Source organism: Neisseria sp. GT4A_CT1, from assembly GCF_000227275.1.
Taxonomy (GTDB): Bacteria; Pseudomonadota; Gammaproteobacteria; order Burkholderiales; family Neisseriaceae; genus Neisseria.
Genome location: NZ_JH164967.1, coordinates 57,461 through 113,327, shown reverse-complemented (window position 1 = coordinate 113,327; position 55,867 = coordinate 57,461). Strand labels below are relative to the sequence as shown.

The following is a 55,867-nucleotide window of genomic DNA, read 5'->3' as shown; positions in this document are numbered from 1 at the left end:
CGACGCGGTACAAACCGGCAAACTTCTCGCCGAATACATAAACCGCGCATTTCTCGCCGTAATAGCACCAGCCCAAAATGGTTGAGTAGGCGAAGAAAATCAGACCGATGGTGACAATCCAGCCGCCGATGCCGGGCAGCATTTTTTGGAAGGTGACGGTCGTCAGTGCCGCGCCGCTCAATTCAGGTTTGACAAACTCGCCGCCCGCGCCGAGCAGGCCCATCACCAAAATGATGCCGGTAATCGAACAAACGACGATGGTGTCCAAAAACGTACCGGTCATGGAAACCAATGCCTGACGGACGGGATGGTCGGTTTTTGCGGCTGCGGCGGCAATCGGTGCAGAACCCATGCCCGCTTCGTTGGAGAACACGCCGCGCGCCACGCCGTAGCGGATTACCGTGCCGATAGCGCCGCCCGCCACTGCCTGCGCACTGAACGCATCGGAGAAAATCAGCTTGACGGCAGGCACCAGCGCATCGGAATTGATGACGATAATGGAAATACCGCCCACCACATAAAACACTGCCATAGCGGGTACGATGAAAGAAGCGGCTTTGGCGATGCCTTTGATACCGCCCAAAACGACGATGGCAGTCAGAACCGTCAACGTAATGCCGGTATAGACAGGTTCGACGCCGAAGCTCGTCTGAACCGCTTGAGCGACCGAGTTGGACTGTACGGAACTGCCGATGCCGAACGAAGCGAATGTGCCGAATAAAGCGAACGCCAACGCCATCCATTTCCAGTTTTTACCCAAACCGTTTTCGATGTAATACATCGGCCCGCCGGACATTTCGCCTTTGGAGTTGGTCACGCGGTATTTCACCGCCAACACGCCTTCGCCGTATTTGGTCGCCATGCCGAAAACGGCGGTCATCCACATCCAAAATACCGCGCCCGGGCCGCCGGTCACTACGGCAGTCGCCACGCCGGCGATATTGCCCGTGCCGATGGTGGCGGACAGGGCAGTCATCAAAGCGGCGAAATGGGAAATATCGCCTTCGTGGTCTTCGCCGTCTTCATGCTTCTTTGACGGCACGAAAGCCTGCTTCAGCGCATAGCCCAACATGGTGAATTGCAAGCCCTTCAACATGACGGTCAGCAAAATGCCCGTACCGACCAGCAGCACCAGCATGACAGGCCCCCAGACCCAGCCGCTGATGGTTTCGAAAAAGGCTTTGAGGTTGTCTAAAAACCATTGCATGAGTTTCTCCTTTGTCTGTTTTATATTTTTTACGCACCACTATTTTTGTAGTGTCATGTAATTTCAGCACAGAATGTTCAAGAACACAATATCTCTATTTTTAAAAAATTTTCGATGTCATACCTTATGCGGAGGCCTAATTGGGTAGAACATATTGTTTACAATCTGAAAAATAATGTGAATGCAGCTTAAGATTGTTAATCTGTAAACGCATACCTTTCAACTAGAAAATCTCAGGTCGTCTGAAAAATGGCGGTTGATTTTTAGAGAAATACGCCATAGGCGAATCGCTATGGTGTGAGGGTTGAAAAGTCATGTGTTCGGCGAGAAAAAAAACTGCACCTTAATAGATTGGAAGAAATATCCAACTTTTTAGGTGCAGTTCGGTTTTCAGACGACCTTTGGGAAACGGTCGGTCATTTGGAGATGGTGTGCCGCCGTTATGGTTTGATGGCTTTTCCGTCAATGATGACGGATGTAAGTTTGAGGTCGTAAGTTTTGCCGTCGTCGGTGTATTTGATTTCGGCAGGAATGTTGTTGAAGGCGGGGGCGAATGAATAGGTGACGGTGTCGTCGCCGCGTTTGACGCGGTATTTGTTGACTGTGGTCGTACCGCCGCCGATTTTGTAGTTTTCGCTGCCGACTTTGGTCATGCCGCTGACGGGGTAGAGTTTTTTGCCGTTGGTGATGTTCAGACCGGACGGCAGGCGGGCATCGTTGGCGGCAAGCTGCCAAGCCAGCGTAAAGAGGTCGAGTGTCGTGCCGCCGGTTTTGGCGGTTTCGCTCGAACCGGCTTTGCCGTAAGTGATGCTGTTGCCGCTGAATTTGGCTTCGGCATAGAGTTTGCCGCCGCGGACGTCTTTATAGTATTTGGGACGGAGGGTGTTGCCGCTGATGGTGCCGCCGGATTCGAAGCGGATGCTGTACATCGGGACTTTGATTCTGGACACGATGGTGTATTGGTTGCCGCTGCGTGTGAAGGTCATGGTGGCGGGTATGCCGTAGCTGCCGGAGTATTTCAGGGTGGCTGATTGGGGCAGTCCTGCGGCATAGGCGTTTGCGACGCTTAGGGAGAGGGCGGCGGCGATTAGCAGGGTGGGTGTTTTCATGGTGTCATTCCTCCTGTTTTGGGTCGTCTGAAAGAATTTCAGACGAGCTTGGGTTTATTGGAGATTGCCCGAACCGAACATAAATTCTATCTGGCTTTGGTAATAGCTGTTGCCGTTGCGTTTGTCGAAGTCTGCGGCAAACTCGCGGGCATGTTGCGCCGCTTTTTCGTCAAAAGGAGAAAGCGCGATGAGGTAGTCCAAATAGAGCATATTGTCGTTTGGGGCATGTCGAATGATGGTGTCGCCGTGCCGGTTCATCAAATCGAGGGCACGTTGCGACTGTCCGAGTTTGTACGCCAGTTGGGAAAAGAGGGGGATCAGGCGGACGAACTCTTCGTCTTCTTCGACGTTGATTTTGTCTATGGCTTCGTCCAAAAGGCGTTCCGCCTCCTCGTATTTGCCCAGCCTTATCATGCTGTCGATGACGGGGTAGTAGGTAAGGGGCGGCACTTCGGCGCAGGTCATTTCGCCCGTTAAGATGGGCTGGGCGGTATCGATGGCTTTTTGGTACTGCCCGATAAAATGGTAGAAATTGACCTGCTCGGACTGTTCGCACGCGGGACAGTCGGAAAATTCATCTGCGGCGGTTTGCTGCCATTTTTGGAAATTTTCTTTGGCGGCGGCGTGGTCTCCGGTCAGGATGTTTTGCAGCATCAGGGTTTTATAAAATGATGAAAGACTGAACCGCATGTTTTCATAGTGGTAACGCATTGTTTCGTTCGCTTCCTCGATTTCCTTTTTGTCGAGAAAGAGGTCGCGGGCAAGCATGGGAATGATCCATTTGAATTTCCACTGGCAATCGATTAAATCGTCGAAGCCTTCGGGAAAGCTGTCGTCTTCAGGATGCTGCTCGTAGCTTTCGTCACAGCGGTCCAAGTGATGGTCAATCAGCCAGTTTAGGCAGTGCAGCTTGAAACCGGGAGAAAAAGAGCGGTTATTGAGCGGGTCTCCGACAACAAAATCGCATAACGCACGCGTTATTTCGGGGTTGTTTTTGAGGCTTTGGTTGAATAAATCGATGGCTTTGCTTTGGCGTTTACGGTAGTCGGATTCGGAAATGATATCCGAAAGGGTCAACCGGTTTTGGCTCATGGTGTTTCCTTGTAGGGTGCTGCGCATTGGGCAGGATTACGCGAGTAAGGTTTGTCCTTCGGCGTTGCGCTCTGAATTGAATACGCGGTTGCCTTCGATTTTCAGACGACCTGCAACGAAATCGGCAACGGCTTGCGGGAAAAGGCGGTGTTCGACGGTCAGGACGCGTGCGGCAACGTCGTCGGGTGTATCGCCGTCGAGGATCGGGACGATGCCTTGCGAGATAATCGGACCGCAGTCCAGCTCGGGGGTTACGAAGTGGATGGTGCAGCCTGCGACGCGGCAGCCGGCTTCAAGGGCACGTTCGTGGGTGTGCAGGCCGGTAAATGAGGGGAGGATGGACGGGTGGATGTTGATCAGGCGGTTTGGGTAATGGGCGCAGAATTCGGGCGTGAGGATGCGCATAAAGCCTGCGAGGACGACCAAATCAGGTTGATAGGCATCGATTTTCTCCATCATGGCTTGGTCGAAAGCAAGGCGGCTGGGGAAGTCTTTGTGGTTGAGGCTGTCGGTGGCGATGCCGCGCTCGGCTGCCCAAGCCAGTCCGGCGGCGGTTGCGCTGTTGCTGAGGACGGCGGCGATGCGGGCGTCTGGAATAGCGGCATTGACGATGGCCTGCATATTGCTGCCGCGGCCCGAGATGAGGATAACGATGTTTTTCATGGCGTCGGTTGTAGGAGGTTGGTAGGTTTTATTGTATAGCAAAACAAAATCGCAATGTTATGGCGCGGGTTTATTGGGGGTTTGATGGGATAGGAGGTCGTCTGAAACGGGGTAAACCATGTTTTGCGAATATACAGAACAGAAATGCCCGAAACGGATTCGGTTCGGGCATCGGGTTAAAGCGCAGGCTTATTGGACTTTTTGAATGTCAACTTGACCGGGAGCGGGTTGGAAATCTTCGGGTTTGCCGATTTTAACCAGCTTCACGTCAAATACCAAAGTGGAATTCGGACCGATTTTCCCGCCCGGCATGACTTGGTCGCGGTAGGCGAGTTTGGACGGGATGTAGAAGGTGGCTTCGCTACCTTCTTTCAAGAGTTGGATGCCTTCGGCCCAGCCGGGGATAACTTGGCTGACGGGGAAGGTAACAGGACCGCCGTTGGCTTTGCTGCTGTCGAAGACGGTACCGTCAATCAGGCGGCCTTCGTATTCGACAACGACGATGTCGTCTTTTTTAGGCTGTTTGCCGTCACCTTCTTTGGTGATTTTGTATTGCAGGCCGGAAGCAGTGGTTTTCACACCTTCTTTAGTGGCGTTTTCTTTGAGGAACGCTTCGCCTTTTTCCAGGTTGGCTTTGGCGTCAGCCTGAAGTTTTTCCGCCGCTTTGACTTGTTGTTCTTTCAGGAATTTCATCATGACTTCTTGTGCTTGGACTTCAGTCATTTTGTTTTCTTTGCCGTCATAAGAGGCTTGCAAGGCTTCGATGAAGACTTTCATGTCGATTTCCGCGCCCTGATCTTTCATTTGTTTCAGGGAGCTGCCGATGTCCATACCCATTGCGTAGCTGGCTTGTTGGACCGGTGTGCCAATAGAGGATGCGTCTTTTGCGGCAGATGCGCCGGAAGCTGCGGATGCCGATGCGGGCGCAGAGGCTGAAGCAGGTGTATTGGCGTCTTTTTTGTCGCAGGCGGTCAGTGCCAATGCGGCGGCGATTGCCAATGCGCTGAATTTGAAAGTTTTGTTCATGATGTTTTCGTCTTTTAAAAGGGGTCAGTAAAAGAAAGTCGGGATTATAGCCCAGTTTGAATCAAAAGGAATCAAGGCTGTTTAAATTTTCGGCTTATCGTGTAAAGCCGTTTTCAGACGACCTTCGATTTTAGGCTTTGCCCGTCATATCGTGGTGTTCGATGGTAAAGCCGTTTTTTCTGTATGCGCTGAAGCGTTCGCGGGCGTCGGCGAGCTCTTCCAAGCTGCTGCCTACAATTTCAAGTACGCGGGCGGGGATGACGGGGGCTTCGTTCCAAAAGTCGGGCGAGAGGTTGAGGACAGTGGCGTTTTCAGGGACGGCGGGTAAAGTATCGCCGAACGCGAGCCATACGGGTGTTTCAGACGACATGGGTTGGTCAGGTTGCCAAATTTCATGCGGAATGAAACTTTCGGGAATTTGCTGCCAAAGGTCGCGGTCGAGGCGGCGGATGGTTTCATCGGAATCCGACCAGACCAATATCTGCCCGCCGTCGCGTATGGCGCGCGCAATCAGGCGGCAGGCGAAGGCGGCGGGGTCGGCGGTGTGGGTGTAGAAAGTGGCTTTGGGCATGATGCACGGGGCAGGGGAGGAAATGGGGGATTATAGTAAAAACGTTGTGAAAGGGCTATGGTAGGGCTGCCTTACCGGCTTGGTTATCAAACGTATTGATCAGCCGCCTCCTGCATGCGTCAGAATATTCAGGCATCCGTACGCTTGTCAGGATGCCTTGTCAAATTTTAGACGACCTTTTGGGATGGTTGTTTGTATAGTGGATTAACTTTAAACCAGTACGGCGTTGCCTCGCCTTAGCTCAAAGAGAACGATTCTCTAAGGTGCTGAAGCACCAAGTGAATCGGTTCCGTACTATCTGTACTGTCTGCGGCTTCGTCGCCTTGTCCTGATTTAAATTTAATTCACTATAACACGATGGAAAATTTACTGAACAGGAAGCCTGAAATGTCCGGTAATGGTATAGCGGTAGAGGATGTCGTCTTCGCGGGTTCCCAAACCGATATTGTGGATAATCAAGGGTCTGTCTCCGATTTTGCGGTCGGAGACGATGCCGATGTGGGGGCGGTTGCCTTTAAGCTCCCAAGTCACAATATCGCCTGCCTGATAATTCGTATCCTGTACCGCCCAGCCTTGGCGTGTGAAATAAGTCATGAGGTTGGGTACCCGGCGGTGGTCGATGTTGGCATCGGGTTGTTTCAAGCCCCAACGATTGGGATAGGCGGAGAAGTTCCGGCTCATGTCTTGATGGACAAGTTCTTGCAAATCCATATTTTGGTCGCGCAGGGCGCGGATGATGACGTCGGTGCACACGCCTTTTTTCATCGGTACGTCACCCATCGGATATTTGAGTTTGGTGTAGGCAGAGTCATAACGCAGGGTCTTGCCGATTTGGTTGCGCGCAGATTGGACGATTTTCGGGGATGGTCGGTCGGGTTGGGTAATGGATTGTGAAGAACCGGTACGGATAAGTGGGATGGTCGGACCGTAAGGGCTGTGATAAAACCAAAAAGCCGCAGCCGTAATCAAGGCAATGGCAACCGCAATGCTGGCAAGAACGAGATTGAGGGAGGTTTTGCGTTTCATGATTTGCGCACGGATTTAATGTAAATGTTATATTCGTTATTTATCAGATTTCGGGGTAGGGTGGCAATCAAAAGAGGAGTAACGGTCTTTATTAGGTATATTCGGACGGGTAATCAATACGTTTTTGAGGGGAAAATGGCATTTTGTTAACGCTAAATCTCCTGTTTAGTCAAAATGATACTTTGGTTTTGCATACCTTTTCCAAGTACGGCATTTTAGAATCCGCCTCTTTTTGAGAAAATACCGCAGCATTAGCAGTAATGCGGTATAAGTCTTACAGCCTGATTGTGAATTCGCTCGAAAATTTTAGGGCAAACCGATAATTTGAATTCCAACCGGTTTCGATATAAAGCGTAGCGTGCAAAGTAAACTTCAATATTCCGATATTGTTTAATTTTGTTGTTCTTTTATATCAATCAAAAACATAAACCCACCATACCCAAAAAAGGAATCTCCCCGGTGAAACGAATCTTCTTGTTTCTCGCAACCAATATTGCCGTTTTGGTCGTCATCCGCGTTGTTTTGGCCGTACTTGGCATACACAGTACGGATCAGGTCGGCAGCCTGCTGGTGTACTCGGCCGTCGTCGGCTTTGCCGGTTCGATCATTTCATTATTGATGTCCAAATCCATCGCGAAAAACTCTGTCGGTGCGGAAGTCATCGTACAGCCGCGCAATCAAGTGGAAGCGTGGTTGTTGGCGACTGTGGAGGCACAGGCGAGGCAGTGGAGCCTGAAAACGCCGGAAGTGGCGATCTACCATTCCCCCGAACCCAATGCTTTCGCAACCGGTGCCACGCGCAACAGTTCGCTGATTGCGGTGAGTACGGGTTTGCTTGAGCGCATGACGCGGGACGAAGTCGAAGCCGTTTTGGCGCACGAAATGGCGCACGTCGGCAACGGCGACATGGTTACGCTGACCTTGATACAGGGTGTGGTCAATACGTTTGTGGTTTTCCTTGCCCGCATCGTTTCCGGCATGGTTGCCCGCAATAACGACGGCAGCACTTCGCAAGGCACATATTTTTTAGTCAGCATGGTATTGCAGGTCGTGTTCGGCTTTTTGGCAAGCATCATCGTCATGTGGTTCAGCCGTCAGCGCGAATACCGTGCGGATGCGGGAGCAGCCAAACTGGTCGGCGCGCCCAAAATGATTGCCGCGCTGCAACGCTTGAAAGGTAATCCGAGCGATTTGCCGCAGCAAATGAATGCGATGGGTATCGCCAGCGACGCCAAAGATTCTTTGCTCAGCACCCACCCCTCTTTGGAAAACCGGATTGCCCGTCTTAAAGCTTTATAATCAGGGCAGGGATTCAAATAATAGAAAGATGATCGAAGGTCGTCTGAAAATGTGAATCGTCCAACAAACTTCGGATATTCTTGAAAATCTGTTCAGCCGGATTCTGTATAGCGCAGAATCCGGCTGTTTTCATTTCAAGCGGTATTTTGGGTGCAGTCTCGCAAATGAAACTGAAACGGATACAGCGTTTCCTCGTTTGCGATTTTGTCTTGCCTTCCTGATTGTTGACGATTTCACTTATAATACCTCCCCTCATTTTTCATCTTCAAACCCTAAACCCTCTTTAAGCTCCCCAATAAAATGACACACCCCAATTCACCGCAATCCGAATTTCTACGCGGCATCAAAGAAACCTCGCCGATGCTCATCGGGCTTTTGCCGTGGGCGTTGATATTGGGTATGCAGGGTGGTCAGAAGGGCATGAGCTGGCTGGAAATGCTGATGATGACGGGCATGAACTTTGCCGGAGGCTCGGAATTTGCGGCGGTCAACCTGTGGGCAAACCCGTTGCCGATTCTGCTCATTGCCACCGTTACCTTCATGATTAATTCGCGCCATATTCTGATGGGGGCGGCAATCGCACCTTATATGCGGGATATGCCGTTGAGCAAAGCCATGCCCGCGCTGTTTTTTATGTGCGACGAAAGTTGGGCGATGGCGTTTGCGGAAATCCAAAAACGCAAGGCGATGGGGTTGCCGGCATTCAATATGCCGTTTTATGCGGGCGTGTGCTTTATCCTGTATACCACTTGGATCGGCTTTGCGGCGTTTGGCGCAGCGGTCGGGCCGATGTTCGGCGATGTTGCGGCGTGGGGCTTCGGCATGGCGTTTCCCGCCGTATTTTTGGTGCTGCTGCGCGGAATGTGGAAAAGCTTTAAGGCGGCACGCCCTTGGTTTGTCAGCCTGATTGTGGCGTGCGGGACTTATTTGTCGGTGGACGGGCATTGGTATGTGCCGATGGGCGCGATTTCCGGCCTGCTTGCCGCCTATTTTTGGGGAGAGAAGGAATGAAGGATTTGCTGTCTTGGCAGTCGTTCCTGCTGTTTGCCAGTATGCTGGCGGTAACGTACTCCACCCGCCTTATCGGTTTTTTTGCCTTGCGCAACCGCACCTTAAGCCGCCGCGCACAAATTGTGATGGAAGCCGCGCCGGGTTGTGTGTTGATTTCCGTCATCGCGCCTTATTTTGTGTCCGACAAACCGCACGAGTTGATTGCCATTGCGCTGACCGTGCTTGCCGCAAGCAGGTTTTCCATGTTGGTTACCGTGTTGATCGGTGTGGGCAGTTCTGGGCTGTTGGGGTATTTAATGCGCTAGGCGGCTGTGTTTGAGTGAAACCGGTTACACTTGTTTTCAGAGTGCGCAGCCTCCTGACGGGACGACCTTTCCCTTTCAGACGACCTTATCTTGTTATAATGTCGTCTGAAATTTTTTATAAAGCAAAATCATGGCAAACCAAAGACTCATCTACGGCTTCCACGCCGTCAACGCCCGCCTGTGGCAAAACCCGAAATCGATTACCGAACTCTACATCCAAGAAGGCAAAAACGATGCCCGCACGCGTGACGTGTTGGAGAAAGCAGCAAACGAAAACGTGCGCGTACACTTCGCTGACGCCGACCGCCTCAACGCCATCAGCAAAGGCGCGCGGCATCAGGGCGTGGTCGGGTTTATCGACGCTTCCAAAAATCACGTCCACCTTGAAGACGTATTGGAAAACCTGAGCGAACCGCCATTGCTGCTGATACTCGACGGCATCACCGACCCGCACAACCTCGGCGCGTGCCTGCGTACCGCCGACGCAATGGGCGTACACGCTGTCATCGCGCCGAAAGACAAAAGTGCGGGACTGAACGCCACCGTCAGCAAAGTCGCCTGCGGCGCGGCGGAAACCGTTCCCTACATCACCGTAACCAACCTCGCCCGCACCCTGCGCGAGCTGAAAGAATACGGCATCTGGATCATCGGCACCGACATGGGCGGCGACGCCGACCTCTATCACTGCGACCTGCCCGACAGCGCGGCATGGGTGATGGGCAACGAAGGCGAAGGCATGCGCCGCCTGACGCGCGAACATTGCGACATGCTGGTGTCGATACCCATGTTCGGCACGGTCGAAAGCATGAACGTCTCCGTCAGCGCGGGCATGGTGCTGAGCGAAACGCGCCGGCAAAGAGTGTTGAAAGCAGAAAAATAGGGCTTAGGTTTGTGAATAAAAAACGTCGTCTGAAAACCGAATTGCCGGTTTTCAGACGACGTTTTACTTAGAGGCTATTCTGTTTACCCGACCATTTCATCGACTTTGCGTTGATAGCTTTTCAACAGATCCGCCGAGCGGGCAAATCGTTCGGCTTCGTCGTCTGAAAGTTGCAGGTCGATGATGCGGACCGCGCCTTGGCGGTTGACGACGGTCGGCACGCCGATATACACGCCGTTTTGTCCGAACTCGCCTTCAAGCAGGGTGGAGACGGGCAGCACGACGCCTTGATTGTGCAGGATGGCGTTGGAGATGCGGCTCAAGCCCATGCCGATGCCGTGGCTGGTCGAGCCTTTGGCGGCGATGACTTCGTAGGCGGCATTGCGCACGGTGGTATAAATTTTGTCCATACGCGCCTGTCCGTCTTCTGATTGTTCCAACATCTTCTGAACCGACATACCCGCGATGTTGGCGGTACTCCAAAGCGCAATGATGCTGTCGCCGTGTTCGCCGATCATCATGGCATCGACGCTCCAAGGCGCGACGTCGAATTCGTTGCCCAGACAAACGCGGAAACGGGCGGAATCAAGGATAGTGCCCGAGCCGATAACGCGCTCTTTGGGCAAACCTGAAAAGCGCAGGACGGCATAAGACAGTACGTCCACGGGATTGGAGGCAACCAAGAAGATGCCGTCAAAGCCTGAAGCCATGACTTTCGAAACGATGTCGCGGAAGATGCGCAGGTTTTTGTCGATTAAGTCCAAACGTGTTTCGCCGGGAGCCTGCGCCGCGCCCGCGCAAATACACACGATATCCGCATTCGAACAATCATCGTAATCGCCGACGTAAATACGCGCGGGCGAGGCGGCATAAGGCATTCCGTGGCGGAAGTCGCGCGCTTCGCCTTCCGCGCGCGTGCGGTTGATGTCGATTAAAACCATGTCGTCGCACAAGGCTTGGTTGAGCATAGAATAGGCGTAGCTGACCCCAACCGCGCCCAAGCCCACAACGACCACTTTATTACCAACTTTTTTCATGTTTGTTCCTGTTTGTTTGTGAATAGGAATTATTAATAACACTTGGACAGGGTGGCGTCAAATTTCAGACGACCTCCACCCGCAGCGCATCCACAATCAGCTTAAACACATTCGAATGCCCGCGGCGGCTGGGGTAATATAGGTAAAGCGGATCGTAAGTCATCGCATATTCAGGAAGTAACTCGACCAGCTGCCCCGAATGGAGTGCATCCGCCACGCTCATATATGCTACCCACGCGATGCCGAGGTCGTCTGAAATGGCTTGCAGGCGCAGATGGTTGTTGATAGAAAACTGCGATTTGGGCGTGAACGTAATCAGCCCTTTTTTGTCTTTGAATTCCCATTGCATCTCTGCGCCGTGTGCGGCGGAGAGCTTCGCGCCAATCAGGCGGTGCTGCTGCAAATCGTCAATATTTTTCGGCGAACCGTGTTGCGCCAAATAATTAGGCGAAGCGACCAACGCCATTTTGAGCGGTGCGGAAATCGGCACGGCAATCATTTCTTTCGCCACATCGTTACCCAGCCGCACGCCCATATCAAACCCTTCTTTCACAATGTCCGCCCAGCGGTTGTCCACCACGATTTCCAAGCGGATTTTCGGGTATCGGTTCAAAATCGGCTTTAATTTCGGGTACAACACCGCTTCCGCCGCCACCGCAGGGGCATTGATGCGGATTAAGCCTGACGGCGTGTCCAAAAAATCGCCTAGCGCATCGACCTCATGGTTAATCGCTTGATAAAGCGGAAAAAGCTGCTCAAAAAGCTGCTGCCCGGCTTCAGTCAGCGACACATTGCGCGTAGTGCGGTTGAGCAGGCGCAGGTTTAGCCGTGTTTCCAGATTTTTCATACTGTGGCTTAACGCCGAAGAGGAAATCCCCAAAAGTTGCCCCGCTTTCACAAAACTCTGCGTTTGCGCCAGCGTCAAAAAATAATTCAGCTCGTTAAAGTTCTGCATTCTCCGCCCCGTTTTTGGTTGATTAGTGAATTTAATTCATGACATCATAAAACCAAACCTAATTTATCTCAATAAAAACACGGGCTAAAATAACAACCTTTCATGAGAACAAACAGGAGACAACATCATGCAAAACATCACATTAAACAACGGCGTACAAATTCCTGCACTCGGTTTCGGCGTATTCCAGATTCCGTCCGAAGAAACCGAACAAGCTGTAATTTCAGCGATTAAAGCAGGCTACCGCCACATCGACACCGCACAGGTTTATATGAATGAAACCGAAGTGGGTTTGGGAATAAAAAACAGCGGCGTGGCGCGCGAGGAATTGTTCATTACCACCAAAATTTGGGTGGAAAATTTCGGCTACGAAGCCGCCAAAGCGTCGCTGGATCGTTCATTGGGTCGTCTGAATTTGGATTACATCGATATGGTGCTGATTCATCAGCCTTACGGCGACAGCTACGGCACATGGCGTGCGCTGGAAGAATATCAGGCAGCCGGCAAAATCCGCGCCATCGGCGTGAGCAATTTTTCGCCCGTGCGTGCGGTGGATTTGGGGCTGTTCAATAAGGTCATGCCGCAAGCCAATCAGATTGAAATCAATCCGTTCCAACAAAAAAACGACGAAGTCGCTGCCTTGCAGGCCGAAGGCATCGCCGTGGAAGCATGGGCACCGTTTGCCGAAGGTAAAAACGATATTTTCCACAACCCCGTGTTAAGCAAAATCGGCGCGAAATACGGCAAATCCGTGGCGCAGGTGATTACCCGCTGGCTGGTGGAACGCGGCATCATCGTGCTGGCGAAATCCACCAAACCCGAACGCATGGCGGAAAACCTGAACGTCTTTGATTTTGCACTTAGTAATGAAGACAAAGCCAAAATCGCCAAGCTGGACGGTACGTTCGCCGCCATCGTCAATCACGACACGGTGAATAATTTGAAACGTATCGCTGCGTGGAAAACGGGGCAGTAAGGTCGTCTGAAAAAGCAGCCTGCACTTTTTCAGGCTGCCTTCCAAACCGAACCAGGAGATTTTTATGAAATTCAACCACATCCTCACCGCCGCTGCATTGGCAGTCGGTACAGCAACTGCTTATGCCGCGCCTGTGCAAGACGTTCGCCCCGTCCGCACCGAACCCATGTCCGCCACTGAAATCAGCGACCGCATTGCCTTAAAAGAGTTGGTGGACACCTTTTCCAATCTTGCCGATGAAAAACGCATTGATGAACAAGTGCTGCTGTTCACCGAAAACGCCAGCGTGCAGAGTTTGGAAAACGGCAAAGCCAATCCGCCCATCGTCGGGCGGGACGCTTTGAAAAAGGCGTTTAGCAGTTATCTGGCGCAGTTTCACACCGTTTACCACTTAAACGGCCAGCAGACCGTTAGCTTTCAAAGTCCGACCCACGCCACGGGCATCAGCTACTGTGACGTTACCTTGATTAAAAACGAAAACGGCAAAGACATCGCCCAGCGCCGCGGCGTGCGCTATGAAGACGTGTATGTGAAGCAAGACGGTCGTTGGCTGATTGAAAGCCGCAAATCCAATTTCATGTTCAGCCAAACCAGCGAGTCCCCAACAGCACGTTAAAGCAGTTTGCACCTGCCCCAAGCGGTGCAAATAGGACTGTCGCCAAATGCAAAGGGCGGGCATTTGCCCGCCTCTTTCGTTCAAAACTTTTCAGACGACCTCAGGAGCAATAATGACAACGCACAAACGTTCCCTTTCTTTTTTATTGATTTTAAGCGCGCTGATGGCGTTCACCTCGCTTTCTACCGATATTTATCTGCCCGCCATGCCGACGATGGAAAAGCAACTGGGCGGCAATGCGGAGCTGACCATTACGGGCTTCTTGACCGGGTTTGCCATCGCCCAACTGATTTGGGGGCCGATTAGCGACCGTATCGGGCGCAAGCTGCCGCTGTTTATCGGTATGGTGCTATTTGTGATTGGTTCTGTGGGTTGTGCATTGTCTGAATCCATGAGTGCGGTCGTTTTTTGGCGCATTTTTCAGGCAGTAGGCGCATGCGTCGGGCCGATGTTGAGCCGTGCGATGATTCGCGACAGCTTCGCGCAAAGCCAAGCGGCGCAAATGCTCTCCACGCTTACCATCATCATGGCGATTGCACCGATTGCCGGGCCGTTTATCGGCGGCGGTTTGCTGAAAGTGGCTTCGTGGCATTGGATTTTCTGGCTGTTGGCGATGATTGGCGTATTAATGTTTACCGCCATTTTTAAACTGCCCGAAACACTGCCGACGGAAAAGCGGGCAAGCGGCTCAGTGTGGAACGCCTTTAAAAACTATCGCACTCTATTCACCAACGGCACATTTATGCGCTACACCCTAAGCGTAACTTTTTTCTACGTTGCCGCTTATGCCTTTATTACCGGATCGCCCTTTGTTTACATTGATTATTTCGGTGTCGCGGAACAAAACTACGGTTTTTTGTTCGGCATCAACATCATTGGCATTGTGGGCTTGAGCTTTCTCAACCGAAAATTGGTATCCCGCTTTGCTTTGTCCAAATTATTGGTGGCTTCCAGCCTGATTGCCTTTGCCGCTTCCGCCGTATTGTTCGCGCTCGTATGGGCAAACATCGGCGGGATTTGGGGCGTGGTTGCGCCGCTATTCGTGATGTTCAGCATGAACGCCATCATCGCCGCCTGCGCCAACGCCGCCGCCCTTGCCGCCGTGCCGAACCAAATCGCAGGCTCTGCCGCTGCGTTACTCGGTTCACTGCAATACGGCAGCGGCATCGTTTCCTCACTTTTATTGGCGGCATTTTCCAGCGGCACGCCGTTTACCATGGCCTGGATTATTGTTTTATTTGTCGGGCTGAGTGCGGTGATGGCGGTGTGGCAAGAAATGAGAAAGTCAGACAACGACAAATAAAAGGATGATAACCATTATTTAATAAGCTATTTACAAAGAGATATTGAATGTCTTTAACTAAAACCCAGCGATACCTTGCCTCTATCGCCGCAGCTACGGCACGCGGCGACCAAAACACTCTTGAGCATCATCTTCACGCGGCATTCGATGCGGATGGCCTGACTATCCAGCAGGCACAAAGCGCGTTGGAGCAGCTTTATGCCTATTGCGGTTTCCCGCGCAGCTTAAACGCCCTAACCACGCTGATGAATACCATAGAAGAGCGTAAAAAGTCAGGAAAACCCGTTCAAGAGGGCAATCAACCTGTACCATTACCCGCAGGCGATATGGCAGAGCGCGGACGCATGTTGCGTGAAAAATTGGTCGGACACCCCGTCGGCGGCGCGCTTGCCGCCTTTGCCCCGCGCAGCGATTACTACCTGACTGCCCACCTCTTTGGCGACATCTTTTCAGACGACCGCCTGACGCACCAAGAGCGCGAAACCGTAACCATCGCCGCCCTAAGCACTCTTGACGGCGTGGCAAACCAGTTAGCTTCGCATATCGCCATCGCCAAAAACATCGGTCTGGACAACGAAGCCGTTTTGGAAATACAAAACATTGCCAAACAAATTTAATTGACAAACCAAGGAGTTTTATATGAACAAACAACCCCTCACCCTCGCTGAACAAGGCAGCTTTTTTGTGGGCGGCACAGTAATTCAGGCAGACGGCACATACAGCACCGAAAACCCGATGAGCCACGCAGGACAAACCTTTCACGGCGACCATGCCTACGTTTCCTACCAAATTCCCGTAAACGCCCGCCGCCTGCCGCTCGTTTTCCTGCACGGCGCAGGACAATCGGGCAAAACCTGGGAATCCACACCCGACGGGCGTGAAGGCTTCGGCACACTATTTCTGCGGCGCGGTTTTGCCACTTATCTTTTAGACCAGCCCCGACGCGGACGCGCGGGCAACAGCACCATCGCCGACAACGCGCCCGTGTTGCCTAACGACCAGTTCTGGTTTGAAAACTTCCGCATGGGTATTTTCCCGAATCTGTTTGCAGACGGGCAGTTCCCCAAAGATGCCGCCAGCCTGAACCAGTTTTTGCGCCAAATCACGCCCAACACCGGCGCGTATGATTTGAACGTGGTGTCCGATGCCGTTGCCGCCGTGTTCGACCGTATTGGCGAAGGCGTGCTGATTACCCACTCGCAAGGCGGCGGCCCCGGTTGGCAGACCGTGCTGAAAAATCCCGAAAAAGTGAAAGCCGTGGTTTCCTACGAACCCGGCACCGAATTTGTTTTCCCCGAAAACGACATGCCAAGCGTTGCCACGCCCGCTAACGACGCCGCCAACATTTCACTCTCGCAGCCTATCAGTACCGAACGTTTCGCCCTGCTGACCAAAATGCCCATCGTCATCTACTACGGCGATTATATTTCGGCAGATAACCCGCACTGGGCATCACAACGGTGGATTGAGCGCATCCGTATAGCGCAAGCCTTCGCCGACTGCGTCAACCGCCACGGCGGCGATGCCAGCGTTGTACGCCTGCCTGAAATCGGCATACGCGGCAACAGCCATTTTGCCTTTGCCGAAGCAAATAACGTGGAAATTGCTGATGTGCTGGAAAACTGGTTGGTGGAAAAAGGATTGAAATAAGGCAAATAAAGGGTTGGCTCTTGAAAGCAATTAATACAAATCCTGCACTAATTTTGTAAAATATAGGGCTATTATTATTCAATAGCGTGATAAAAAGCAGCCTGCACTTGGAAAACTAAAGTGCAGGCTGCTTTTTATTTTTCAGGTAGCCTTTCATTTCAGCCAGCCCCATAGGCTGCCAAATAACTTTCCCGAAACGCTTTGGGTGTAGTGTTTTGCTGTTTTTTAAAAAATTTGTTGAAATGCATGGCTTCCTCAAAACCCAGTTGCAAGGCGATTTGCTTGACGGATTGCGGTGTATGAATCAATAAACGTTTGGCTTCCGGCAGCAGACAGTCAGTGATGACGGTTTTGGCCAGAAGTTTAATCGGGTTGCTTGCTCAACCTGTGGTGTAAACAACGCGATTATTTTCTATAATTGTTGCAACAAACTTTCCTCATAATATAAAAGTTCTTAGTTAAACCTCTTACTTGATAAACGCTTTATTTGGAGAATACATGCCACTGTCTGACTACCTTGCGCAAATTCGTTCTATTTGTCCGAAACTAACTGACGAAGAAACTGATCTGTTTGGCAAGGGTTTGAAAATTCAAACGCTGGCGCCTGATGATATATTTTTGCGCGCAGGCGATATACCGCAGGCAGTAGCTTATGTTTCAAAGGGATTGCTCAAAGCGGTTTACACCGATTTTGAAGGCAGCCGCGTCAATGTCAATTTTTTCCGCGAAGGTACGGGCGTGTGTGACTATCAGGCGTTTCGCGAGCGTTCGGGCAGCCGTTACGACTTTGTCGCGCTTGAACCTTGCACGTTGATTCTGCTGCCTTTTACCCATTTTGAACACTGCTGCAATCAAGTGCCGCAGTTGGAACGTTATTACCGCATTGCCTTGGAGCGGGCATTATTTGCCTATATCCGCCGTACCGAACGCTTTTTGATTACCGATGCCAAAGCGCGTTATCTGGATTTTATCCACGCCGAACCAGAACTTTTTAAACGGCTGTCGGTATCGGATTTGTGTTCGTATCTGGGCATCAGCCGCCAAACGCTGACTAAAATCAGAAAACAGCTTTTGACCGAAGGCAGATAAACAAAAGGTCGTCTGAAAAACTTTTCAGACGACCTTTTGCTTTGCCGATTCAAAATGACGCAAATGCGTCAGCGTCTTTTTATCCAAACCACCTATACTTTGCCCATCAAATATTTATTGGAGACACACATCATGAACGACATCAAAATTCACTGCATCACCACCGGCTGGGTGCAAATCAAAATCCACCACCAACTTGCCCGCTTTTTCAAACGCCCCTTGCGCGTATTGGACGTATTGACCGACCGCAAATGGAGTCCGCACCTGCCCATCGGCTGCTGGCTGATTGAGCACCCAGAGGGGCTGATTATGGTCGATACCGGCGAATCTTCCCGCGCCAACGACCAGGGCTACCAGCCGTGGTGGCACCCGTTTATGCAGTTTTGCGAACGTCGCGGCGTGAAGCCCGAAGAAGAAGTCGGTGCGCTCCTGAAAGCCAAAGGTTTTGACCCGCTTGCCGTCAAATGGGTGGTGATGACCCATATGCACGGCGACCACGCAGGCGGCATTCCTAATTTTCCCAACAGCACCTTCATCCTAAGCGAAACCGAAGCCGCCGCCATACACGCCCACGACGCAGTATTCAACGGCTACCTGAAAATGCATTACCCCGAATGGTTGGACAAAAACACCCAAACCGTCAATTATCAGGACGGCGCATTTGAAAGTTTCGACCGCAGCACAGCACTTACCGCCGACGGCAAAGTCCGCATCGTCCCCACGCCCGGACACACCATGGGTCACCAAGCCGTCATCATCGATATGGGCGACCATTACGTTTTGATTGGTGGCGATGCGTCCTATTGCGAAGAATATATGCTAAATGGCGACATCGACGGCGTGTGTATAGATGGCGCGCTGCACCACGAATCCACCCAAAAAATGCGCCAGTTGTGCCGCAACAAACCAACCATCACCCAGTTTGCTCACGACTTTGATAGTGAGAAACGTTTGCTGGGTAAGATATTCAGCGTACCTACACGAGTAGATTGAGATAGAAAATGAAAAGCAGCCTGCACTTGGTTTTCCAAATGTGCAGGCTGCTTTTATATTTTCAGACGACCTCTTTTTAACTTTGCAGCAAAGCCAAAGAATACTTCATCATTTCCTATTGGGAAAATATGTTGTTCATAAATTGAGATTTATTGCTTAATCATTTATCCGTACAATCCGCCTCATCAAATATTTTAAGGAGGCAATGATGAAAAAAATGCCTGTATTGTTTGTCGGGCATGGCAGTCCGATGAATGTGTTGGATAAGGAAAATCCGTTCAACCAAAATCTCAGCCTGATTACGCAAAAGTTTGCCAAACCCAAGGCGATTTTGATGATTTCGGCGCATTGGTACAGCAGCCGTTTGCAGGTTACATCGGGCGAACATCCTGAAATGATTTACGATTTTTACGGATTTCCTGAAGAACTCAGCCAAGTGCAGTATCCGGCGCCCGGTTCGCCCGAATTGGCGGAGCAGGTGCGGTCGTTATTGCAGCCGGAGAATGTCGGGCTGAATCCGACACGCGGTTTTGATCACGGCGCGTGGGCGGTGTTGAAATTTCTGTATCCCGATGCTGATATTCCTGTGGTACAACTCAGCCTGAACCGTTCGCAATCTGCGGAATGGCATTTCAATTTGGCGAAAAAATTATCCTCCTTGCGCGAACAGGGTGTGTTGATTATCGGCAGCGGCAATATTATCCATAATTTGAGCGTGATGAGCAGGGCGCATATCAATCAAATCGGCGCGGGTTATGATTGGGCGTTTGCGTTCCGCGAAGCGGTCAATCAGGCGATTGTCGAGAGGGATGACGACACTTTGATCCATTACGAGCGTCTGGGCGAAAAGGTGATGCTCTCCGTGCCGACGCCGGAACATTATCTGCCTTTTCTTTGCATCATGGCATTGCGCGAGCCGGATGATGCCATTACGTTTTTCAACGACAACCTTGTCGCCGGTTCGCTCAGTATGACTTCGCTTTTAATGGGGTAAAAAATATGGTAGCGCAAAAGATTCTTTATTTGTTTGATCCGCTTTGCGGATGGTGTTATTCCGTTTCAGACGGCATTTCAAAATTGGCGCAAACTGCTGATGTCAAATTTGTTCCGACAGGCTTATTTTGCCGCGACAAAATCATGTCGCCCGATTGGGCGGAACATGCTTGGGAAAACGACCGGCGTATCGCCAAGCTCACAGGGCTGCCGTTTAGCGAAAATTATCGCCAAAACATTTTGCAGCAGCCGACCAATTTCAATTCTTTCGCCTTGGTGCAGGCTTTAACGGCGGTGCAAACTACCGAGCCTGCTCGCGAACCGGAAGCCTTGCGTGCTTTTCAAAAAGCACGTTACGAAGAAGGTTTAGATACGGCAAAATTGGATGTATTGGCAGATGTTTTGCGCCAAATCGGGTATCAGCAAGCGGTTGGGATTTTAAAAGATCGTGCAACCGAACAGCTTGCTAAACAGCGCATTGCTGACGGCGCCAATCTTGCGCAACAGTTTGGTGTCGGCGGAGTGCCGTTTGTGGTGGAAGAAACCGGGCAAGGTTGGAGGCAAATCCGCACGGAAAGCTTGTGGTAAAAGGAAGGGGCGAAAGCCCTTTTTTACAGCCGTAACTGGCTGTTCTTGATTTTTCAGACGAACTGTTGTGTCGTAAAGTGGAAAGGTGGATTTAAGTCGCTTGCTTATATATGCGGAAGCAAGAAACCAGTGCATCAGTTGATTAAAAGGTCGTCTGAAAACCTGATTGGGCGTTTTCAGACGACCTTTGCTTTGCCGGTAAAGATTCGGGCTGCTTACGGACGGTTGGCTGCGATATGGTAGCGCGTTTCAAATGCGGCTTCTTCTCCCGCGTCCAGCTTGATTAACCCTAAGCCGTTGTTGAAGCAGTCGGGTGCGCCGCTGAGGTTTTCGATGGCGATGGTGTCGCGGGTCGATGGGGTGAAGATTTGCAGGTAGGGATAGGATGCGTCGGGGTAAATGCTCAGGGTCAGCCCGTTGCCTGAAAGCGTACAGGCGGCGGGTTTGCTGCGTGCCAATACAAAGCTGTTGTCCAATTCGATGCCTGCCAAGCTTGAGGTCGTCTGAAAACGGGTATCATCGATCATGCTGCCGTCGGGAACCAAATCGGCATCGAAACCCAGGCGTTTGCTGCTGTCGATTTCCATCGACCAATCGTCGGTTTTGCCGCCGAGTGTGAAATAGGGGTGCCAGCCGTCTGCGAGCGGCATGGCGGTTGTGCCTTGGTTGCGGACGGTAGAGCGGATGCTTAAGCCGTCTGCGCTGAGGCGGTAGCGGACGGTCAGGCTGAAGGGGAAGGGGTAGCCGCTGTCGTCTTGTGCGTAATCTGCGCGGATTTCGACTTCGGCGGATTGGCTGTCGGCATGGCTGTTGACGAGGGCGAACTCGCGGTCATACATCAAACCGTGTGCCGCGTGTTCGGCGAGTTTGAATTTGCCGCACTGATACGCTTTGCCGTCAAAGCTGTATTTGCCGTGGCGCAGGCGGCAGGCGTACGGGCTGAGCTTGCCGCTGCGGAACCATTCGGTCAGGCTCTCGCGGGCGTGTTGCGGGGTGTCGTAGGCTTTGACGATGTTGAACCATGTGCCGTCGGGGCGGCGGATTTCGTAGCGGTTGAGCAGTCCGCCGTAGAGATAAATTTCCGCGCGCAAATCGGCTGAGGCGAGCAGCAGACGGTCGTTGTCGGTTTTGAGTGTGAACATGAAGCGGCTCCTGATGGTGGTTGAGGCAGGGTGTATAAAAGGTCGTCTGAAAAGTTTTCAGACGACCTTTTGAGATTTTACTCTTTAACTAAAGGACCTGATGTTCCTCCGTGTCCGGCGGCGGTGCGCACCAGTTGGAGAAATTCGGATTTCAGGCCGAACGGATCATCGCCTTGGACTTTTTGTGCCATGTTTTCGATGTCGCCCCAGCTTAGTTTGCCGTTGTATTCGCCGCCGCGCAAGGCTTGGGCGTAGGAGGCGGCGGCAAGGGCGAGCAGGGTGTCTTTGTCGGCTTGGTCAAGCGGTTTGCTGCCGACGGGGACGGCTTGCTGCATCAGTTGGCTGTCTTTTTGTCCAGGCAGTTTGTAGCGCACTTTGACAAAGGCGTATTCGTTTTTGCTGCCTTTAGCGGCTGGGGCTTTTTGATAGCGCGATTCTTCAAGCCAGCCTTGTTTGCCCTGCGGGATGATTTCATAGAGGGCGGTCACGCTGTGGCCTGCGCCGATGTCGCCCGCATCTACTCTGTCGTTGTTGAAGTCTTCATTACGCAGGGTGCGGTTGGTATAGCCGACCAAGCGGTATTCTTTGACGGTGGCGGGGTTGAATTCGACTTGGATTTTGACATCCTGCGCTACGGTGGCGAGTGTGGAGGTCAGCTGCTGTTGCAGGACTTTTTTCGCTTCTTTTTCGTTGTCGATGTAGCTGTAATTGCCGTCACCCGCATCGGCGATTTGTTCCATCATGTCTTCGTTGTAGTTGCCCATGCCGAAGCCTAGGGTACTGAGCGAAACGCCGCTTTTGCGTTTTTCGGCAACCATGGATTTGAGGGTTTCGGTGTCGGATACGCCGACGTTAAAGTCGCCATCGGTCGCCAGTAGGATGCGGTTGATGCCGTTGGGTACGAAGGCTTTTTGCGCTTGCTCATAAGCCATTTGCAGTGCGGATTCGCCGTCTGTCGCGCCGCCTGCACGCAGTTTGTCGATGGCGTTCAGGATTGTTTCTTTATCTGCACCTGAGGTGGGTGGAAGCACTAGATCCTCGCCTGACGCATAGGTAATCAGGGTCACTTTGTCTTGCGGACGTAATTGTTGGGTCAGGATGCGTAGGGTTTCTTGAACCAGCGGCAGTTTGTTTTCCTCATCCATACTGCCGGATACGTCCACAAGGAAAACGAGGTTGGCAGGCGGTAGGTCTTTCTTCGCGGTGTCTTGTGCTTGGATACCGATTTTGATGAGTTTGGCTTCAGGTTGCCACGGTGAATCAATGGTTTCAGTGTGAACGGCAAATGGACGGTTGTCAGTAGGCAGTGGATAGTTGTAGGGGAAATAATTGACGATTTCTTCAATCCGAACAGCATCTTTGGGCGGCTGTTCGCCATTGGTCAGGAATCGGCGGACGTTGGCGTAGCTTCCGGTATCGACGTCTATGCTGAATGTGGATACAGGCTCTTGGGCAACGGATTTGACCGGTTGGTCGGGTTGGTCTTGGTAGCGTTCGGTGTTTTCTGCAAGAGACAGATTTTCTTCAGTAACGGCGGCAGTAGACAGTGCTGCGTTGGATGGACTCTGAAGACCTTCAGGTGAAGAACTTGAGTGTTCGAGTGGACCGGAACACGCGGCCAAAGCTGCTAACGTGAGTATGGAAACGGTTTTTAGAAAAAAACGGGGCATGATTCAAGCTCCATAGAAATATCACATGCTGATTGTTAAAAGTATTGATAGCAGTGTATTGGCAGATTCAACGATAGCGCAGGGTCAATTTTTATTTGGATTTTAATGTGTGAATAGTGGGTTAAGTTTAAATCAGGACAAGGCGGAGCAATGCGGTACTGGTCTAAACTTAACCCACTATGTTTATGACTTAGGCAAGATTTTGTCGGGCTGAGACGATTTTGTAAAGGTCTCAGACCCGATTTATCTTACATTAACTTTTCTTCCGGCGGCGTTCGCCCGGCAGCAGCATATCCGCCCATTTGATGATGTTGGCGACTTCGGCGGGGTTGAGTTCGTAGAACTGTCCGCGTTTGAGGCGGTTGGGCAGGCCGATGGGGCCGAAGCCGACGCGCACGAGGCGGCTGACGGTGAGGCCTTGGCTTTCGAATATGCGGCGCACTTCGCGGTTGCGGCCTTCTTTAATCACGACGTTGTACCATTTGTTTGCGCCTTCGCCGCCTTGTTCGTAGATGCGTTCGACTTTTGCCAAGCCGTCTTCGAGCATCACGCCTTCTTCGGTGAGGCTGCGCATTTGTTCGGTGGTCAGCCCGCCCAGTACGCGCACGGCGTATTCGCGTTCGACTTCGAAGCTGGGGTGGGCGAAACGTTGGACGAGTTCGCCGGAGGTGGTCAGGATGAGCAGGCCGCTGGTGTTGATGTCCAAGCGCCCGATGGCGACCCAGCGGCTGCTGGCGGCCTGCGGCAGGCGGTCGAATATGCTGACGCGGCCTTGCGGGTCGTCGCGGGAAACGATTTCGCCTTCTTGTTTGTAATACAGGATGATGCGCGGCAGGCGGTCGGCCCATTTGAGTTTGATGATGCTGCCTTTGACGGTAACGTGGTCGTCGGGGGTGACTTTGTCGCCCAGTTGCGCGGTTTTGCCGTTGACCGTTACCCAGCCGTTGTTAATCCACTCTTCCATTTCGCGGCGCGAGCCGACACCGGACGCGGCAAGCACTTTTTGCAGGCGTTCGGGTTCCATGCGCGACAAGTCGCTGCGGCGCTCTTTCAAATCGCGCGCGCGTTCCATGATTTTTTGGTTGGGATTGCGGACGACGAGTTTTCTGGCTTTAGCGGCGCGCTGTTTGGGGGCGTTTTGCGGCTTGAGGTCGTCTGAAACTTTTTGTCCGTAAGGTTTGGAAGCGACTTTGCGCGTTTCGTCTTTGGGACGGGCTTTGCTTTTGAAAGGTTTGGCGGTTTTCTTGGCAGACGGGGCCGCGCCGTCGCGCCATTGGCGTTTGCTGGTGGGTTGCTTGGACATGGGTTCTCCTAACGCGTTTGATGGCAGCGGGTTGAATTTGAGCAAGTCAAATTCAACCCGCTGCGGAAAACGGTTCTTCTGCGGCGGTGGCGGCAGGATAAGTTACGGATAAAAGGTCACCTGAAAACGAATGAAACGAGTTTTGTTAAAACGTTTTTATATTTCAGACGACCTTTTGCGGGAGTCGGGATTTTACCCTATCGGCTTGAAGCTGTGGAAAGTTTAAGGCGACAGCCGCTCGCGTATCCAGTTGCCGTCAACCAAGCGGTATTGGATGCGGTCGTGCAGGCGGCTGGGGCGGCCCTGCCAGAATTCGATGCGGTCGGGAATGACGAGATAGCCGCCCCAATGCGGCGGGCGCGGGACGTGCAGCGGGTGTTTCGCGCCCACTGCCGCCGCTTTGGCAACCAACATCGCCTTGCTCGACAACACTTCGCTCTGCGCGCTTGCCCATGCGCCGATGCGGCTGGTGTAGGGGCGGCTGTCGAAATATTCATCCGAAGCGGCGGCATCCAGTTTTTCGATGCGCCCTTCAACGCGCACCTGCCGCTCCAGCTCTGGCCAGAAAAATGTCATGGCGGCAAACGGATGCGCGTCAAACGAGCGTCCTTTGCGGCTTAAGTAGTTGCTGAAAAACACAAATCCCTGCGGATTGACCTCTTTCAGCAGCACCATGCGGCTGTTCGGCCTGCCGTCTTCGCCCACGGCGGCGACGTTGACAGCAGTCGGCTCGTTGACTTGCGAATGAATCGCCTCGTTCAGCCATTGCTCGAACTGGACAATCGGGTCGGCATGGCATTCCGATTCCGACAGTTCGCGCTTGCTGTAATCTTCGCGGATATTGTGCAAATCCATGATGTCCTCCGATATTCACGTTTGGTTGAATGAATCATACCCCGTTTTTTCAGACGACTCCAACGATAGGGCGGGGGAATATGTGTATAATCCGCGTCAAATCAAATGAAACGGAAAAAAATCATGCAAACCGAAGTCGAACTGAAAATCCTCAATCCGAAAATGGCGGACAAACTGCCCGCCTACGCCACGCCGGGTTCTGCCGGACTCGATCTGCGCGCCTGTTTGGACGAAGCCGTGACCCTGCAACCGGGCGACACTTATCTTGTTCCGACCGGTCTGGCGGTGCACCTTGCCAATCCCGACTACGCCGCCGTTTTGCTGCCGCGTTCCGGTCTGGGACACAAACACGGCATCGTCTTGGGCAACTTGGTCGGACTGATCGATTCGGACTATCAGGGCGAACTCAAAGTCTCCGTGTGGAACAGGGGCAAAGAAGCGTTTACCATCGAGCCGATGGAACGCATCGCGCAAATGGTCATCGTTCCCGTCATCCAAGCCTCGTTCAAAGTCGTGGACGAATTTGCCGCCAGCGAACGCGGCGAAGGCGGCTTCGGCAGCACGGGCAAAGCCTAAACCGCCTGTTCAAACACAAAGGTCGTCTGAATTTGAACAGAGCACCCGAATAGGCTCTTATTGAATGCCTAAGATTTAGGGGCAGTTCAGGATTCAGACGACCTTTTCTTTTTCCTCGTTCCAAAAATCATAAAAGTTAAACCATTGCAGCGGATTTTGCGCGCATTCTTGCGCCAAAATATCGGCGAAGCCCTGCATGGCGGCGGTAACGGCGGCTTCGCGGTTGCCGCGTTTCCAGTCGGAAGTGTCAGTGAAGCGGCGCAGTTTCAAATGGTAGCGGCCGTTTTGCTTGACGCAAAACAGCGTGTTCACCTGCGTTTTCAAGAGCGCGGCCAAGAGCCATGCGCCTTGCGGCATGGGGGCGGTATGGCCTAGGAAATGGATGTCGGCGGTTTTCTCGCCGCGCACGGGTACGCGGTCGGCGGCAATGGCTATCCATTCGCCGTCTTCGATGCGGCGGTTCAGCTCCATCATCAGGGTGGGATCCAAATCCGTGACCTGAATCAGGCGGATGTGTTCCGCGCCCGCTTTTTGCAAGGCTTCGTTGAACGCCTGCGCGTGTTTGCTGTGTACCAACACATTGAGCCTGAAGCCTTTATGGTGCGACACCAGCGCGCGGCAGACTTCGGTGTTGCCCAAGTGGGAGCAGGCGAAAATCTGCCCGCGTACCGAATTGCTCACTTGCGTATAAACGCCGTCCGGGTCTTCCAGTACCAAATCTTCATAACGGATTTTGCGCTGCCACACGGCAAAACGGTCGCATATTGCCTCGCCGAACGCGATAAATTGTTTGAATACGCTGTGTTTCGGCAAAACGGTATCGGGAAAGGCCGTCTGAAGACGGGTTTGATACCGCAGGATATGGCGGTGCGGTTTGGGCGCGGTGGCGTAGAAATAGAGTACCACAAACCAGATGCACGGCCTCATCAGGAAGGCGGGCAGATAGCGCACCATCAGCGTGGTCAGGGCGAGAAACAGGCGGCTGCCGCGTTCTGGCTGCGCCGCCCAGTGGTTTTGCGTGTTGTCGGTCATGTTTTCAGACGGCCTTTCCGAATAAAGCGCCCAAGCGCCGCCGCAACATCCCTAAAAACAGCCGCGTGTGCATTTTGCTGATGCGCACGTTGTCGGCGAAGGCGTTGAAGTGGGACACGCCGTCGGCGGCGTATTGCACGGGCGTTTTAATCCAAACCGGCTTGATGCCGCGCCAGTACAGGCGGATGAGGATTTCGGTGTCGAAATCCATGCGGTCGCCCACGGTTTCTTCGCGGACGACCGAAAGCGCGGGGGCGAGTGGGTAGAGGCGGAAGCCGCACATGCCGTCTTTGATGTCGCACGACCAAGTGTGCAGCATGTTCCAGAAGTCGGTAATCTTGCGCCCGTACAGCCGCGCTTTGGGCGCGTCGCCGCCGTATTGCGGCCAGCCGCAGACGACGGCTTCGGGGTTTTGTTCCGCCGCCGCCAAGAGTTTGGGCGTGTCGTCCAGATGGTGCTGACCGTCGGCATCAACCTGCAAAACATGGCTGTAACCGTTTTCTTCGGCGTATTTCAAACCGGTTTTAACCGCCGCGCCTTTGCCGCCGTTGATGGGGCGGTAAAGGACGCGGATGCCGTCTGAAACCAATGCCTGCAATACGGGTTTGCATTCTTCGCGCGAACCGTCGTCCACAATCAATACGTCCAAACCGAAGCCGTGCATGGTCTGTGCGACGCGGGCGATGGCGGCGGGGTGGTTGTAGTGGGGGATTAACACTAGGGTTTTCATGGGGATACCGTTTTCAGACGACCTTCTCGCAACGCAAGATGCTGTGTCCGCGTCCGATGCCGTCTGAAATTTCCGCCACTTTCAATCCGGCGTTTTCAACGCAGCGTATCAGGTCTTCGGAATGGAAGATTTTGCTGTTGCCGTTGGCCATGGCGGTGAAATACAGGCTGGTCATGGTCAGGCAGTAGGCGGCGGTTTCGTATTGCTGCCTGTCCCAGCAGGGCTCCATGATGTAGAGGCTGGTGTGCGCGCTCATGGAAGCGGCGGCGCGGCGCAGGATGCCGGTGACTTGTTCCTCGCTGAAACAGTCTAAAAACTGGCTCATCCAAATCGCGTCGAAACCTGTCGGGAAGGGGACTTCGGGGTCGAGCAGGTTGGCGGGGTGGGCATGGATGCGTTCCGCGCCGGTTTTGCCTTTGGTCGCTTCGCGCATCAGGGCGATTTGTTGCGGCAAATCCATGATGGTAACTTCGACTTCGGCGTTGTAGCCGACGCATTGTTCCGCCCAGCGGCCGGTGTTGCCGCCGACGTCGAGCAGTTTTTTAACCGGTTTGGCGAACACGGTTTTCAGCGCTTCGGCAAAGGAATTGTCGGAATAATAGTGGTCGAAGGCAAACCATTTTTCCTGCGCGACGCCCGGCAGCGAGGACAAGCCTTCGTAAATCGTCGGCCAGTTGCCGAAAACTTTCAGCCCTTCGGGTTTGCCCGTTTGCAGGGTTTTTTCCAAGTCAAACATACCTTGGTAACAGATTTCCTGCGTGAAATCCATGTTCACGCGCGCCATTTTGTCTTTCAGTAAGAACCAGCCTGCTTTGCTGATGAAATAGCGGTTGTCGCGGGTGTGCACCGTGCCGATGGAGAGCGAGGCTTCAAGCAGCACTTGCGCGGCGTAACCGCTGATTTGCGCTTTCTCGGCGATTTCGGCTTGAGTAAGGCCGTCTGAATGGTCGTTCAGCAAATCCAAAATGCCGAATTTCACCATCAGGCGGGATACTTGGAACACAATCGGCGCAAAGGCGATTTCCTGCGCCAAACGCTGCGCTTCGCCTGCGGACTGATGTTCTTCGGAATAACGTTGTGCTAGTGCTGGAAAAAGTTGCATATTTTCTATCTTTTCATTTAATTATGGGTTGTTATTAGGTTTGCGGCCATTTAAAAAACAGGTCATGCCGAAGCCGCGTATTTTTGAGTGGGATTATCCCCGATTTGCAGGTTTTCCTCTTCCCGCAGAAGAGGGCGGAACCTAAAAAAGCATTTTCAGACGACCTCGAACACAATCCGCCCCGATGCGCACGGATTGTCGCCGTTGTTGACTTTAAAGCTCAATTTGTTTTTGGCTTCATCGTATTTCAGCTCCACCGACACTTCGTCATGCGGACGGACGAACTGCTGGTATTTCAGGTTTTCCACGCGGACGACGCGCTGCCTGCCCCACGGATGACGCGCCGCCAGATCGCGCACCCATTGCAGCTCGACTACGCCGGGTACGAGCGGGAAGGTGGCGAAATGGCCGCCGAAATAGACCAAATCAAGCGGCACGCGGCCGATGAAGGTTTCGGCGGCGGTTTCTTCTTCAGATGATGTTTTTGACCAAACGGGCGATGTTTGGGCGACGGTAAAGGCCGTCTGAAAATCGGCGGAGGCGATTTTGGCCTGAGCGTTGCGCGGCAGGCTGTCGGCGAAACGCCAGTAACGGGGCAGGGCGATGGTGTCCTGCGTGGCGGCAAGGTGGCGTTTGAGCGCGTCGGCGACGGCGGCACGGCCTTGGTCGCGCAGGGCAGCGATACCGTCCGCGTTCAACGCCGCCCATATGGCGATGCGCTGATGTTGCGGATGGCGGCCGCAATGGGCGTCGGCAATCCACGGATGCCGTAAAAGTTCGTGTTCGATTTGGGTCAGCGACACGCGTTTGTCCTCGAATTTGATGATGCGGTCTTGGCGGCCGAGCAGCAGGAAACCGTCGGGCTGCGACTCGATTAAGTCGGCGGTCTGGCGGCGTTCGGGCGACCACGGCGAAGATGCCCACAATGCGCCTTCTTCGTTCTGCCCGATTTCCACGCCGGCAAACGGCCGCCATTCGCGGCCTTCCCGACGCGACGCAATCACGCCGGTTTCGGTGCTGCCGTACACTTCAAACGGGCGGACGGCAGCCTGTTGCAGCAAATCCGCCGTGGCTTCGGGCAGCGCGCCGCCCGCCGACACGATGCCCGCGATTTTATGGCCGATGCTCTGCCAGTTGCGGTTTTCGCCCAAGCGGTTGAGTACCGCTGGACTGGCAATCCACACCACTTTTTCATGCGCTGCCGTGCTGGCGAGCAGGTTTTCCGGATAAACCGCCTGTCGCCGCTCCATAGGCCAGCCCATTGTCAGCGCCAGCGCGAAGCGGAAAGTGAAGCCGTAAAGGTGTTGCGGAATGACGCTGCCGATAACCGTTTCCCCGCTGCGTCCGAACGGCAGCGCGTCCGCCAATATCAAGGCTTCCGCCTGCATTTGCGCGGCGGTTTTCACAATCACCTGCGCCTCGCCGCTGGAACCCGACGTTTTCAGCCACGCTTCGGCATGGCCGGGAATCAGATGGTTCCCAGGGGCGGGCGTCGGGTTTTCAGTCGACGTGTGTGCCGGCAAATCGGGCAGGTGCCATACGGGTGGGTTGGATTGCACATCCAACGGCAGTCCCGATTCATCGCGTTGTTCGGTTTGACTGCCCAACTTACTTTGCAAATCTTCGGAATCCGTCAAAAACACATCCGCTGTCCGCCCCCAGTCCAAATTGTCCCGCGCCAGATTCGGCAGCAGCAACACCCGCCCGCCCGAATGCCACACCGCCAACACGGCGCAGGCAAACAGCGCGGCATCGTCAAACCACAACGCGGCAGTTTGCACATTTGCCGTTTTCAGACGACCTGACAGCCGGAAAACCGCACGGTTGAAATCAGCACGCGTCCAATTTGGATGGGTAGCGATAAGGTCTTGTTGGGGCAGGTCGGGGGATAGGATTTGGGTTAGGTGCATAATTATAATTTACTAATTAATAAAGAAATTAATTACATCGGAAATGCTATATTATTTTTGAGATAAAAAGCCATGATTACCAATAAAAAATTGTGAACTACCCTACATTCCAAAGAAACTGTTTATTTATAAGTTCACGATAATAGTGTGATTATCTAATTTTATTTTTTTATATATTTTATTGTTCATCACTAAACATAAGTGCATCTAATTTTTCAGTATCTGCTGCTATATCTTCATAGCTAGAAATAATATTTTCCAATGTTTTTAACGTTATAGTACCTGTGACATCTTGTATAACAACTTCTGTCCCTATGTTATTTAAACTACGAATTATCTCTCTAACTTTCTTTAACTCATCTAGTTTTAAATCATTTACTGCTATTACTGCATCATGGTTTTCTATTCTGGATTTTATTTCGGATAAAGAGAGTGGAGTATATTCTCTTAAAATTTTATAGGTCGAAGTTTTATCATTAATATATTTAATAATTATATCTATGGTTTTCATTTTTTCCTCTCGAGATTAAAAATCTTCAATTGGTTTTATTCGTTCCTCCAGTAAACTTGTCTTCCAGTTTCCACATTGAAGCAGTATTTTCCATTGACATGAAATGATTAATGATTGATGTGTTTTCAGACGACCTACACCTTCAATACGGCTTTCCGATACACCCACTCTCCGGCAAACAAAAGCCCCATTAACACATACGACACGATGCCGGTATAAGCCGCCCACCAGTCGTAATATTGCAAGCCTGCCAAAATGGCGGCGGTTGCGCCGTTGAGGATGAAGAAGCCGCACCAGATTTGCGTGACGCGGCGGGTGTGGCGCACGCCTTCGGGCGGCAGGTCGGGGTGTTGCAGTCGGGCGAGGCGTTCGATGACGGTTTGTTTGGCAAACAGGCTGCCGCCGAAAACGGCGAGCATCAGCACGTTGACGGCGACGGGATACCAATACATCGAGTCGGGTCGTCTGAAAATCAGTACCGCGGCGAAAAAGGCGGCAAGGATAATCGCCGTAATGCGTTGGGCTGTGGTTTGCGGCATGGCGGCGCGTATCAGCCACAGGATGCACATGGCTGCGGCAAGCCAGAAAAACGCGCCGTTTTCCCTGCCGTAATACCATAGGAGCGGATAGGCGAGGCTGGCGAGGGTCAGTAGGAGTTTTCCCAGTGTTTTCATAATGGTGTTCGGTTTCAGACGACTTTTGGGGTTTTTTGGGGGGAAAAGGTCGTCTGAAAGTTGTTTGGAAAAATAGCAGGGTCAGTTCAACATGGCAATGGCGGCGGACAGAAAAAACGGTGCGACAAGGGTCAGGATAAAGCCGCTGACGACGGCGTATTTGATGTATTCGGCGCGGCAGTTTTCTTTGACAAAGGGCAGGGCGGAGTCCATTGCCGCTGCGCCGGAAATGCCGATTGCCGCCATAGGCTGCTTTCGTCCGTAGAAATACAGGAAGACGATGCTGATCATTTCGCGGAAAAAATCGGTCATAAACGCTGCCGCACCCATTTCGGGCGATACCGCTTTTCCAACCATAGGACCCGAAAGGGAGAACCAGCCGAAACCGCCCGACAATACTAGGCTTTGGGCAAACGAATAGGGCGAACATAGCGAAAAAACGAAACACGCGGCGGAGGTTGCAGCAACGGTCAGAAGCGGCAGCAGGAAAATCCTACGTCCGAATCCGCCAAGCTGGAAATCAACCAAGTCCATGCCAACCATGAAAATCAGCAGATAGAGGATATGGGTGCTGTCGATGGGCAGATTGCCAATCTGTCGCCCGAAAAAGGCAAATGCTGCCACACCCAAACCGAAAAAAGCAAAGGCTTTGAAACAGCCGTAAAAGGGTTTGATAAAGCTGCCCGACGGCGTGGAAGCAGTCGAGGCTTCGGGTTTGCGATAAAGCGCAATCAAGGTAAACGCGCTGATAATCAGTGCGAACAGCAGGGCATATTTGACGATGTCCGCGCCCAGATTCGGGTCGGTAAAGACGCTGCCAAACTCATAGCCCATGAAAAAGAGCAGAAGCAGGACAATAAAGGACAAGGATTTGAGTAGGACTTGTCGAAGGGGTGGTGCAAGAAATTTACCAGATAGGAAACCAGTAGATAACAATGCAAGAATAATAAAGATCGATGATAAAGATGATTCCATATTTATAACTCTCCAGTTGAAAATTATTGATTTGATATTAAATATTTTGTTTCGTAAGAGAGAAGTCAATTAATATCATTGTTCTTTGAGCGGGTTTGCAGGTTGCAGTTTGCGGCCGGTTTCGCGTTTGATGTGGTCAATAAGGTCGATGGTGTCTTGGATTATTCGTTTTCTTCCTCATCTTTGCTTTTTTTAAAGTCGTCATATTCTTTGAACAGTTTAAAATATGTTGGATAAAGCTTGGCAATGCGTTTACGGTTTTTCGGGGTACAGAATTTTGCCACCTCTTTGGGTTCATGAGATTGCGGATAGCGGGAAGAAAATTGAGCTTGCTCTTGTTTGGTCATTTTTTTGACCGTTGGGCAGATAGGGGACATTTCTGATTTGCTGTTGGCAAATCCAGCCATATTCCATGCCACTATGCCGTTGCGTTCAGTCTCATCGTTTGCCTCTTTTTCACAAAATTCCATATCGTGATACATATCAAATGAATCATGAATGACTTGCATACACTCGGCATGTGTCATTTTTTTGATGAGGGAAATTTCAGCGTGCGCAGACAAGGCAGGGAGTAAGAGCAGTAGGGAAATGAATTTTTTCATGGTGTTAGTTGTATATTATGGATAAGTGAGAAAGGTTGATGTTGTTATTGATGTTCAGACGACCTTGCCGATTGACAAGGCCGTCTGAAAATATGCCGGCTTGGATCAGAATCAGGAATCTTGCGCCTGTACTTTCAAAACCGCCTGAACCACGTCTTCTACGGTGCGTACGTTGCGGAAGTCTTCGGCTTGCAGTTTGCGGCCGGTTTCGCGTTTGATGTGGTCGATGAGGTCGATGGCGTCGATGCTGTCGATTTCCAAATCTTCGTAGAGGTTGGTCTCAGGTTTGATGCGCTCGGGTTCGATTTCAAACAGGTTGACCAGTGCATCGGTCAGAAGGGTGCGTACTTCTTGTTCGGTCATATCGCTTCTCCTTTATGCCTGACGGCTTTTGACGAATTCTGCCAGTGTTTTGACGTTGGCGAAGTTTTCGCGCAGGTTGTCGTTTTCGCCGTCGAGCTGGAAGCCGAAGGTTTTTTGCACTGCCAAACCGAGTTCCAGCGCGTCGACGGAATCCAGCCCCAAGCCTTCGTCGCCGAAGAGCGGGTCTTCGCTGCCGATGTCGGCGGCGGTGATGTCTTCCAGCCCCAAGCTGTCGATGATCAATTCTTTGATTTGGTTTTCTAAGTTATTCATGTGGTTTTCCTTGTGAAATAGTCTTGAAGGTATTCGTTTAAACGCCTTGCGGCGATGGGTAGGGGTTTTTCCGCCAGCCATTCTTCGGGCAGGATGTCGTCGCCGACGGTGATTTCATAATGGATTTTGTGCGGCGGTATTTTGTACCAAGGCTGGCCTTTTTTGAAATTGGGCGGCGTCATTTTGATGCACACGGGGGTGATGACCGATGCGCTGCGCAAACCGAGCGATACCGCGCCACGGTGCATTTTAACCTGTCCGTCCCAGCTTGTGCGCGTGCCTTCGGGGAAAATCAGCATACTTTGCCCGCTTTTGAACACGGCGTCGACTTCTTCCAACATTTCCATGCTTTCGTCGTTGGGGATGTAGCCGGAAGCGATAATCTGGCTTTTCATGCTGGGGTTGTTCAACAGGTCTTTTTTGACCAGCACGTTCGGGTCGGGAAAGTGGCTGACCATCAAGACGACATCCAGCAGCGAGGGATGGTTGGCGAGGACGAGCTGCCCCGGCCTGCCGAGTTTTTCCAAGCCGTTGAAGCGGACGCTCAATACGCCCGACCATTGCAGATAGCCGACGAAAAAGCGCCAGACTTTCCCTATCATGCGCCGCGCTTCAAGCTGGCGTTTGATGTCGCCTTTGGTGGATTTGAGCGTGTAGGGCAAAAGCGCGATTTTGAACAATACGCCTGCAACGCCGAAGAGGATGAAGCCGAACAGGGTGGCAAAGAAACGGCGGCAGTAGTCTAGGGTTTTCATGGTTTTTTGCACCATGTCCATCGGCGTTTTTCATGTTGCCATTCTGCCGAAAGGTCGTCTGAAAGTAAAAAACGGATCCAGTCGAGCGCGCCCCAGTAATCGGCTGACAGCAGGTCGGACGGGTTTTCAGACGACGTGTCGTCGACATCGAGGCTGAGCGTGTAGCCGTCTCCCTGCGTCAGTACGAGCGAAAGGGCGTAGGCAAACGGGGCGCGTGTGGCGTGGACGGGGTAGTCGTCGGACAAAGGGTCGTCGGCGATTAAGACCAACACGGATGGTGCGCCGTCTTGCAGCAGGGCATAGGCTTCTGCCAAAGTGGTTTCAAAATTGTCGCTGCCGGCGGCGAGGGCGGTGTGTTCGCTCATGTCGCCGCGCAACATGGACCATTGTCCGGCGGGGGCGTTGTGGACGGACAGTCCGAAGGAGGTCGGTGAAACGCTGTCAGTTTGCAACAGCCCAAGCCATAATTCGAAACTGCGGTTGATTTCTCCGTCATGCGAGGCGTAAACCAACGGGCTGCCGGGGTATTGTTCCGCCAATTCCCACGAGGCGTCGCAAATCAGGCGCGCGGCTTTGCCCAAACGGCGGCGCTGCAGGGCGGGCAGGAAGGCAAGCGCGGGTTTGTGGTCGGGCAGCCCGGCGGTGTCTAATGTGCCTGAAGCCCATTGCCGCCATTGTTCGGGCGTGGCGATTTTACTGCTTGAAGCGTGCCAAGCGGCGATATTGAAAGAAAAACGGCAAATGTTGGATGACATGATGGTTTTCAAAAGTTTACATTGTGATGTATTTTAACGAAATAGCTTAACACATTCTAGGGTCTGATATAATCGCGCTATTCTAACGTATTCTGTTTTCAGACGACCTTTATGACTGTAAATTTAATTTGCCCCATTCATGATGTTGCTTCTTTATTGCCACACAGCGGCCATATGGTGTTGCTCGATTGTGTGACGGAATACAGCCCGAAACACGTGTGCGCCCAAGCCGGCGTGGGGGAAAAGCACATCTTGTTGGTTGATGGGGCATTGCCGGCGACATCGCTGATGGAAATCATGGCGCAGGGCATAGGCGCGTTTGCGGGCATACAGGCTTTGGAAGCGGGTGAGCCGGTGCGGCTTGGCTTTTTGCTGGGAACGCGCAAGCTGGAATTGTTTGCCGACAGCCTGCCCGTCGGAACGCAGATGAAGGTGGTCGCCAATCTGTCGATACAGGACCCGGGCGGCATGGGCGTATTCGATTGCGAACTGCATTGGACGGATGCGCCTGAAGATGCCCGCGCCAAGCTGCCCGCGGACGGGCTGGTGGCAAAAGCCTCGTTGAACGTGTACAGTCCGAAAGACGGAAAGGTCGTCTGAAAACAGTTTTCTCTATCCAGATGATGACCAATAAGCAGACCGCGCCAACCAATAGGAAACATTATGAGCGAAACCATCTTGATTACCGGCTCCAACCGGGGCATAGGCAAAGCCGTCGCACTCGGTTTGGCTGAGGACGGCTTTGATATCGTCGTCCATTGCCGTAGCCGCCGCGATGAAGCCGAAGCCGTAGCGGAAGAAATCCGCGCTTTGGGCAGACAGGCGAGGGTGTTGCAGTTTGACGTGTCCGACCGCGCAGCCTGCCGCGATATTTTGACTGCCGACATCGAAGTAAACGGCGCGTATTACGGCGTGGTGTTGAACGCCGGACTGACGCGCGACAATGCCTTCCCCGCGTTTTCAGACGACGATTGGGATTTGGTGCTGCGTACTAATTTGGATGGTTTTTATAATGTGTTGCACCCGTTGACCATGCCGATGATACGACGCCGCAAAGCCGGACGGATTGTGTGCATGGCGTCGGTGTCCGGATTGACGGGCAACCGCGGGCAGGTCAATTACAGCGCGTCCAAGGCGGGCTTGATCGGCGCGGCGAAAGCCTTGGCGGTCGAGCTGGCGAAACGCAAAATCACTGTCAACTGCGTAGCGCCAGGCTTAATCGATACGGAGATTGTCGATGAAAATGTACCCGTTGAAGAAATTTTGAAAGCCGTCCCCGCCGCGCGTATGGGGCTGCCGGAAGAAGTGGCGCATGCGGTGCGCTTCCTGATGGATGAAAAAGCGGCGTACATCACGCGCCAAGTGATTGCGGTGAACGGAGGTTTGTGTTGAATACCAGAAGAGTCGTAGTAACGGGCATAGGCGGCATTACCGCCTTCGGCCGCGATTGGCAAAGCATACAGGCGGCGTTTAAAGCTGAAAATAATGCCGTCAAATACATGGATTGGCGCGAACGTTTCCCCGAATTGGAAGCGCAACTGGGTGCGCCGATTGAAGGCTACACCCCGCCCGAACATTGGACGCGCAAGCAGCTCAGAAGCATGGGGCGCGTGTCGCACTTGTGTGTTGATGCGGCGGAGCAGGCCCTGACGGACGCAGGTTTGCTTGGAGACGAAAGCATTACCGACGGACGTATGGGCGTGGCGTGCGGTTCGTCTGTCGGCAGTACCAAAGACATCGGCGACATGGGCGAACTGCTGACTACGGGTACATCGCGCAATTTCAACGCCAATACTTATGTGCGCATGATGCCGCATACGACCGCCGCCAATATCGGCATCTTTTTCGGATTGAAAGGACGTATTATCCCGACTTCGAGCGCGTGTTCGTCCGGCAGCCAAGGCATAGGCTATGCCTACGAAGCCATCAAATACGGCATGATAGACATGATGTTGGCGGGCGGCGGCGAAGAATTTTGTCCGTCCGAAGTTTATGTTTTCGACTCGCTCTACGCTGCCAGCCGCCGCAACAGCGAACCCGAGTTGACCCCGCGTCCTTACGACAACGGACGCGACGGCTTGGTCATCGGCGAAGGCGCAGGGATTTTTGTGTTGGAAGAATTGGAACACGCCAAACGGCGCGGTGCGAAAATTTATGCCGAACTCGTCGGCTACGGTGCCAACAGCGACGGCAGCCACGTTACCCAGCCGCAAAAAGAAACCATGCAGAAATGTATGGAACTCGCGCTGCAAGACGCAGGCATTACGCCCGACAAAGTCGGCTACGTCAGCGGCCACGGTACGGCGACCGAAAAAGGCGACATCGCCGAAACGCTGGCGACCGAAGCCGTGTTCGGATTCATTCCCATGAGTTCGCAAAAAAGCTATCTCGGCCATACGCTCGGCGCGTGCGGTGCGCTGGAAGCGTGGTTCACCATCGAAATGATGAACAGCGGCTGGTTTGCCCCGACCGTCAATCTGAACGACATCGACCCGCGCTGCGGCAAGGTGGACTATATTTTGAGCGGCGGCCGCGAAATCGAAACGGATTATGTGGTCAGCAACAATTTCGCTTTCGGCGGCGTGAATACTTCGCTGGTGTTCAAACGCTGGCGGGATGAAAACGATTAATCGCAGCCGCGTTATCACAAAATCAAAAAGGTCGTCTGAAACCGTTTGACTCAACGTTTTCAGACGACCTTTTTAGTTTGTATAGTGGATTAACTATAAATCAGGACAAGGCGACGAAGCCGCAGACAGTACAGATAGTACGGAACCGATTCACTTGGTGCTTCAGCACCTTAGAGAATCGTTCTCTTTGAGCTAAGGCGAGGTAACGCCGTACTGGTTTAAAGTTAATTCACTATATAAAGCTATATCACGAAGTCCAGCAGATAAAAGTCTTCTTTGCCCACGCCGCATTCGGGGCATTTCCAATCGTCGGGGATGTCATCGAATTTGGTGCCGGGGGCGATGCCGTGTTCGGGATCGCCGAGGTCTTCGTCGTAAATCCAGCCGCAGGGGCCGCACATGTATTGTGCCATGGTGTGTTCCTTCTGATGGTTGAGGTCGTCTGAAAACGGTCGGTAAAAGGTTTTCAGACGACCCCTTGTTGGTCTGTTTCAGCCCTTATGCCGATTCCAGCGCCGCGATTTCTTTGCGCAAGTGTTTCAACGCGGGGGTAACGATGGCGACGAACATGGCTTCGCGGACGCGGCGTTGGGCGGGGCTGCGCATGAGGTAGCCTTTGGCGCCGGCGTGTAAGGCGGCGGATTGGGCTGCGGCAAGCGTCAGCTCGGCGGCGGCGGCGCGCAGTTTCAGCGTGGCGAGGTTGTCGGGCGTGTTGTTCCAAGCCAAGTCTGCCAGCCGTTCGGTGGTTTGCCATGCTTCGTCCAAGGCGGCTTTGAGGCTGTCGTAGCTGTCGTCGAGATAGCTGTTGACATCGGCGTTGACGACGTTGGCGATGCGGATGATGCCGAGGCTGCCGTCGATCACGCCTGCGCCGATGCCGATTTGCAGCAGGATAAAGCCGGACTTGATGGAGGCGATGTAGTCGGAGAACTGTTCGGGCGCGGCAATCACGTCTTCGTCAGGGATGAATACGTCTTTGAAGTTCAGGCTGAACGTGCGCGTGCCTTCGAGGGCGCAGAATTCGGGGCAGGCTTGCAGGGTTACGCCTTCCCATTGTCCGCCGGTGATGAACATGACGTAGCCGTCGCCGATTTGGGCGGTATTCGCCCAGATGTGGTCTTCGCCGATGTTGGATACCCACGGCAGCGCGCCGTTGACTTTGTAGCCGCCGTCCACGCGCTCGGCTTGAAGGTTGTGTTTTTCAATGCCAGCGAGGTGTTTGACGGTATTGGACATGCCCGTACCCGCCAATACTTTGCCTTGCAGGATGTCGGCGAGGTATTTGTCTTTGACGGCTTGGTTGGGCGTTTGGTGCAGATACCACGCGCAAGCCGCCTGACACCATGCGCTGAACGAGGTCGCGCCGCATTCTTTGCCGACTTCGCGCAAGACGGCGATTTGCGTCGCCAAACCCAAGCCGTTGCCGCCTTCCGCTTCCGTACCGACTGCGCCGAATCCGCCGATAGCGCCGAGTTCGCGCATAAAATCTTCGGGATACAAGCCATTGCGGTCGATTTCGTCCACTAAGGGTTTGAGTTTGGTTTTGACGAGTTCGGCAACTTGAGACAATAAGGTTTCACGGTTCATGGTCTTATCCTTGAAAATGTGTGCAGACGGTGCGGGAGGGCGTTCCGTTGGAAAGGGGAGGCAGTCCGTTACAGGGACGGCATTTTTGAAAAAGGTCGTCTGAAAACGGGCAAATAGTTTTGCCGCCGCTTTTCAGACGACCTTGGGTCAGAATCAGGCGAACGCCTGCAATTCAGGGTTGATTTCTGTTTGCGCGACGTTGTTGACGTAGTTGCACAAAGTCGCCAAGGCAACGCCCATTACGACTTCGACAGCCTGCTGCTGGTTGTAACCGGCGTCGAAGAAGGCTTTGAGTTCGGCATCGGATACCGCGCCTTTTTTCGCCATCACGGCTTGGGTAAATGCGGCGAGCGCGCCCAGTTTGGCATCGTCAAATTCGCCCGCCGCCAACGCGCGCGCGGCTTTGATGGATTGCTCGGACAGGAGTTTTTTCAGGGTTGCCAGCTTGGTGTGGCCTGCCACGCAGAAACCGCATTCGTTGGTGCGGGCGGCGATGATTTGGATGACTTCGACTTCACCGGGAGTCAGGCTGTTGGCGGCGTTCAGTTTGCCGACTTCTTGATAAAACGCCAACGCTTCGGGCGCGTTTGCCAATACGCCAATGAGGTTGGGGATGAAGCCGTTGTTTTTCAGCGCGGCTTCGACGCGGGGTTTTGCTGCTTCGGGAGCGGTTTCGACGGTGTGTACGGTTAAGCGTGCCATATTGGTTTCCTTTTTATTTGCGATTTGTCAAAAGATGGAGGGCATAGTAGGGAAACAAATCCCAAAGTTGAAAGACCTGATAATTATTTTGATAAAACCAATAGTTATAAACGTCCAAGAAATTGATTAGATTTATATAATTATTTAATTACATCGATAGTTTTCAAATATAGATGTAAATGGAAAGGAATCAGGAATCAAAAGAAGGTCGTCTGAAAACCAAAATACAGTTTTCAGACGACCTTTTCTTGCGAACCGATTTATTCGGCTTGTTCTTTCAAAACGGCTTCAATCAATTCCTGCGCGCCGTCGTCCGCCAGCTTTTTGGCGGCCGCGCGTCCGAGCGCGTCGGCGTAGGCGGCGGGGGCTTGCGCGTCTGCCTGCAAGATTACCGAGCCGTCGGGGTGTCCGACCAGTCCGCGCAGGGTGAGCAGGCCGTCTTCTTCGGTGCAATACGCGGCAAGCGGGACTTGGCAGCTTCCGCCCAAAGCGCGGGCGAGGGCGCGTTCGGCGGTAACGCAGGCGTGTGTGACATCGTGGTTTAAGGGTTTCAATACGTCAAGAAGGTCAGTGCGGTGTGCGGCGATTTCGATGCCCAACGCGCCTTGTCCGGCAGCGGGCAGGCTGTCGGCTTCGGAGAGAATCAGGCGGATGCGTTCGTCCAGTTCCAAACGCTGCAATCCGGCGGCGGCGAGGATGATGGCATCGTATTCGCCGTTGTCGAGTTTGGACAGGCGGGTTTGCACGTTGCCGCGCAGGGGTTTGATGACTAAGTGCGGATATCGGGCGCGCAACTGGGCTTCGCGGCGCAGGCTGGATGTGCCGACGACGGCGCCTTTGGGCATTTCTTCCAAACGCGCGTATTGGTTGGATACGAACGCGTCAAACGGATTGGCGCGCTCGCCGATGGCGGCAAGGGCGAAGCCTTCGGGCAAATCCATCGGCACGTCTTTAATTGAATGCACGGCTAAATCGGCGCGTCCGTCTTGCAAGGCTTGTTCCAACTCTTTGATAAACAGGCCTTTGCCGCCGATTTTCGACAGGGTTTTGTCCAAAATCTGGTCGCCTCGCGTGGTCATGCCCAAGATTTCGACTTCGCAGTCGGGATATAGGGTTTTCAGACGACCTTGGATATGTTTTGCCTGCCACATGGCAAGCAGGCTTTCGCGGCTGGCGATAACGAGTTTTTTCGGGTTCATTTGCAGTTTCTGATTTTCTAATTCATGAGGCGGGAAGTTCGACAGTCTAACACAAACTTTCTACGCTAACCGCCTGACTGTACTTGCCCAAGGGGCCGAATCCGTTGCCTTGGTTTTGTTCTTTGGTCAGCACTTTTCCCTGAATGCAGACATTGTTCAGGGTAACGTTATATGAGCCGGAACTCAGGCGGTTTTTTTCTACTTGGTCCATCAGGCTTTCGCCTCCGTTGATGAAATAGGTTTTTCCGTCGGCGGTAAATTCAGCCTGTTCGAGCGAATAATGGACTGTTCCTGTCATTTTGACCGTATCGCCGCTGCTTTTTTCTGTCGTCGTTTCCGTCGGTTTGGCAGCCGACGTTCCGATTTTGTTTTGCGGGGAGCAGGCTGTCAGGGCAATTAGGATGGGGAAAAGAAATTTGTTCATTTGCAATTACCGTGGTTGATAAAGGTATTCCGCTACGAAGCTGTCAGAGAAGCCGTTGCACTATATCTGTTGCAACGAAATAAACTATAATGTGTACCGGCATTGAAATGCCGATTTCGACAGACCGCAAGAAACGGAATACAGGGTCTGTCAGCATGATGGTAGTCCATACTGCCGTAAAATAAAACTTATTCTCTAAAAACATTTTAAACCCAACAGCCTTACAGCATGAAACGCGCCAAAAAATATCCCTTCTTATCGTTGCAGCGGCAACGTTTCTGCCTGAATTTTGAAAACGCCTCAACCGCCGCCAATCTTCCGAGCGAACGCGATTTCTACCGCTGGGCATGGGCGGCGTTGAAAAACGAATACCGCCGCGCCGACATCAGCCTGATTCTGCTGGACGAAGAAGAAGCCCGCGCCTACAACCGCGATTACCGCGGCAAAGACTACGCCACCAATGTGTTGAGTTTTGCCTTGAACGAAGGCGAAATCCTGCCCGATCAGTTTTCAGACGAGCTTTGCGGCGATTTGATCATCTGCCCGCAAGTCGTATTGAAAGAAGCAGTTGAGCAGGGTAAAACCGCCGAGCAGCACTTTGCCCACCTGACCATGCACGGCACATTGCACCTGATGGGCTACGACCACATCGAAGAGGCAGATGCCGAAGAAATGGAGGCGCTCGAAATCCGCCTGATGCAGGCGGCAGGTTATCCCAACCCCTACCAAGAGGACGAATACTGAAATGGACGATACCCGGTCGAAACCGACATTTTTCGAACGTTTGATTTCCCGACTTGCCGGCGAACCCGATTCCGCCGAAGACGTACTCAGCCTGCTGCGGCAGGCGCACGAGCAGGAAGTGTTTGACGCGGATACACTTTTGCGGCTGGAAAAAGTCCTCGACTTTGCCGATTTGGAAGTGCGCGATGCCATGATTACCCGCAGCCACATGAACGTTTTGAAAGAAAACGACAGCATCGAGCGCATCACTGCCTACGTCATCGAAACCGCCCATTCCCGTTTCCCCGTCATCGGCGAAGATAAAGACGAAGTACTCGGCATCCTGCATGCCAAAGATCTGCTCAAATACATGTTCAATCCCGAGCAGTTCAACCTCAAAGCCATCCTTCGTCCTGCCGTTTTCGTACCCGAAGGCAAATCGCTGAACGCGCTTTTGAAAGAATTCCGCGAGCAGCGCAACCACATGGCAATCGTTATCGACGAATACGGCGGCACGTCGGGTCTGGTAACTTTTGAAGACATCATCGAGCAAATCGTCGGCGACATCGAAGACGAGTTTGACGAAGACGAAAGCGCGGACAATATCCACGCCGTTTCCACCGAACGTTGGCGTATCAATGCCGTAACCGAAATCGAAGACATCAACGCCTTTTTTGGCACGGATTACAGTAGCGAAGAAGCCGACAGCATCGGCGGGCTGGTCATTCAGGAATTGGGACACCTGCCCGTGCGCGGCGAAAAAGTCGTTATCGGCGGTTTGCAGTTTACCGTCGCCCGCGCCGACAACCGCCGGTTGCATACGTTGATGGCGACTAAGGTGAAATAACAATTTACCTGATGAACAAATGAAGCAAGGTCGTCTGAAAACTTGGCAACAGGTTTTCAGACGACCTTTTGGGTCTCGGATTAAGGCGAAATGGAACGGTGGTTATGTAGAAATGTAGATGATGAACAACCGCCGTTTTTTATCGCACCTGTCCGTTAAACGGCTTTTGAAGTTAGCCAAAAGACAAACTATTTAGCCTTGCTTCTGCCTTTGCGCTTGGTTGGCGCGGTATCCGAGGTTTTCACCTTGATTTTCACGCTTTTGCTTGGCTTCTTGTCTTTGCGTTTGGCTTTTTCCGTTGCCGTTTTGGCTTTGGCGGTTTTCTTTTTGCCGTTTTCAGACGACGTTGCTGCGCTTTCCGGTTGGGCTTTGCTGCGGCGTTTGGCGGCGGGTTTTTCCTGTTTTACAGGCGTTTTCATCGCGTCGTCGATTTCTTTCGCCGTCAGTTTGTGCTTAGTTTTCGAGCCGGTTTGGGCGGTGGTTTTGGTGCGGCGTTTTTTGTCGCTGCTTCCGCCGCTGATCAAGGTCAGGTCGATTTTGCTGGTGTCCAAATCGGCGCGCGCTACTCGGACGCTGACTTTGTCGCCCATGTTGAAACGGATGCCGCTGCGTTCGCCTTCTATCGCCATGATTTCGGGGCGGAAGTTGAAATAGTCTTCGCCCAAATCGCTGATGTGTACCAAGCCGTCGATGTGGATGCCGTCCAAGGTAACGAAGAGGCCGAAGTTGGTCATGCCGGAGATTTTGCCTTCGAATATTTCGCCGACTTTATCGCGCATGTAATAGGTTTTCAGCCAGTTTTCCACGTCACGGCTGGCATCGTCGGCGCGGCGTTCGCAGAACGAGGTATGTACGCCCAAAGCCTGCCAGCTTTTGCTTGGCGTGTAGGTTTGCTGGTTCAACACGGCTTTGATGGCGCGGTGTACGGTCAGGTCGGGATAGCGGCGGATGGGGGAGGTGAAGTGGGCGTATGCTTCGTAGGCAAGGCCGAAGTGTCCGTCGCAATGCGGTTCGTAAACTGCCTGCTGCATGGAGCGCAGCATCATGACTTGCAGCAATTCGGCATCGGGTCTGTCTTTGAATTGTTCGGCAAGCGCGGCATAGTCTTTCGGTGTCGGGTTGTCGCCGCCGCCCAGTTGCAAACCCAGTAAGCTGAGCTGCTCGCGCAGGGTGGCGAGTTTTTCGGGTGTCGGGCCTAAGTGGTTGCGGAAGAGGGCGGTGTGTTTGTTTTTCATCAGGAACTCTGCCGCGCAAACGTTCGCCGCCAACATGCACTCTTCAATCAGTTTGTGGGCGTCGTTGCGGACAACGGGTACGATTTTTTCGATTTTGCCGTTGTCGTCGAAAAGCATTTGGGTTTCGACGCTTTCAAACTCCACCGCACCGCGTTCGAAGCGTTTTTTCTGAAGGATTTTGAAGAGTTTGTAGAGGGTGTCGATTTGGGCTTTGTGCGGATGGTCGAGGTCGTCTGAAATCCAATCCCAGACTTGGTTGTACGTCAGACGGGCATGGGAACGCATAACCGCAGGGTAGAAGCGGTATTCTTTAATATTGCCCGCGTAAGTGATGACCATGTCGCACACCATGCACAAACGCTCGACATCGGGATTGAGCGAGCAGATGCCGTTCGACAGGTTTTCCGGCAGCATGGGAATCACGCGGCGCGGGAAGTAAACGCTGGTGCTGCGTTCCTGCGCGTCCGTGTCGATAGCGTCATCGGGGCGGACATAATGGCTGACATCGGCAATCGCCACGACCAAACGGTAATTGCGTCCGATTTTTTCGGCAAACACGGCATCGTCGAAATCGCGCGCCGTTTCGCCGTCTATGGTTACCAAAGGTAAATCGCGCAAATCGACGCGGCCTTTCAAATCGCTTTTGCGAACATGGTCGGGGATTTTTTTCGCAGCTTTGGCACACGCTTCGCTGAATTGGTGCGGCAAATGGTGTTTGCGCACGGCGATTTCGATTTCCATACCGCTGTCGGCATAATCGCCTAATACTTCGATGATTTTCGCCACGGCAGGGCGGTTTTGCTCGGGATAAGTCTCGATTTCGCCGACGATGACCTGACCGGATTCGGGTTTGAAATGCGCGACGCTGTCAGGTTCTAAAACGATGCTTTGGTTCAGGCGTTTGTCTTCCGCTTCCAAAATCGCTACGCCGCGATCCATATAGAAACGCCCGACCACTTTGCTTTGCGCGCGTTCGACAATATCTAAAACCGTTCCTTCGCGGCGGCCTTTGCGGTCGATGCCGGCAGGACGGACGGTCACGATGTCGCCGTGCATGATGCCGCGCATTTGGCGTTCATATAAGACAAAATCGCCGTCTTTGGTGGGCGTGAGCGGTACGGCGAAGCCAAAGCCGTCTTTGTGCGCCTCGACACGGCATTTGACCAAATCCAATTTGTCCGCCGCGCAAACCGCACCGCGGCGGTTGATTAAAACCTGACCGTCCCGCGCCATCGCTTTCAGACGACGTTCAAAAAATTCGTACTCTTCTTCCGTAATCGACAACTCGCGTGCCAAGACTTCGATTTTCGACGGCACGCCTTTTTGCTCCAATAATTCAATGATCCACTCCCTGCTTGGCAGCGGATGTTCGTAACGTTGTTTCTCCCGTTTCAAAAACGGGTCTTTTTCTCGTAAATTTAAAGATTTAATATTTTTGTTCATTTTATTGGTTGACATTCTTTTTCTAAAATATATAATGACCGCTTCTTTGCGAAATAGTCAATCACTGTAACGCAAAACAGGAAATAAAGCAAAGCCCAGGTGGCGGAATTGGTAGACGCGCTAGCTTCAGGTGCTAGTGTCCTCACGGGCGTGGAAGTTCGAGTCTTCTCCTGGGCACCAAACCTTTTGGTCGCCGCTTTGCTTATCTCCATCCTGATTGCCCAGGTGGCGGAATTGGTAGACGCGCTAGCTTCAGGTGCTAGTATCCTCACGGGTGTGGAAGTTCGAGTCTTCTCCTGGGCACCAAATCAATTATCCGGCTTATCCGGATTTTTTATTGAATAGATTTATTTGTCTGATTAAGCTACAATATCAGGCAACGAATATGTTTGATTCCACAGAGAGGTGGATGAGTGGTTTAAGTCGCACGCCTGGAAAGCGTGTATACGTGAATAGCGTATCGAGGGTTCGAATCCCTTCCTCTCTGCCAGATTCCAAAAAGCCCGTCTTAATTAAGACGGGCTTTTTTCTTGCCTTCAATTCAGGCGGCAAGCTGCTTCAGTCTCTCTTCAGAAAAGAAATTACTTTTATTCTCAATTTGTTATACATTTCGGCTCCATCTATACAAATCAGTTTTGCAGGTGTATCCTTCACTCCGTTATATACATTCATAAAAAATCCATCTTTAAAAAGGTCGTCTGAATACGCCGGCCTGATACAAATCCAAGGATACTGCCATGACTGATTTTACCGTATGGGAAACCGCGCCGTTTGGTGCAACCATCGACCATATCCTGCAACGCTACCATGATGTACACCGCGGGCAATTTGAAGAGCTGGTTCCGTTGGCTCAAAAAGTCGCGGAAGTTCATGCCGACAGTTTTCCGGCTGAAGTGCCGGGGTTGCTTGCCTATATGCAAAACGAACTGCTGATGCACATGATGAAGGAAGAGCGCATGCTGTTTCCGATGATTAAACAAGGCGTCGGTCGCGGAGCGGCAATGCCCATTAGTGTGATGATGCACGAGCATGAGGAACACGACCAAGCCGTAGCCAAGCTGCTTGAATTGACCAATAATCTGACCGTTCCCGAAAACGCCTGCGGAAGCTGGACGCGTCTGTATACGTTGGCACGCGAAATGGTGGACGATTTGACCAACCATATCCATTTGGAAAATGAAATCCTGTTCCCGCGCGTATTGGCTTCTTAAAAATAGAGCTGGTTCAAAGGTCGTCTGAAAATTGTGTTTCAGACGACCTTAATGTTTTGCCAGTACGCAAAGAGGCTATTTTCTGTTAGAAGAAATTACCATTTCCCTGTCAAACCGATGCGCAGGGTACGGCCTGGGGCGGGCATATAGGAGCGGCTCATGGGGTCGAGGTAATAGCGGTCGGTCAGGTTGCTGCCCGTTAGCTCTGCGCTGAAATGTTTGCTGAATTTGTAACGCACATAGGCATCCACGACAGTAACGGGCTGCCAGTTGGCGTTGCTGTTGTCGCTGTTGAAAGCTTTGCTGTTTGCGCCGTCACGTTGCAGGTAGTATTCGCGCCAGCGGGCGGACGGCTGTTGTTTGTCTTCAACGCGGCTGTGGAAGGTCAGGCGCGAACCGATTTCGAGTTTTTCGTTTAGGAACCTGCCGCCGAGGTTGGCAACGACCGACCAGCGCGGCTGGATGCGGTTGATCAGCCAACCGCTGGCGAAACCGCCGTTTTGACAGTAAGGTACGGGGAAGGTGCGGCCGTGCGAGACGTATTGGTCTACATCATATTGCTGCTCGATGGCGCGGCGGTCGCAGACTTCGTTTTTCATGTTGCGCACGACGGAAAGGTCGCCGAATACTCTGCCGTTGTCGAAGCGGGTTTGGAGTTCCAGTCCGCTGATGACTTGTTTGTCGTAATTGCTGATTTGCCAGGTGGTATAGTTGCGGTCGATGACGTTGTGGGTTTTGTTGTGGAAGTAGGTCAGCCGCACGTCCGCGTAACGCATTTTGGGTAGCAGGCGGGTGAAGTCGTGGCTGAGGGAGATTTCCCAGTTTTTGGCATGTTCGGGTTTGAGCGGGTAGCGGGTGCGGTCGAAGGGGATGCTGAACAGCTTGGCGATGCTGTGGTTGCCGAAACCGAATGTGCCTTCATACATGCTGGGGAAGCGTTTGAATTCGGTGTAACGGGCAAACAGGCGAGTGTAGTCGCCGAGTTTGACGGTGGCGGAGAACATGGGGGCGAAGGCGTGGCCGCTTTTTTTCCATGAGTTGCGCAGTTCTTCTTCGGTCAGGTGCCGGTATTCGGCAACGGGGCTTTTTGCACCGATTAATGTGCCGCCTTGGTATTTGTTTTCGACTTCTCCAGTGGCTTGATTGATGCCTTTTTCGGCAAATTGTTTCAGACGGCCGTCTGAAACGGGGTTTTCGCCGTTTTTCCAATAAATGCAGTTTCCTGCCGCGGGGTCTGTCGTGCAGTCGGTAAGCGGCATATAGCCCTGTTCTATATTGGCGGGCAGTGTGGTTGAATTGTTGTATTCTTCGCTTAAATCGGTCAGCTCTTGCGGCCATGGGATGAAATCAGGGTAGCCGCTTTTCCGCCTTTCCGTTTCTTCGGGCATATTTTCCAACGCCCAGGCGTAATCGGGTACGGGCAGGGTGTTTATCCATGCCCAAAATTTTTGGTCGTATGCATCCCATGCCGCTTGCGTACGCACCACTTCGGGGCTTTCTTCATAGGCTTTCAATGCGGCTTCATATCTGGCTTTCAAATCCATGCGGGCACGGTATTCTTCCGGAGTGGCCAGTCTGCTGCCGATGGCAGCGACATTGCGGCTGTTTTCAGACAATACGTTAAATTCGCCTTCTGCTTCCAAGCGGTCGCGGTGTTTGGACAGATAATCGCGGACGAAGGTATCGGTCATGCGGTAGTCGGTATAGCGGCCGCCGGCGTTCAGTGTCAGCCACGGCGTCGGTTCGTATTTGAAGTTGAAGCCGACATTCCATTCATTGCGTTTTCCTTGGCGCGGCATGGTCATGGCGAAGTTGGAGTTTAAAGTGGTTTCGGGGTCGTCCCACACTAGTTTGCGGTATTCGTCGTGCGGCAGGGCGAGTATCCAGCTGGTGTCGCTGCTGCCTTTGAGTTTTTCGCGTTGGTAATCGCCCGTCAGGGTCAGTTCGAGTGTATCGGCCAGCTTCATGCGGTTGGACAAATTGATGCCCAAGCGGTTGTTTTTGGCGCGGTAGGCGGCAGCGTTGAAGACGGTAAAACGGTTGTTGGTGTTGGGCGGCAGTTTGTCCCATTCGGGTTCTTTGCCTTTGTAATACCAGTCTTCGGCGTATTTTTCGTTGAATATTTTGTCGAGAAACAGGGTGGATGCGGGATAGCCGCCGGTGGAATTGGTTTGCGAATTGTTAAACGTCCCCCAAATCCCCGCCTTCAAATCTATCCAGCGGTTGTTTTCGGGTTTCCATGTGTAGTCGAGGTTGACGGCGGTCTGCTTCACCCATGCCTGCGGCCATTCCGCCATCAGCGTGCCTTTGGTGAGCTTACTCATATCGGTTTGGGCGGAGCCGTCGGATTTGAGTTTGCTGCCGCCGATGTTGCCGAAGAGGATGCTGTACGGCATGATTTCGCCGAAACGGGTGTTGGTATGGCGTATGCCGAGCTGTATTTTTTGGTTGTCGGGCAGTTTGAGCGTGCCTTTGCCCAGCCACGAACGCATATTCAGGGATGTGTTGGCCACTTCGCCGGATGGATGGTAATACGTACCGACATTGGCGGTATATTCCTGAATATCCGTAACTTTTTTGGTAAATTCTTCCTCGGTCATGGAGCTGGCATTGGGGAGGTAGCCGTAGCGTTCCGCCCCCTTGCTGCCGGCAAAGTAATTGCCCTTGTCGCGCCATGCGTAGGCAATCAAGCCGTCAAACACTTCGCCGCGCATACCGGCTGAAATACGGAAGGCGTTGTCTTTAAATAATTTTCCTCGCCCGCCGAAGCGTTGTTTTTGACGGTCGCTATCATCCAGCATAATCGCCCATTCCATGCGGTCAAAAGAATAGGGTTTGGGATAACGGCGGTAGTCCGTACCCCAAGTTTCGGCGTGGGCGTATTCGCGCTGTTTGATGGTATTGTTGCCGGTTTCCATTTTGACTTCCATGCCGAATTTCTGGTCTTTCGGCACGATGTCGTCGATTTCCAGCGTTTTCATGCTGACCGAACCGCCTATGCCGGTGCGGATGTCGCGGTTTGCCGATGCGCCTTTTTCCACATACACGCTGCTGATAAGGTTCGGGTCGATGTAGTTGCGGTTGGATATGCCTTCAAATCCTCGCCATACGCTGATTGCCTGTTCCGTGCCGTCTACCGTTACCGGCACTTTGCCTTCGCCTTGAATGCCGCGTATGTTGGGATCGAGCGCGCCGCTGTTGCGCGCGTCACCGCTGAACACGCCTGCCATACCGCCGATTAAATCAGCCACGCTGCTGCCGCGGTAGGTCTCGATTTCCTGCTTGCCTTTGTACATATTGCTGATGTCACGGCTGTAGACTTGGGTGTAGCCGCTTTTATCCCGGTTGCGATGGGCTTTGACGGTAATGGTATCCATCTGCACGCTTTGGGTGGGGGTAGTATTTTCCGCCCATAACGGCGTATGCCACAGCATACTCAAGAATAAAACCAATATTTTGGGCGTAGAGGGGAATTCGACGGATTTGACAGGTTTCATGATGGATTTTCCTTTGTTCGCAACAGCTTGAAAATAGGCGAAATCTGAAATGCTTCCAGATGGCATCGGAAAATAAAACGCGAACCGAATGTAATGGGGTTGCAGCCAATTGATTAAACGGTTTGTTCGGACCGTTGATATGGATGCGCTTGCTTCACGCAAGGGAAGGGCATTTTGACAAAACAAAAGGAAAATATCCGTAGGTTACCGATTGTGTGGAAAGGAACGGCGGACAAAATACTTTGTTTCTTTAGAGCTGCAAAATAACATAAATTGATTATGATTACTATTTATATAATAATTTTAACTAAAACCCGATAATGTGTAAACAGATGCCAAACAATACAACTTTGGCATTTGGGTACATCGGAAAATCATATTTTTGAGTTTGGACGGACCAGGGTTGTATTGGATTTCGTAAAAAGTTTGCTGAGTTTGAAGTTGATTGAATAATGGCTTGAAGTTGATTTGCCGATATAAAAAGGTCGTCTGAAACCCTGATTTCAGGTTTTCAGACGACCTTTGGCATGGGTGCGGTCAGGGCAGTTTGGGTCTGACTTTGACGCTTAAGGGCAAGTGGTCGGAGAGGCGTTGCCAGTTTTTGCCGTTGTGGATTTGGGAGTCTAAGACTTCCAAGTTGCGGGTATAGACGCGGTCGAGGCTGAGGACGGGTAGGCGGGCGGGGAAGGTTTTGGGGCGTTTGCCGTTGCTGTCCACGAATACTTCGTTCAGGTTCAAGGCGTTGCCTAAGGACAGGGCGGATTTTTGCCGCCAGTCGTTGAAGTCGCCGGCGAGAATCAGCGGGCTTTGCGGGTCGATGTGATGCACGACGTATTCGAAGATGGCGCGGTATTGTTTGGCGCGGTCGGGTTCACGCAGGTTGAGGTGGGCGCACAGGCAGACGAGCGGGGTTTCCCAGCCTTCGGGCAGGACTTCGCAATGGAGTACGCCGCGCTGTTCGAGTTTGTTGACGCTGATGTTGAGGTTGTGGCGGGTTTCCAGCGGCAGGCGGCTGAGGATGGCGTTGCCGTGGTGGCGCTGCGGGTATACGGCGTTTTTGCCGTAGCTGCGGTTGTAGGAAAGGCGGTCGCCGAGGATATCGTAATGCGGTTTTTCGGGAAAATCGGGCAGCCTGCTGCTGCGGGTCAGGTGTTGACCTTGCACTTCCTGTAAAAACAGGACATCCGAGCCTATGCCGCGAAGCTCTTCCGCCATGCTGTCCACTTGGACTTTGCGGTTGAGCGCGGACATGCCTTTGTGCATGTTGTATGAGGTGATGGTAATCGGGCGGGGGGGCATGATGTGTAACCGTAGTGTGTGAGTAGTTTGTCGTTGTATTGATAGTATAACACTGCAAGTGTTTGGTTTCCGTAAAGATTTGATGTGCGGACGGTTGCTTGACGGTAAAACGTCGTCTGAAAGGTTTCAGACGACGTTTGAGGGGGAAACGCGCAGAAAACGATTTATTTTATGAACTCGTCCATGCCGTCTTCACAGCGGATTTTTTGTTCGGACAGCGTGGCTTTGAGCAGGGCGTCGTTTTGCGGCAGGGCGTCGCGTTCGGTTTCGTGATGCCAAAGGTGGTAGGCGATGCCGGCGAATTTGAGGTTGTGGCGTTTCATGCCGTTATGGAAGAGGCGGGCGACGAACTCGCTGTCTTCGCGTCCCCAGCCGACAAAGCGGTTGTCGAAGCCGTTGACGGCCAACGCATCGCTGCGGAAAAAGCCCATATTGCAGGTTTTGATGCCTTTGTGTTTGCGGCTGCTTTGTCTGCCGATCAGGGCGGACAGGCTGCGGCAGCGCAGGGCGGACAGGCGTTTTTCTATGCCTTGGCTGAACGCGGACAAATCGGGCAATTCGCCGGAATCTAAAATTTCCTGGGTGCGGCTTTGGGTCAGGATGACGCGCGAACCCTGTATCAGCCTGCCTTTGCGTGCGAGCTTGAGATGGTCGGCGATAAAGGACGGGTCGAGTATCATGTCGCCGTCGATAAGGATGACGTAGTCGCTTTTTGCCTGCGCCAGCGCGCGGTTGCGTGATTCGGCGGCACGGAAGCCGTCGTCCGGCCGCCAAGAATGTTTGACGGGGATGTCGGTATGGCTGCGGATGAACTCGACGACTTCGGCGGTGTCTTGGCGCGAACCGTCGTCCGCGACGATGATTTCGTCGGGCAGGCGGGTTTGCGCGAGTGCGGATTTCAAAACCAGCTCCAGCGCGTCGGGACGGTTGTAGGTGGTAATAATCAAGGCGACGCTGATATTGCGGTTGCGCTCGTAAAGTTTGACATATTTGTAGTACGAACCTTGCGCATTGGCGATGGAAATGGTCAAGCCGTCCGCGCCGTAGGCGAAACCGCGTTTGAGCAGGTAGTTTTTGACAAACGATACGCTGCCGTGCAACAGGGCTTTGAAGGGCGAGCTGTCTTTTTTGTAGCGGTTTTCTTCGGCGTAGAGCGAGCTGTATTGCTGCATTTTTTGAATCAGCCCTTCGGCGTTTTCGAAGGAATAGTGTTTCAGACGACCTTCGAGCGGACGGACGTTTGCATCGGGCGGCAAGATCAGCGATTCATGCACCTGACGGTCGGAAAAACGGGTAAACCGGCGGTGGTAAAGGCGCGGGATAATGTCGGGATACCAGCCGCAGGCTTTGATCAGGCGGCCGTTGTAGTGGTTCAGGCGCGAGAGCGAGAAGATGTTTTGTTCTTTGTTTTCCGCCACGGCTTTGCGGATGGCGGCAATCAGTTCGCCATCTGCCACTTCGTCGCTGTCTATGCTGAATATCCAATTGTTTTGCGCGAGGCGGGCGGCGAGGTTTTTCATCGGTCCGAAGCCGATGAAGTCGTATTTGTAATAACTGACGTTGGTGAAGCGTTCGGCGATTTCAAAGGTACGGTCGGTCGAGCCGTTGTCGAGCAGCAAAACTTCGTCGAAGTCTTGAAGCGCGGTCAAAACTTCGTGCAGATAGCGTTCCGAGTTTTTAACCAACATGGCTGCTGTGGCGGGAATTTTCGGGTTCATGATGAGGTCGTCTGAAAAGGAGTCGTCTGAAAAATCAAAATCGGGAAATCAAGGCAGTTCGGCAATGGCGGCGGTCAGTTCTTCGTGGAAAGCGTGTATTTTAACCGATATACCGCTACAATACGCATTTCCTTTTTTCAGACGACCTCCTCCGATATGCAGCTTATCCTTGCTCCTATGCAGGGGCTGGTGGACGATGTGATGCGCGATTTGCTGACCCGTATCGGCGGCTACGACGAATGCGTCAGCGAGTTCGTCCGCATTACTCACACCATCCATTCCCGTTCCACCTGGCTCAAATACGCCCCCGAAATCGCCAACGGCAACAAGACCCCTGCCGGCACGCCCTGTACCGTCCAGCTTTTGGGCAGCGACGCCGACAATATGGCGGTCAACGCCTTGGAAGCCGTCCGCTTCGGTGCGGACAAAATCGACCTCAATTTCGGCTGTCCCGCCCCCACGGTCAACAAACACAAAGGCGGCGCGGTCCTGCTCAAAGAGCCCGACCTCATCCACCATATCGTCAAAACCTTGCGCCAACGCCTGCCCGAACACATCCCGCTTACCGGCAAAATGCGGCTCGGTTACGAAGAAAAAAGCCTCGCGCTCGAATGTGCCGCCGCCATTGCCGAAGGCGGAGCCTGCGCCCTGACCGTACACGCGCGCACCAAAGTCGAAGGCTACGAACCACCCGCGCATTGGGAATGGATACGCAAAATCCGCGAACACGTCGCCATCCCCGTAACCGCCAACGGCGACGTGTTCAGCCTCAAAGACTATATCGGTATTAAAGAAATGACGGGCTGCAACAGCGTCATGCTCGGCCGCGGCGCCGTCATCCGCCCCGATTTGGCGCGCCAAATCAAACAATACGAAAACGGTGAAACCGTCCGCGATACCGATTTCGCCGAAGTTTCGGTGTGGATAAACCAATTTTTCCATTTGTGTCTCGCCAAAGAAGCGAACAACAAATACCCCGTCGCCCGCCTGAAACAATGGTTGGGCATGATGAAGAAAGAATTTGGAGAAGCGCAGGAATTGTTTGACGCGGTAAGGGCGGTCAAAGACGCGGAAGAAGTCGCGCGGATTTTGGCTGAATTTGAAGACAAGATGAATGCCTGATAATGATGAGGTCGTCTGAAAACATATTTTCAGACGACCTGAGACCTTTGCAAAAAAGCCCTTCCTCCGACAACCGAAACCCCAACACAGGTTTTCGGCTGTTTTCGTTTCAAATATCCACTGATTCTACCCAAACACCCCCTTAATCCTCCCCGGACGCCCCATAATCAGGCATCCGGGCCGCCTTTTAGGTGGCAACAGGCACACTTAGCCTGTTGGCCGCTTTCAACAGGTTCAAACACATCGCCTTCAGATGGCTTTGCGCACTCACTTTACACAGACCAAAATAGGCTGCCCGGGCGTAGCGGAATTTACGGTGCAGCGTACCGAAGCTTTGTTCGACCACATAACGGGTCTTCGACAAATATCGGTTGCGTTTGGTTCGCACTTCCGTCAGCGGACGATTGCGGTGGGCTTTGCGCATAATGCCGTCTAACAACTGATGCTCTTTCAGATGTTGCCGGTTTTCCTTACTGTCGTAGCCTTTGTCGGCATAGACGGTCGTACCTTCGGCAATGCCTTCCAACAAAGGGGACAGATGGTTGCACTCATGGGTATTGGCAGGAGTGATGTGCAGTTTCTCGATATAGCCTTCCTCATCGGTACGGGTATG

The 55,867-nt window shown here is 52.7% G+C and carries 56 protein-coding genes and 3 tRNA genes (1 of these 59 only partly in view); 24 read left to right on the top strand and 35 right to left on the bottom strand.

Going from position 1 to position 55,867, the window contains the following annotated elements; translation table 11 throughout:
* From HMPREF1028_RS07350 to HMPREF1028_RS07320, 7 genes are all read right to left on the bottom strand, one after another.
* Nucleotides 1–1,207, bottom strand: the 5' portion of a protein-coding gene (locus tag HMPREF1028_RS07350) for a sodium:alanine symporter family protein (protein ID WP_003779074.1). Its footprint begins 185 nt before the window's first position; the window shows 1,207 of its 1,392 coding nt (coding positions 1–1,207); the start codon lies at nt 1,205–1,207; its stop codon lies off the left edge, out of view.
* Between the two features lie 440 nt (nt 1,208–1,647).
* Complete coding sequence (locus HMPREF1028_RS07345) at nt 1,648–2,316, bottom strand: membrane protein (protein ID WP_009312196.1); 669 nt, start codon at nt 2,314–2,316, stop codon at nt 1,648–1,650.
* A 54-nt stretch (nt 2,317–2,370) separates the two neighbouring features.
* The gene (locus HMPREF1028_RS07340) at nt 2,371–3,408 is read right to left on the bottom strand and encodes a hypothetical protein (protein ID WP_009312195.1); all 1,038 of its coding nucleotides are present in this window, start codon (nt 3,406–3,408) and stop codon (nt 2,371–2,373) included.
* A 36-nt stretch (nt 3,409–3,444) separates the two neighbouring features.
* On the bottom strand, nt 3,445–4,071 hold the full coding sequence (purN, locus tag HMPREF1028_RS07335) for a phosphoribosylglycinamide formyltransferase (RefSeq protein ID WP_009312194.1): 627 nt from the start codon (nt 4,069–4,071) through the stop codon (nt 3,445–3,447).
* A 189-nt stretch (nt 4,072–4,260) separates the two neighbouring features.
* Nucleotides 4,261–5,097, bottom strand: coding sequence for an FKBP-type peptidyl-prolyl cis-trans isomerase (locus tag HMPREF1028_RS07330; RefSeq protein WP_009312193.1), 837 nt, complete (start codon nt 5,095–5,097; stop codon nt 4,261–4,263).
* Between the two features lie 130 nt (nt 5,098–5,227).
* Nucleotides 5,228–5,668, bottom strand: a complete 441-nt coding sequence (locus HMPREF1028_RS07325; protein WP_009312192.1) for a DNA polymerase III subunit chi — start codon at nt 5,666–5,668, stop codon at nt 5,228–5,230.
* Nucleotides 5,669–6,034: 366 nt separating this feature from the next.
* Nucleotides 6,035–6,694 carry a DUF1287 domain-containing protein gene (locus HMPREF1028_RS07320; RefSeq protein WP_003757490.1) on the bottom strand — a complete coding sequence of 220 codons (660 nt, stop codon included), beginning with the start codon at nt 6,692–6,694 and terminating at the stop codon, nt 6,035–6,037.
* Between the two features lie 459 nt (nt 6,695–7,153).
* Between HMPREF1028_RS07320 and htpX the strand changes: the two genes are divergently transcribed.
* The 4 genes from htpX (at nt 7,154) to rlmB (ending at nt 10,189) form a co-directional block, all read left to right on the top strand.
* Entirely contained in the window at nt 7,154–7,993 is an 840-nt protein-coding gene (gene htpX, locus HMPREF1028_RS07315; RefSeq protein WP_009312191.1) for a protease HtpX, read from the top strand.
* 300 nt (nt 7,994–8,293) lie between these two features.
* Nucleotides 8,294–9,004, top strand: a complete 711-nt coding sequence (locus HMPREF1028_RS07305; RefSeq protein WP_009312190.1) for an AzlC family ABC transporter permease — start codon at nt 8,294–8,296, stop codon at nt 9,002–9,004.
* Nucleotides 9,001–9,309 carry an AzlD family protein gene (locus HMPREF1028_RS07300; protein WP_003740656.1) on the top strand — a complete coding sequence of 103 codons (309 nt, stop codon included), beginning with the start codon at nt 9,001–9,003 and terminating at the stop codon, nt 9,307–9,309. Before HMPREF1028_RS07305 ends, HMPREF1028_RS07300 begins: the two co-directional genes overlap by 4 nt.
* A 130-nt stretch (nt 9,310–9,439) precedes the next feature.
* A complete protein-coding gene (rlmB, locus tag HMPREF1028_RS07295; RefSeq protein WP_003768155.1) occupies nt 9,440–10,189 on the top strand; it encodes a 23S rRNA (guanosine(2251)-2'-O)-methyltransferase RlmB in 750 nt (249 codons plus the stop codon).
* 83 nt (nt 10,190–10,272) lie between these two features.
* Here the strand turns inward: rlmB and HMPREF1028_RS07290 are convergent, their stop codons facing one another.
* Nucleotides 10,273–11,226 carry an L-lactate dehydrogenase gene (locus tag HMPREF1028_RS07290; RefSeq protein ID WP_009312189.1) on the bottom strand — a complete coding sequence of 318 codons (954 nt, stop codon included), beginning with the start codon at nt 11,224–11,226 and terminating at the stop codon, nt 10,273–10,275.
* A 64-nt stretch (nt 11,227–11,290) separates the two neighbouring features.
* On the bottom strand, nt 11,291–12,181 hold the full coding sequence (locus HMPREF1028_RS07285; protein ID WP_009312188.1) for a LysR family transcriptional regulator: 891 nt from the start codon (nt 12,179–12,181) through the stop codon (nt 11,291–11,293).
* 127 nt (nt 12,182–12,308) lie between these two features.
* On the opposite strand from HMPREF1028_RS07285, the gene HMPREF1028_RS07280 reads away from it, so the two are divergent.
* The 9 genes from HMPREF1028_RS07280 to HMPREF1028_RS07240 all read left to right on the top strand — a co-directional run bounded on the left by HMPREF1028_RS07280 (nt 12,309) and on the right by HMPREF1028_RS07240 (nt 20,389).
* Entirely contained in the window at nt 12,309–13,157 is an 849-nt protein-coding gene (locus HMPREF1028_RS07280; RefSeq protein WP_009312187.1) for an aldo/keto reductase, read from the top strand.
* A 64-nt stretch (nt 13,158–13,221) separates the two neighbouring features.
* On the top strand, nt 13,222–13,773 hold the full coding sequence (locus HMPREF1028_RS07275; protein ID WP_009312186.1) for a nuclear transport factor 2 family protein: 552 nt from the start codon (nt 13,222–13,224) through the stop codon (nt 13,771–13,773).
* A 112-nt stretch (nt 13,774–13,885) separates the two neighbouring features.
* Nucleotides 13,886–15,076, top strand: a complete 1,191-nt coding sequence (locus HMPREF1028_RS07270; protein ID WP_009312185.1) for a multidrug effflux MFS transporter — start codon at nt 13,886–13,888, stop codon at nt 15,074–15,076.
* 47 nt (nt 15,077–15,123) lie between these two features.
* On the top strand, nt 15,124–15,693 hold the full coding sequence (locus tag HMPREF1028_RS07265) for a carboxymuconolactone decarboxylase family protein (protein ID WP_009312184.1): 570 nt from the start codon (nt 15,124–15,126) through the stop codon (nt 15,691–15,693).
* A gap of 22 nt (nt 15,694–15,715) precedes the next feature.
* On the top strand, nt 15,716–16,726 hold the full coding sequence (locus HMPREF1028_RS07260; protein ID WP_009312182.1) for an alpha/beta fold hydrolase: 1,011 nt from the start codon (nt 15,716–15,718) through the stop codon (nt 16,724–16,726).
* Nucleotides 16,727–17,308: 582 nt separating this feature from the next.
* Nucleotides 17,309–17,815 (top strand): Crp/Fnr family transcriptional regulator, encoded by a 507-nt coding sequence (locus tag HMPREF1028_RS07255; protein WP_198006980.1) that lies wholly within the window; start codon nt 17,309–17,311, stop codon nt 17,813–17,815.
* Nucleotides 17,816–17,878: 63 nt separating this feature from the next.
* Nucleotides 17,879–18,808 carry an N-acyl homoserine lactonase family protein gene (locus tag HMPREF1028_RS07250; protein WP_232203823.1) on the top strand — a complete coding sequence of 310 codons (930 nt, stop codon included), beginning with the start codon at nt 17,879–17,881 and terminating at the stop codon, nt 18,806–18,808.
* Between the two features lie 208 nt (nt 18,809–19,016).
* A complete protein-coding gene (gene ygiD, locus HMPREF1028_RS07245) occupies nt 19,017–19,802 on the top strand; it encodes a 4,5-DOPA dioxygenase extradiol (RefSeq protein WP_009312176.1) in 786 nt (261 codons plus the stop codon).
* Between the two features lie 29 nt (nt 19,803–19,831).
* A complete protein-coding gene (locus HMPREF1028_RS07240) occupies nt 19,832–20,389 on the top strand; it encodes a DsbA family protein (protein ID WP_232203821.1) in 558 nt (185 codons plus the stop codon).
* Between the two features lie 215 nt (nt 20,390–20,604).
* On the opposite strand, the gene HMPREF1028_RS07235 is transcribed toward HMPREF1028_RS07240, so the two are convergent.
* From HMPREF1028_RS07235 to pdxH, 4 genes are all read right to left on the bottom strand, one after another.
* A complete protein-coding gene (locus tag HMPREF1028_RS07235; RefSeq protein WP_009312171.1) occupies nt 20,605–21,531 on the bottom strand; it encodes an aldose 1-epimerase in 927 nt (308 codons plus the stop codon).
* Between the two features lie 77 nt (nt 21,532–21,608).
* Nucleotides 21,609–23,201 carry a VWA domain-containing protein gene (locus tag HMPREF1028_RS07230; RefSeq protein WP_003764604.1) on the bottom strand — a complete coding sequence of 531 codons (1,593 nt, stop codon included), beginning with the start codon at nt 23,199–23,201 and terminating at the stop codon, nt 21,609–21,611.
* Nucleotides 23,202–23,454: 253 nt separating this feature from the next.
* Nucleotides 23,455–24,504, bottom strand: a complete 1,050-nt coding sequence (locus tag HMPREF1028_RS07225; protein ID WP_009312168.1) for a pseudouridine synthase — start codon at nt 24,502–24,504, stop codon at nt 23,455–23,457.
* A 222-nt stretch (nt 24,505–24,726) separates the two neighbouring features.
* On the bottom strand, nt 24,727–25,359 hold the full coding sequence (gene pdxH / locus HMPREF1028_RS07220) for a pyridoxamine 5'-phosphate oxidase (protein WP_009312166.1): 633 nt from the start codon (nt 25,357–25,359) through the stop codon (nt 24,727–24,729).
* Between the two features lie 123 nt (nt 25,360–25,482).
* Here pdxH and dut point away from each other — a divergent pair, with 123 nt between their 5' ends.
* Entirely contained in the window at nt 25,483–25,935 is a 453-nt protein-coding gene (gene dut / locus HMPREF1028_RS07215; RefSeq protein WP_009312164.1) for a dUTP diphosphatase, read from the top strand.
* A gap of 93 nt (nt 25,936–26,028) precedes the next feature.
* On the opposite strand, the gene HMPREF1028_RS07210 is transcribed toward dut, so the two are convergent.
* The 12 genes from HMPREF1028_RS07210 to HMPREF1028_RS07155 all read right to left on the bottom strand — a co-directional run bounded on the left by HMPREF1028_RS07210 (nt 26,029) and on the right by HMPREF1028_RS07155 (nt 35,617).
* On the bottom strand, nt 26,029–26,967 hold the full coding sequence (locus HMPREF1028_RS07210; RefSeq protein ID WP_009312162.1) for a glycosyl transferase family 2: 939 nt from the start codon (nt 26,965–26,967) through the stop codon (nt 26,029–26,031).
* Between the two features lie 4 nt (nt 26,968–26,971).
* Nucleotides 26,972–27,697, bottom strand: a complete 726-nt coding sequence (locus HMPREF1028_RS07205; RefSeq protein ID WP_009312160.1) for a glycosyltransferase family 2 protein — start codon at nt 27,695–27,697, stop codon at nt 26,972–26,974.
* A 13-nt stretch (nt 27,698–27,710) separates the two neighbouring features.
* Nucleotides 27,711–28,799, bottom strand: a complete 1,089-nt coding sequence (locus HMPREF1028_RS07200; RefSeq protein WP_009312157.1) for a class I SAM-dependent methyltransferase — start codon at nt 28,797–28,799, stop codon at nt 27,711–27,713.
* 155 nt (nt 28,800–28,954) lie between these two features.
* Nucleotides 28,955–30,709: an AMP-binding protein gene (locus HMPREF1028_RS07195; protein WP_009312156.1), complete on the bottom strand. Its 1,755-nt coding sequence runs from the start codon at nt 30,707–30,709 to the stop codon at nt 28,955–28,957.
* A 178-nt stretch (nt 30,710–30,887) separates the two neighbouring features.
* Nucleotides 30,888–31,220, bottom strand: coding sequence for a hypothetical protein (locus tag HMPREF1028_RS07190; protein ID WP_009312155.1), 333 nt, complete (start codon nt 31,218–31,220; stop codon nt 30,888–30,890).
* Between the two features lie 134 nt (nt 31,221–31,354).
* Nucleotides 31,355–31,894, bottom strand: a complete 540-nt coding sequence (locus tag HMPREF1028_RS07185; protein ID WP_009312154.1) for a membrane protein — start codon at nt 31,892–31,894, stop codon at nt 31,355–31,357.
* An 81-nt stretch (nt 31,895–31,975) separates the two neighbouring features.
* On the bottom strand, nt 31,976–32,761 hold the full coding sequence (locus HMPREF1028_RS07180; protein WP_003779127.1) for a lysine exporter LysO family protein: 786 nt from the start codon (nt 32,759–32,761) through the stop codon (nt 31,976–31,978).
* Between the two features lie 269 nt (nt 32,762–33,030).
* Nucleotides 33,031–33,471, bottom strand: coding sequence for a hypothetical protein (locus HMPREF1028_RS07175; RefSeq protein WP_009312152.1), 441 nt, complete (start codon nt 33,469–33,471; stop codon nt 33,031–33,033).
* A 111-nt stretch (nt 33,472–33,582) separates the two neighbouring features.
* A complete protein-coding gene (locus tag HMPREF1028_RS07170; protein ID WP_003685738.1) occupies nt 33,583–33,834 on the bottom strand; it encodes an acyl carrier protein in 252 nt (83 codons plus the stop codon).
* Between the two features lie 12 nt (nt 33,835–33,846).
* Nucleotides 33,847–34,107 (bottom strand): phosphopantetheine-binding protein, encoded by a 261-nt coding sequence (locus HMPREF1028_RS07165; RefSeq protein WP_003779133.1) that lies wholly within the window; start codon nt 34,105–34,107, stop codon nt 33,847–33,849.
* Entirely contained in the window at nt 34,104–34,862 is a 759-nt protein-coding gene (locus tag HMPREF1028_RS07160) for a lysophospholipid acyltransferase family protein (RefSeq protein WP_036529497.1), read from the bottom strand. Before HMPREF1028_RS07160 ends, HMPREF1028_RS07165 begins: the two co-directional genes overlap by 4 nt.
* The gene (locus HMPREF1028_RS07155; RefSeq protein WP_009312150.1) at nt 34,859–35,617 is read right to left on the bottom strand and encodes a beta-ketoacyl synthase chain length factor; all 759 of its coding nucleotides are present in this window, start codon (nt 35,615–35,617) and stop codon (nt 34,859–34,861) included. The genes HMPREF1028_RS07160 and HMPREF1028_RS07155 overlap by 4 nt, the downstream gene beginning before the upstream one ends.
* A 174-nt stretch (nt 35,618–35,791) precedes the next feature.
* Between HMPREF1028_RS07155 and HMPREF1028_RS07150 the strand changes: the two genes are divergently transcribed.
* From HMPREF1028_RS07150 to HMPREF1028_RS07140, 3 genes are all read left to right on the top strand, one after another.
* A complete protein-coding gene (locus HMPREF1028_RS07150; RefSeq protein WP_036529494.1) occupies nt 35,792–36,217 on the top strand; it encodes a thioester dehydrase in 426 nt (141 codons plus the stop codon).
* A gap of 63 nt (nt 36,218–36,280) precedes the next feature.
* A complete protein-coding gene (fabG, locus tag HMPREF1028_RS07145) occupies nt 36,281–37,009 on the top strand; it encodes a 3-oxoacyl-ACP reductase FabG (protein WP_009312148.1) in 729 nt (242 codons plus the stop codon).
* Complete coding sequence (locus tag HMPREF1028_RS07140) at nt 37,003–38,247, top strand: beta-ketoacyl-ACP synthase (RefSeq protein ID WP_036529422.1); 1,245 nt, start codon at nt 37,003–37,005, stop codon at nt 38,245–38,247. Before fabG ends, HMPREF1028_RS07140 begins: the two co-directional genes overlap by 7 nt.
* A 242-nt stretch (nt 38,248–38,489) precedes the next feature.
* Here HMPREF1028_RS07140 and HMPREF1028_RS07135 read toward each other — a convergent pair whose 3' ends face one another.
* From HMPREF1028_RS07135 to HMPREF1028_RS07115, 5 genes are all read right to left on the bottom strand, one after another.
* Nucleotides 38,490–38,660, bottom strand: a complete 171-nt coding sequence (locus HMPREF1028_RS07135) for a rubredoxin (RefSeq protein ID WP_003757556.1) — start codon at nt 38,658–38,660, stop codon at nt 38,490–38,492.
* 85 nt (nt 38,661–38,745) lie between these two features.
* Nucleotides 38,746–39,834 (bottom strand): acyl-CoA dehydrogenase family protein, encoded by a 1,089-nt coding sequence (locus HMPREF1028_RS07130; RefSeq protein ID WP_009312146.1) that lies wholly within the window; start codon nt 39,832–39,834, stop codon nt 38,746–38,748.
* A 153-nt stretch (nt 39,835–39,987) separates the two neighbouring features.
* Nucleotides 39,988–40,536, bottom strand: coding sequence for a carboxymuconolactone decarboxylase family protein (locus HMPREF1028_RS07125; protein ID WP_003764609.1), 549 nt, complete (start codon nt 40,534–40,536; stop codon nt 39,988–39,990).
* 260 nt (nt 40,537–40,796) lie between these two features.
* On the bottom strand, nt 40,797–41,735 hold the full coding sequence (hemC, locus tag HMPREF1028_RS07120; protein ID WP_009312145.1) for a hydroxymethylbilane synthase: 939 nt from the start codon (nt 41,733–41,735) through the stop codon (nt 40,797–40,799).
* Nucleotides 41,736–41,781: 46 nt separating this feature from the next.
* A complete protein-coding gene (locus HMPREF1028_RS07115) occupies nt 41,782–42,159 on the bottom strand; it encodes a hypothetical protein (protein WP_009312144.1) in 378 nt (125 codons plus the stop codon).
* Nucleotides 42,160–42,387: 228 nt separating this feature from the next.
* Here HMPREF1028_RS07115 and ybeY point away from each other — a divergent pair, with 228 nt between their 5' ends.
* Together ybeY and HMPREF1028_RS07105 are read left to right on the top strand one after the other, a co-directional pair.
* Entirely contained in the window at nt 42,388–42,903 is a 516-nt protein-coding gene (gene ybeY / locus HMPREF1028_RS07110) for an rRNA maturation RNase YbeY (protein WP_009312143.1), read from the top strand.
* A gap of 1 nt (nt 42,904) precedes the next feature.
* Nucleotides 42,905–43,729, top strand: a complete 825-nt coding sequence (locus HMPREF1028_RS07105; RefSeq protein WP_003779152.1) for a transporter associated domain-containing protein — start codon at nt 42,905–42,907, stop codon at nt 43,727–43,729.
* A gap of 188 nt (nt 43,730–43,917) precedes the next feature.
* Here the strand turns inward: HMPREF1028_RS07105 and rnr are convergent, their stop codons facing one another.
* On the bottom strand, nt 43,918–46,407 hold the full coding sequence (gene rnr, locus HMPREF1028_RS07100; RefSeq protein WP_009312142.1) for a ribonuclease R: 2,490 nt from the start codon (nt 46,405–46,407) through the stop codon (nt 43,918–43,920).
* Between the two features lie 93 nt (nt 46,408–46,500).
* On the opposite strand from rnr, the gene HMPREF1028_RS07095 reads away from it, so the two are divergent.
* The 4 genes from HMPREF1028_RS07095 (at nt 46,501) to dnrN (ending at nt 47,618) form a co-directional block, all read left to right on the top strand.
* Nucleotides 46,501–46,587, top strand: a tRNA-Leu gene (locus HMPREF1028_RS07095).
* A 39-nt stretch (nt 46,588–46,626) separates the two neighbouring features.
* Nucleotides 46,627–46,713 (top strand) — tRNA-Leu (locus tag HMPREF1028_RS07090).
* Nucleotides 46,714–46,806: 93 nt separating this feature from the next.
* Nucleotides 46,807–46,897 (top strand) — tRNA-Ser (locus tag HMPREF1028_RS07085).
* A gap of 247 nt (nt 46,898–47,144) precedes the next feature.
* Nucleotides 47,145–47,618, top strand: coding sequence for an iron-sulfur cluster repair protein DnrN (dnrN, locus tag HMPREF1028_RS07075; RefSeq protein WP_009312141.1), 474 nt, complete (start codon nt 47,145–47,147; stop codon nt 47,616–47,618).
* A gap of 95 nt (nt 47,619–47,713) precedes the next feature.
* On the opposite strand, the gene HMPREF1028_RS07070 is transcribed toward dnrN, so the two are convergent.
* The 3 genes from HMPREF1028_RS07070 to HMPREF1028_RS07060 form a co-directional block, all read right to left on the bottom strand.
* Nucleotides 47,714–51,115 (bottom strand): TonB-dependent receptor, encoded by a 3,402-nt coding sequence (locus tag HMPREF1028_RS07070; RefSeq protein WP_009312140.1) that lies wholly within the window; start codon nt 51,113–51,115, stop codon nt 47,714–47,716.
* A gap of 537 nt (nt 51,116–51,652) precedes the next feature.
* Nucleotides 51,653–52,414, bottom strand: coding sequence for an endonuclease/exonuclease/phosphatase family protein (locus tag HMPREF1028_RS07065; protein WP_009312139.1), 762 nt, complete (start codon nt 52,412–52,414; stop codon nt 51,653–51,655).
* Nucleotides 52,415–52,578: 164 nt separating this feature from the next.
* Nucleotides 52,579–54,132, bottom strand: a complete 1,554-nt coding sequence (locus HMPREF1028_RS07060) for a glycosyltransferase (RefSeq protein ID WP_009312138.1) — start codon at nt 54,130–54,132, stop codon at nt 52,579–52,581.
* A gap of 156 nt (nt 54,133–54,288) precedes the next feature.
* Between HMPREF1028_RS07060 and HMPREF1028_RS07055 the strand changes: the two genes are divergently transcribed.
* A complete protein-coding gene (locus HMPREF1028_RS07055; RefSeq protein ID WP_009312137.1) occupies nt 54,289–55,254 on the top strand; it encodes a tRNA-dihydrouridine synthase in 966 nt (321 codons plus the stop codon).
* A 187-nt stretch (nt 55,255–55,441) separates the two neighbouring features.
* Here the strand turns inward: HMPREF1028_RS07055 and HMPREF1028_RS07050 are convergent.
* The coding region (locus tag HMPREF1028_RS07050; protein ID WP_009312136.1) for an IS5 family transposase at nt 55,442–55,867 on the bottom strand (426 nt) is incomplete at its 5' end.

What these genes read in the sequence shown, in the direction of transcription:
- HMPREF1028_RS07345 (WP_009312196.1), bottom strand. Translation starts at nt 2,316, where the DNA reads ATGAAAACACCCACCCTGCTAATCGCCGCCGCCCTCTCCCTAAGCGTC.
- HMPREF1028_RS07340 (WP_009312195.1), bottom strand. Translation starts at nt 3,408, where the DNA reads ATGAGCCAAAACCGGTTGACCCTTTCGGATATCATTTCCGAATCCGAC.
- purN (WP_009312194.1), bottom strand. Translation starts at nt 4,071, where the DNA reads ATGAAAAACATCGTTATCCTCATCTCGGGCCGCGGCAGCAATATGCAG.
- HMPREF1028_RS07330 (WP_009312193.1), bottom strand. Translation starts at nt 5,097, where the DNA reads ATGAACAAAACTTTCAAATTCAGCGCATTGGCAATCGCCGCCGCATTG.
- HMPREF1028_RS07325 (WP_009312192.1), bottom strand. Translation starts at nt 5,668, where the DNA reads ATGCCCAAAGCCACTTTCTACACCCACACCGCCGACCCCGCCGCCTTC.
- HMPREF1028_RS07320 (WP_003757490.1), bottom strand. Translation starts at nt 6,694, where the DNA reads ATGAAACGCAAAACCTCCCTCAATCTCGTTCTTGCCAGCATTGCGGTT.
- HMPREF1028_RS07305 (WP_009312190.1), top strand. Translation starts at nt 8,294, where the DNA reads ATGACACACCCCAATTCACCGCAATCCGAATTTCTACGCGGCATCAAA.
- HMPREF1028_RS07300 (WP_003740656.1), top strand. Translation starts at nt 9,001, where the DNA reads ATGAAGGATTTGCTGTCTTGGCAGTCGTTCCTGCTGTTTGCCAGTATG.
- rlmB (WP_003768155.1), top strand. Translation starts at nt 9,440, where the DNA reads ATGGCAAACCAAAGACTCATCTACGGCTTCCACGCCGTCAACGCCCGC.
- HMPREF1028_RS07290 (WP_009312189.1), bottom strand. Translation starts at nt 11,226, where the DNA reads ATGAAAAAAGTTGGTAATAAAGTGGTCGTTGTGGGCTTGGGCGCGGTT.
- HMPREF1028_RS07285 (WP_009312188.1), bottom strand. Translation starts at nt 12,181, where the DNA reads ATGCAGAACTTTAACGAGCTGAATTATTTTTTGACGCTGGCGCAAACG.
- HMPREF1028_RS07280 (WP_009312187.1), top strand. Translation starts at nt 12,309, where the DNA reads ATGCAAAACATCACATTAAACAACGGCGTACAAATTCCTGCACTCGGT.
- HMPREF1028_RS07275 (WP_009312186.1), top strand. Translation starts at nt 13,222, where the DNA reads ATGAAATTCAACCACATCCTCACCGCCGCTGCATTGGCAGTCGGTACA.
- HMPREF1028_RS07270 (WP_009312185.1), top strand. Translation starts at nt 13,886, where the DNA reads ATGACAACGCACAAACGTTCCCTTTCTTTTTTATTGATTTTAAGCGCG.
- HMPREF1028_RS07265 (WP_009312184.1), top strand. Translation starts at nt 15,124, where the DNA reads ATGTCTTTAACTAAAACCCAGCGATACCTTGCCTCTATCGCCGCAGCT.
- HMPREF1028_RS07260 (WP_009312182.1), top strand. Translation starts at nt 15,716, where the DNA reads ATGAACAAACAACCCCTCACCCTCGCTGAACAAGGCAGCTTTTTTGTG.
- HMPREF1028_RS07250 (WP_232203823.1), top strand. Translation starts at nt 17,879, where the DNA reads ATGCGTCAGCGTCTTTTTATCCAAACCACCTATACTTTGCCCATCAAA.
- ygiD (WP_009312176.1), top strand. Translation starts at nt 19,017, where the DNA reads ATGAAAAAAATGCCTGTATTGTTTGTCGGGCATGGCAGTCCGATGAAT.
- HMPREF1028_RS07235 (WP_009312171.1), bottom strand. Translation starts at nt 21,531, where the DNA reads ATGTTCACACTCAAAACCGACAACGACCGTCTGCTGCTCGCCTCAGCC.
- HMPREF1028_RS07230 (WP_003764604.1), bottom strand. Translation starts at nt 23,201, where the DNA reads ATGCCCCGTTTTTTTCTAAAAACCGTTTCCATACTCACGTTAGCAGCT.
- HMPREF1028_RS07225 (WP_009312168.1), bottom strand. Translation starts at nt 24,504, where the DNA reads ATGTCCAAGCAACCCACCAGCAAACGCCAATGGCGCGACGGCGCGGCC.
- pdxH (WP_009312166.1), bottom strand. Translation starts at nt 25,359, where the DNA reads ATGGATTTGCACAATATCCGCGAAGATTACAGCAAGCGCGAACTGTCG.
- dut (WP_009312164.1), top strand. Translation starts at nt 25,483, where the DNA reads ATGCAAACCGAAGTCGAACTGAAAATCCTCAATCCGAAAATGGCGGAC.
- HMPREF1028_RS07210 (WP_009312162.1), bottom strand. Translation starts at nt 26,967, where the DNA reads ATGACCGACAACACGCAAAACCACTGGGCGGCGCAGCCAGAACGCGGC.
- HMPREF1028_RS07205 (WP_009312160.1), bottom strand. Translation starts at nt 27,697, where the DNA reads ATGAAAACCCTAGTGTTAATCCCCCACTACAACCACCCCGCCGCCATC.
- HMPREF1028_RS07200 (WP_009312157.1), bottom strand. Translation starts at nt 28,799, where the DNA reads ATGCAACTTTTTCCAGCACTAGCACAACGTTATTCCGAAGAACATCAG.
- HMPREF1028_RS07195 (WP_009312156.1), bottom strand. Translation starts at nt 30,709, where the DNA reads ATGCACCTAACCCAAATCCTATCCCCCGACCTGCCCCAACAAGACCTT.
- HMPREF1028_RS07190 (WP_009312155.1), bottom strand. Translation starts at nt 31,220, where the DNA reads ATGAAAACCATAGATATAATTATTAAATATATTAATGATAAAACTTCG.
- HMPREF1028_RS07185 (WP_009312154.1), bottom strand. Translation starts at nt 31,894, where the DNA reads ATGAAAACACTGGGAAAACTCCTACTGACCCTCGCCAGCCTCGCCTAT.
- HMPREF1028_RS07175 (WP_009312152.1), bottom strand. Translation starts at nt 33,471, where the DNA reads ATGAAAAAATTCATTTCCCTACTGCTCTTACTCCCTGCCTTGTCTGCG.
- HMPREF1028_RS07170 (WP_003685738.1), bottom strand. Translation starts at nt 33,834, where the DNA reads ATGACCGAACAAGAAGTACGCACCCTTCTGACCGATGCACTGGTCAAC.
- HMPREF1028_RS07165 (WP_003779133.1), bottom strand. Translation starts at nt 34,107, where the DNA reads ATGAATAACTTAGAAAACCAAATCAAAGAATTGATCATCGACAGCTTG.
- HMPREF1028_RS07160 (WP_036529497.1), bottom strand. Translation starts at nt 34,862, where the DNA reads ATGAAAACCCTAGACTACTGCCGCCGTTTCTTTGCCACCCTGTTCGGC.
- HMPREF1028_RS07155 (WP_009312150.1), bottom strand. Translation starts at nt 35,617, where the DNA reads ATGTCATCCAACATTTGCCGTTTTTCTTTCAATATCGCCGCTTGGCAC.
- HMPREF1028_RS07150 (WP_036529494.1), top strand. Translation starts at nt 35,792, where the DNA reads ATGGTGTTGCTCGATTGTGTGACGGAATACAGCCCGAAACACGTGTGC.
- fabG (WP_009312148.1), top strand. Translation starts at nt 36,281, where the DNA reads ATGAGCGAAACCATCTTGATTACCGGCTCCAACCGGGGCATAGGCAAA.
- HMPREF1028_RS07135 (WP_003757556.1), bottom strand. Translation starts at nt 38,660, where the DNA reads ATGGCACAATACATGTGCGGCCCCTGCGGCTGGATTTACGACGAAGAC.
- HMPREF1028_RS07130 (WP_009312146.1), bottom strand. Translation starts at nt 39,834, where the DNA reads ATGAACCGTGAAACCTTATTGTCTCAAGTTGCCGAACTCGTCAAAACC.
- HMPREF1028_RS07125 (WP_003764609.1), bottom strand. Translation starts at nt 40,536, where the DNA reads ATGGCACGCTTAACCGTACACACCGTCGAAACCGCTCCCGAAGCAGCA.
- hemC (WP_009312145.1), bottom strand. Translation starts at nt 41,735, where the DNA reads ATGAACCCGAAAAAACTCGTTATCGCCAGCCGCGAAAGCCTGCTTGCC.
- HMPREF1028_RS07115 (WP_009312144.1), bottom strand. Translation starts at nt 42,159, where the DNA reads ATGAACAAATTTCTTTTCCCCATCCTAATTGCCCTGACAGCCTGCTCC.
- ybeY (WP_009312143.1), top strand. Translation starts at nt 42,388, where the DNA reads ATGAAACGCGCCAAAAAATATCCCTTCTTATCGTTGCAGCGGCAACGT.
- HMPREF1028_RS07105 (WP_003779152.1), top strand. Translation starts at nt 42,905, where the DNA reads ATGGACGATACCCGGTCGAAACCGACATTTTTCGAACGTTTGATTTCC.
- rnr (WP_009312142.1), bottom strand. Translation starts at nt 46,407, where the DNA reads ATGAACAAAAATATTAAATCTTTAAATTTACGAGAAAAAGACCCGTTT.
- dnrN (WP_009312141.1), top strand. Translation starts at nt 47,145, where the DNA reads ATGACTGATTTTACCGTATGGGAAACCGCGCCGTTTGGTGCAACCATC.
- HMPREF1028_RS07070 (WP_009312140.1), bottom strand. Translation starts at nt 51,115, where the DNA reads ATGAAACCTGTCAAATCCGTCGAATTCCCCTCTACGCCCAAAATATTG.
- HMPREF1028_RS07065 (WP_009312139.1), bottom strand. Translation starts at nt 52,414, where the DNA reads ATGCCCCCCCGCCCGATTACCATCACCTCATACAACATGCACAAAGGC.
- HMPREF1028_RS07060 (WP_009312138.1), bottom strand. Translation starts at nt 54,132, where the DNA reads ATGAACCCGAAAATTCCCGCCACAGCAGCCATGTTGGTTAAAAACTCG.
- HMPREF1028_RS07055 (WP_009312137.1), top strand. Translation starts at nt 54,289, where the DNA reads ATGCAGCTTATCCTTGCTCCTATGCAGGGGCTGGTGGACGATGTGATG.